The following is a 57,671-nucleotide window of genomic DNA, read 5'->3' as shown; positions in this document are numbered from 1 at the left end:
TCCGTGAGGCCGGGGCACACGCACAGCGGGCCGAAGCCGACCGGGAGGCCGCCCAGCGTGACGTCGGCCAGACGACGGACGCACGTCGGCTCTGGATGCGCATCGACGAACTGCTCGCGGAGGCCGGCCGGCTCGACGCGGCGGCCACCCGGGCGGAAGCGGCTGCCCTGTTGGTCGGTGAGGAGGCGCAAGAAGCTCGGCAGGCCCTCACCGCACTGGAGGCGGGTACGCGGCGGGCCAGGTGGCGGGCGAAGAAGCAGATGGCCGACGCCCGGACGGCTCTGGACAAGGCCGAACGCGCGTACGTCGACGCGGCCACGCGGGCGAGATCCGCGCGTGAGGTGGCCGACCGCAGGTCCGAAGAGCTCCTGGACGAGGCGGACGACCTGACCCGGACCATCCCCTGCACGCGTGAGGAAATCGAGCGGCGAGAGCGTCGCCTGAGCGAGGTGTCGGCATCCGCCGACAGGGCCCGCCGTGCGCACGAGGCCGGCGAGGCCGAGCTCCGACACGCGGAAGACATACGTCAGTCCGTGGTCGAAGCCCAGACGCTGATCGGCACTGCGATGTCGCACGGCCACCCCGACCTCCACGCACAGGCACAGCGCCTGCGCCCGGCCGTGGCCCGGGACGAGGAACGACGGCCGGTTCTGGAAAAGGAGTACAAGGCCGCTCAGGCGGAGTACGAGCGCCTCGCCCGCGACGCCCAGGGCGAGATCATCGCCGGTGCCAAACTCGTGGCCACCACCCTGGCCCGTTTCCGCACCAACAAGCACGTCTATGAGAAGCAGTACGACGTCGTCCTCGTCGACGAGGCGGGAGCGGCCACCACGCCCGAGGTGATTCTCGCCGCTGCCCGAGCCCGGACGACCGCCGTCCTCCTCGGCGACTTCATGCAGCTCGGCGCCGTCCTCTCGCCCGCGATCGAGGAGAGCGAACGCCCCGATGTGCGGCGCTGGTTGCAGCCCGACATCTTCCAGCTGTGCGGCATCGAGGACCCGGCCGCCGCCCATGCCCACCCCGGCTGCATCACTCTCGTCGAACAGAACCGCTTCGGTCGTACGATCATGGACCTCGCCAATGCGATCGCCTACGACGGCACGCTGCAGGCCGGGCAGTTGGTGCGCTCGCGCGGCGACGGCGAACCGGAGATCGTCCTCGTCGACACCGACGGTCTCGGTGAGATCGCCGTGCCCCAGCGGATGTCGGCATCGAGCGGCTGGTGGCCGGCCGGCGCCCTGCTGGCCAGGGCCCTGGTGGAACTGCATCGCGATGACGGGGAGGCGGCGGGAGTCGTGACGCCGTACCGCTATCAGGAGGCCGCGACGCTGGAGGCCCTGCGCGACGTGGAAGGCGTCGAGGGCCGCAGCGGTGTGCCGCTCGCGGAGGTCGGCACGGCGCATCGCTTCCAGGGCCGGGAGTTCCCCGTCGTCGTCTTCGACACGGTCGAGTCGCAGGCGGGCCGGGCCATGTGGATGGGCCAGGCCTCGCGCTCGGAGAACGCCGGACGCTGGCAGCGCAAGGGCGTGCGGCTGCTGAACGTGGCGGTCACCCGCGTTCAGCACCGCCTCTACATCGTCGGCAGCCGTGAACGCATCATGGAGTGCGGACGCCGCCCGGAGCTCGCCCTGGGCGCCGTTGCCGGAATGCTGGACGGGAAGCGTCTGCGCACCGTCCGGGCGACAGCACTCCTCGCTCCGCACTCGGCCACCGGTGCGGCGGACCTGCTCGGCCCGTTCGGCTCCCGCCTGGCCGACGTGCTCTCCCGGCACGTGGAGATCACGGAGGTTGACGACGAACGTGACTTCTACGAGACCTTCGTACGAGTGCTGGGCGCGGCCCGGTCCTCGGTCTGGCTGTGGGCCCCGTGGGTGAAGAAGCGCGTCCGTCGCCTGCTGCCCGTCCTGTACGCGGCGAGACAACGCGGAGTTCGCGTCACCGTGTTCGTGCGGGATCCGTACGACGACCTGCAGAGCAAGAGCCCGGAACTGGTCGACGAGCTCAAAGAGGTCGCCCACACGGTCGTCCGCATGCACATGATGCACCAGAAGATCGTCGTCGTGGACGAGCGCACGGTGATGATCGGCAGTCTCAACGCGCTGTCCCAGAGCTGGACCCGGGAAATCATGATCACGATGAACGGGAGCCACTTCGCCCGCAAGATCCTGGAACAGGAGCACGCGGACGAGTTCTCCCGGCCGCCCACCTGCCCTGCCTGCCACCGCGACGACGTGGAGATCCGGCGCGGCCGGCCGGGCCAGTGGTACTGGCGCTGCTACAACCGCGACTGCCCGCACGGGACGGGGAACCGGGCGTGGAAACGGGACATCGTCGTGGGGCGACGTGGCAGGAGGGGCAATAGCTGCTCTTGATCCACTTCAACTCGAAGCCGTGACCGACCGAGGGCTTCATGCCTTGGTGCCCTCCTTCAGCCGCAGTAGGTGGAAGGGCCCGCCAAGACCGGCGTTGTCCTCGCGATCCATGGGGAGTACCCGGATCTCCACGTTCCGCATCTGTCCGATTTCCAACAGCCGTTCGAGCTGTCGGCGGATCTGCTGGCGGCCGCGGGGCTGGCGAGCGTCGCCGTTGTCTGCCCGCCGCTCCGAGACGCCCTGCACGAGCCAAGGAGCTTCTCGTCGGCGGCTCGACCCCCGACAACCGGGCCCACTGTTCCGACCGCTCGGCCGTCACCGCGGGATCACGGCCGGAAGGGTGAGAGACGACCAGGACCGGCGGATGAACCAGGCACGACACGACATGGCCGCGCTGGAGGACAGCAGACAGGGGCGCACACGGGACCGGCGGTCTGTGTACGAGCGGTACCAAGAGGCGACGGGGGGGACACTGACGAGGACGCCGACCGGATTGCCTCGCCCTTCGACCCCGAGCACATCGACATCGAGACCCGTTGGCAACGCCTGTTGGGCCTCCGTAACAGATCTCCGGTCCACAGCGTCTACCCGACCCGTCAGCCTTCCCGAGATCGTCCTCGCCCGGGCGGCCACGGGCCGCCAGATCCGGGAACCCGCACCGAAGCCCAGCTGAGCGACCAGGACCCGCGCTGAGTCGTGCCCTGCCCCCGCTACTGCCGATACCCGCTCAAGAACCGCCCGATCCGCCCGATCGCCGCCTCCAGGTCCTCCGCGTACGGCAGCGTCAGGATCCGGAAGTGGTCGGGGGTCGGCCAGTTGAAGCCCGTGCCCTGGACGACCTGGATCTTCTCCCGCAGCAGCAGGTCCAGGACGAACTTCTCGTCGTCGTGGATCTTGTGGACCTTGGGGTCGATGCGCGGGAACGCGTACAGCGCGCCCTTCGGCTTCACACAGGACACGCCCGGGATCTCGTTGAGCTTCTCCCAGGCGACGTTGCGCTGTTCGTGCAGGCGGCCGCCGGTGGTGGTCAGCTCCCGGATCGACTGGCGGCCGCCGAGCGCCGCCTGGATGGCGTACTGGGCGGGCGCGTTGGCGCACAGCCGCATGGAGGCCAGCATCGTCAGGCCCTCCAGATAGTCCTTCGCGTGCTGCCTCGGGCCGGTGACCACCAGCCAGCCGGAGCGGAAGCCCGCCACCCGGTACGTCTTCGACAGCCCGCAGAAGGTGAGGACCACCAGGTCGGGGGCGAGGGTCGCGACCGAGTGGTGCACGGCGTCGTCGTAGAGGATCTGGTCGTAGATCTCGTCGGCGAAGACCATCAGGCCGTGCCGGCGGGCGAGGTCGAGGATGCCCTCGAGGATCTCCTTGGGGTAGACCGCGCCGGTGGGGTTGTTGGGGTTGATGATGACCACGGCCCGGGTGCGGTCGGTGATCTTCGACGCCATGTCGTCCAGGTCCGGGTACCAGTCGGCCTGCTCGTCGCAGAGGTAGTGGACCGCCTTGCCGCCGGCGAGGGTCGTCACGGCCGTCCACAGGGGGAAGTCCGGGGCGGGGATGAGGATTTCGTCGCCGTCCTCGACCAGGGCCTGTACGGCCATGGAGACCAGCTCGGACACGCCGTTGCCGAGGAAGACGTCGTCGACGCCGACCTCCAGGCCGAGCGTCTGGTAGCGCTGGGCAACGGCCCGGCGGGCGGAGAGGATGCCGCGCGAGTCGGTGTAGCCGTGTGCCTGGGGCAGCATCCGGATCATGTCCTGGAGGATCTCCTCCGGCGCCTCGAAACCGAAGAGCGCGGGGTTGCCGGTGTTCAGGCGCAGCACACTGTGGCCCGCCTCCTCCAGCGCGTTCGCGTGTTCGATCACCGGGCCGCGGATCTCGTAGCAGACCTCGCTCAGCTTGCTCGACTGCCGGAACTCCATGCGCGCTCGCTCCTCCGGTTTCGTGTGATGCTTGGTTTTACCAAGTTCGAGCTTGGAAAGTCCAACAACACGTCTAGACTGCGTCGCATGTCACCTCGCCGAAGCTACGACCAGTACTGTTCCGCCGCCCGCGCGCTCGACGTCGTCGGCGACCGCTGGACCCTGCTGATCGTCCGGGAGCTGCTGGCCGGCCCGCGGCGCTACACCGACCTGCACGCCGACCTGCCCGGCGTCAGCACGGATGTGCTCGCCTCCCGGCTGAAGGACATGGAGCGGGACGGCATCGGCACGCGGCGCAGGCTGCCGCCGCCCGGCGCGGCGTACGTCTACGAACTCACGCCGCGCGGGCGCGGGTTGCTGCCCGTGCTCCAGGCGCTGGGGGAGTGGGGACAGGCCGAGCTCGGCGAGCGGCGGCCCACCGACGCGGTGCGCGCGCACTGGTTCGCGCTGCCGCTGCTGCGCGCGCTGGAGGGGGAGGGGCTGGTCGAAGTCCGGCTGGAGGAAGGGGACTTCCACCTCTACGTCGGCGCCGAGGACGGGCCGGTCTACGGGGACGGGCCCGCTCCCGGGGAGCCCGATGCGCGGCTGGTCCTCGACTCCGGGACGGGCGAGGCGGTGGCGCGCGGGGAGCTGAGCGTGGCGGATGCCGTACGGGACGGCCGTATCGAGGTCAGCGGGGACGGAACCCTGGCCAAGGTGCTGCGCGAGGGGTGACCACGCCACGGCGAAGGGGCCCGCCGTCCTGGAGAACGGCGGGCCCCTTTTGATGTTCCGTCAGGCTTGATGTTTTCCGTCAGGCTGTCGGCGGCACCCGGGACGGCCGTCCCGGCCCGCGCGTCAGCGCGTACCCGCCGATGCCGGCGAGCGCGGCCAGCACGCCGCCGATCGCCGTCCACACCCACCGGTCGGACCACCAGCCGGAGGCCCAGCCGTCCTCGGGCTCGATGCTGGACAGCACCGCCGAGGCCTGCGAACCCTCCTCGTCCTGCTTCGGCTTGACCGCGACACCCGGCACCAGCGGCTCGGCCAGCGAGCCGTCGACCGCCGCCGAACCGCCGATGTCCTTCGAGTCGACGCGCACCGATGTGTCCACCGGCAGACCGAGGTCGGAGGCGGGCACGGCCACGGCCGTCAGCCGGATGTAGTACGTGCCCGGCAGCGGATCATTGGCCCATTGCTCCGACCAGGCGCGGACGGTGCGCAGCACGCAGCTCAGCTCCACGGAGGCGGCGCCCGCCGCGACGGTGCGCGTCTGGGCCCCGTACTGGCAGGACTGGCGGCGCCGCAGGCCGTCGTATACATCGATCTGCCAGGTCTCGGCGGCATGCGTGTCCGGCAGCTTCACCGTCGCCTTCACGGTGGGTCGTTGGCCGGCGTCCGCGGGGAACGACCAGTACAGGTAGTCGCCCGTGGAGGCGCCCGCGGTGGCTGTCTGCCCCTGCTCGACCTCGGTCGCCGTACGGAAGGAGGTGCCCGCCTCGGTCGGCGCGCCGCCCTCCTCAGACGCGCTCGGCGACGGCGAGGAGTCGGCCACCGCCGGGGCGGCCGCCAGTCCGAACATGAGCAGGGAAGCGCTCAACACACGTGTGATCCACATCAGTTGGTCCTCCAGACCGCGACCCGCCAGCGCGACAGCCAGCCCCAGACGAGACCGGCGAGGAAGCCGGTGAGGATCAGCGCGCCGAGCAGCCACCAGCCGCGCCCGAGGCCGAACGCGGCCACGTCACTCGATCCGCCGGGCCCGTCCACGACGTCGATCGTTATCTCCAGCGGCAGCCCGGGGGTGGTCTTGACGCCACCGGCCGGTGCGAAGGAGTGGGTGACCTGCAGACAGACCGTCTCGGGCGCGGTCTCCCCGTCCGCGTCCTCCGACTCGGCCTTCGGATAGCGCAGGCCCGTCGAGACCACATCGGTACGGCCGTTGCCCGCCGCCTCGCCGCGCACGATCTCCCGGCCGCGCTCGGTCACCGCGCGCAGCAGCACCCCGTACGACGGGCTCACCGCGCGGTCGGCCGCGACGCTCACCGAGGCGCGCAGCTCCCGGCCGTCGGGCACCTGCACGCGGTACCAGCGCTGCTGTCCGAACTCCTCCCGGTCCGTGTACAGGCCGGACTCCAGCGTGGGCGCCTTCGCGCACCGGTCGGCGCCCGTCGTCGCGACCGGCGTCACCACCGGATCGGCCGCCCGGTCCACCAACTGGTTGACCTTGTCGGCGAGTTCGTCGGTGTGCTGGACCGAGGTGAACGTGCCGCCGGTCGCCTCGGCGATGCAACTGAGCTGCCGGCGCAGCTTGGTGTTCGGGACCAGGCCCAGCGTGTCGATGGTCAGGCCGATGCCCTTGGCGGCTATCTCCCGGGCCACCTCGCACGGGTCGAGCGGGGCGCAGGTGTCCTCGCCGTCGCTGATCAGCACGATGCGCTTGGAGCCCTCGCCGCCGTCCAGGTCGTCGGCCGCCTTCAGCAGCGCGGGGCCGATCGGCGTCCAGCCGGTGGGCGCCAGGGTCGCCACCGCCGCCTTCGCCTCGGTGCGGTCCAGCGGGCCGACCGGGTAGAGCTGCGCGGTGTCCTTGCAGCCCGTTTTGCGGTCGTCGCCCGGGTAGTTGGCGCCCAGCGTGCGGATGCCGAGCTGGACCTCCTCCGGTGTCGCGTCCAGCACCTCGTTGAAGGCCTGTTTCGCCGCGGCCATCCGCGACTGGCCGTCGATGTCCTTCGCCCGCATCGAGCCGCTGACGTCGATCACGAGATCGACCTTCGCAGCGGTGGCGGTGGTCTCGTCGGCGCTCGCTCCGGCCGGGAAGACCAACCCGGCCGTGAGCGCGGCGAGCAGGGCACAGACCCCGGCCGCCAGCCGTTGTGTTCTGATCATCGGCGGATCTTATTGATCAGAGGTGCCCCGCTCCAAAACGAGCCGGAACACCCGCTGGGCGATCCGTCAGAACACCTCGGTGACCAGCGGATTGGGCAACTCGGCCCACTGGTCCCCGGGCGTCCCCGGCGACAGCCGCATCAGCGACAGCGCCTTCGTCGGCAGCGGCTCCCGGCGCAGCGCGGCCAGATCCACGGTGCCCGGCAGCTCCCGTACGACCGCCTCCAGCGCCCCGCGCAACGCCGTACCCGAGCCCGCCGTACCCGCGAGCGCGCCGGCCACCAGCGAGCCGAACAGCTTGCGGCGCAGGACCGTCACCTCGTCCGTGACGACCCGGCCGGTCAGCTCCGGCAGCGGGACGCCGTGCCGGGCCAGCCGCGCCGGACTCACCCGGACGTCGGCGAGGTCGCGGTAGACCAGCCGCACCGGGGAGCCGTCGGCCGACAGCACCACGAGCAGGTTCTGGCCGTGCGCCTCCAGCGCCACGCCCAGCTCCAGCAGCCGCAGCCCCACGGTGAGCGCGAGCCGTGCGAAGTCGGCCAGCCACGCCGGGGACCGGGGCAGCCCGGTGGTGGCCAGCGCGGCCACCGGCACGACCCGCTCGCCGGGCCCCGCGTACGCCCACGGCGACTGGCGCACCACCGCCGCCAGATCCGGGGAGTTCGCCGTCGCGGCGCCCAGCGTGCGCGTGACGTGCAGCAGCCCGTCCATGCGGGCCGCCAGCGTCTCCGCGAAGTCCGACAGCGTGGCCGACAGGCCGATCGAGTACGTCGAGATGTCCCGCACCGAGGACGTCAGCCGGGCGCTCAACGCCGTCTTGACGTGGGGTCCTTCGGGCACGGCGAGCGTGCGCAGGGACATCAGCGGATGCGCGGCGAGCCCGCCGGCGTGGGGATCGCGGGGGCGCTTGAGCACATGCTCGGCCTGCCACGGGTGCACCGGGATCAACAGCCGCGGCCCGTCCCGCATCCCCTCCGGCCACGCACCCGTCAGCAGGCACTCGTCCGACCGCACCGGCACCAGCCCCAGCGTCACCACCGGCCGGTGCTCGGGCCCGTACGCCAACTGCTCGGCGACCGAGAACCCCGGCCGGGAACGGCAGTTGGGGTGGAACGGATGCCCGTCCACCACCCGCTGCTCCCACTCCCAGTCACGCCCCGGCCACTCCTTCGAGTGACCCGCCTGCCCGGCCCGCGACAGCGCCAACGAGGCGACACTGTGGCCGAGTTCGGCGGCGAAGGAGGTGCCGTGCGGTACGGCGAGCGCGGTCATCAGCCGGGCCGGATCGTCGTACGGCGTCCCGTCGAGGCGTACGGCGGTGACGTATGCGGCGGTGGCGTACGGATCGGCGCGCGGGCCGCGCAGCCGGCGGCCGTCCGAAAGGCGCAGGGTCAGGCCCTCCCGGGCGGGCTCGCGGCGGGCCACCCAGGGCAGCGGCTCATGGGCGAGCGCACGCCACAGCCGGGTCAGCACGGCCGCGCGGGCCCCGGGGAGCTCGGCCGCGTACCGCGACGCGAGCCCGGGGCGGACATCGGCCAGTTCTGCGGCGACCTCGGCCTCGGCGCTGGGGAGACGGTGCACGGGCGGGCTCCTCGGGTACGAGTAGGGCGTCGGGCAGGCACCGACGACAGACATACTGATCGTCTTCCCACCGCAACGGACCGTAGAGAACGAGTGGATCGCGTGCACCTCAACCCTCCGCCCGCGGCGGACGCCGCCGAACGCGCCGACGCCCGCGCGATCGCGCCCCTGCTCAACTGCCTGCTGCGCGAGGTGGCCGAGCTGGAGGGTGGGTCCGGGGCGCGCGGTGGGTCCGGGTCGCAGGGTGGGTCCGGGGCGCATGGTGGAGCCGGGCCACGCGGTGGTTCCGGGGCGCAGGGTGGCTCCGCGGCGCCGGGTGGGTCTGGACCGGACGGTGAGTCTGGACCGGACGGAGGGGCGGGACCGCACGGAGGGGCCGGACCGGACGGAGGGGCCGGTCCGCACGGAGGGGCCGGTCCACGCGCGGGGTCCGGCGAGCGGCGGGTGTACCGGCTGCCCGGCACGGGCCGGCTGCTGCGCGTCCGCGGCGGGCGGCGGCCCGCCGAACCCGAGGTGCGGGTGTCCGGCGCCTGGCAGCGCATCGGGCATACCGAGCTGGTCAAGCTGGTCGCCGACGAGCTGCGCCGACACACCGGTCTGTCCAACCACGAGCTGCCCGCCGAGATGATCGACAGCCGGGACGCGGTGGCCGCGCTGCTCACGGCACGCGCGCGTGCGACGCCGCCGGACGACCTCTACCTGCGCTCCGAGCAGTCCCTCCTGACCGGCCACCCCTACCACCCCGCCCCCAAGGCACGCGGCGGCGGCCCGGTCGCCGCCTGGCTGCCGTACGCCCCCGAGGCGCACGCCCGCTTCCCGCTGACGCTGCTCGGCGTGCGCGAGGACACGGTCGTCGAGGAGGGCGACACCGCCGCCCTGGACGCCCTCGGCGAGGCCCCGCCCGGCTACCGGCTGCTGCCCGCGCACCCCTGGCAGCTCGACCTCGTCGATCTCACGCCGGCCTACGCCGACGGCCGGCTGATCCGGCTGGGCACGACCGGCTTCGACACCTGGCCCACGGCCGCGATCCGCACCGTGTACGCCCCTGGCCACGACCTGTTCCTCAAGTTCAGCCTGGACGTGCGCATCACCAACGACATCCGCCGGCTGTGGCGCCACGACCTGCTGAAACTGCGCCGCACCGACCAGGCGACGGCCACCGCCTTCGCCGCGCTGGACGGCCCCGCCGCCTGGCTCGGCGACCGCGGCTACCGCACCGCCGGCTTCGCCTTCGAAGAACTCGCGGTCCTGGTCCGCGACGGGCTGCGAGGCAGCGTGCTGCCGGGCGCGACGCCGCTGCTCGCCGCCGGGCTCGTCGAGGGCTTCGACGGCAGCCCGCTCGACGGCGCCCGGGACCCGGCGGCCTGGTGGGAGGCGTATCTGGCCCAGGTCGTCCCGCCCGCCCTCGCGGCCTTCGCCGACCACGGCGTCGTACTGGAGGCGCATCTGCAGAACACGCTGGTCGCCGTCGACACCGACGGCATGCCGGTGCAGGCCCTGTTCCGGGACGCCGAAGGCGTGAAGCTGCTGCCGGAGGTGTCGCGGGCGGCGGGCTGGGAGCGGCTGGTGTACTGCCTGGTCGTCAACCACCTCGTCGAGATCGCCGGCGCGCTGGCCGAACGCCACCCGCCCCTGGACCCCTGGCCCGCCCTACGCCGGGAACTCGCCCGCCACGACCTCCCCGAGATCGCCGGCCTGCTCACCGCGCCCACCCTGCCCGGCAAGACCAACCTGCTCCTGCGCTGGACGAACGCCGACGGCGCCGACGCCCGCTACCGCCCGCTGAAGAACCCGCTGGCCAGTACATGATCTGAATCACCCTGGCCGGTGTGCTGCGCGAAGTGCCCGCCGTCCGATACGTGACCCCGCTGCGGTCCGGCGGCTCCGTGCCGCTCGATCCTCCCCAGATTCTCCCCGGGAGCGTCGTCGCGGGCGACGGTGATGAGCGCAATCACCGTTGCTCCAGGCACGCTGAGTGACTTCGGTTTGGCGCGCGCCGTTGCGCTCCTGGTGGTCGATCGCCTGCCCTGCTGGGCTCAGTGAGGGGTGAAGACCTTGGAGACGAACTCGGCGATCTGCTCGTCGGAGACATTCCGGGCGAGGTCGGACTCGCTGATCATGCCGACCAGCCTCTTGTCGTTCTTCACGTCGATCACGGGAAGCCGTTTGACCCGGTTCTGTTCCATCGTGTCGAGAACCTCGAGGACGTCGGCATCGGCGTCGATCCACTTCGGGGCGCCCTCGGCCAGTTCTCCCGCGGTGACCTTGGACGGGTCGTGCCCGGAGGCGACGCACTTGAGCACGATGTCGCGATCGGTGATCATGCCGGTGAGCATGTCACCCTCGCCACAGATGGGCAGCACGCCTACGTCGAGTTCGCGCATCCGCTGCGCCGCCCGGTCCAGGGTCTCGTGGGCAGGGATGCATTCCACGCCCGTGTGCATGATGTCCCGCGCCTTCATCGCAGTCCTCCTCCTTCGAACTGACCGGACCGCCCGAGCCGGGCGGCACCCTTGATCCGCAGCATTGCTCCCACCACGCGCGATGCGGCGAAACGGCACACCCGCCATATGGCTTCGTCCGGCGCTTCCAGGGCCGCGAGGGCCGAGGCGCGGCTGGGGGCGAGCTCACACGCGACACCATGTCGATCAGCTCGCCTGCTCGGTCGGGCTGCTAGCCCGCGGCTGTGATCCCCGGGCGGAATCCCCCCGTCGGCCATGTGGGGGATTCACGCTGGTCGTTGCGTGGCCCCACGACGTGATCCGCCGCATGTGATCTCCCGGTGGGCAGGCGCCGGGGCCGCGGGCGAGGCAGCGGCCGGGGCTGCTCCGCCCAGATGGTCTTTCCCGTCGGCGTGTGACGGGTGCCCCAGCGCTCGGCGAGCTGGCCGACCAGGAACAGGCCACGGCCGCCCTCGTCGAGGGCACGGGCGCGGCGCGGATGTGGAGCGGTGCTGCTGGCGTCGGAGACCTCGCAGATCAGAGCAGTGTTGCGGATGAGCCGCAGATGGATGGGGGCTCGGGCGTGCCGGATGGCGTTGGTGACCAGCTCGCTGACGATCAGCTCGGTGGTCGGGGCGATGTCCTGCAGCCCCCAGGCGGTGAGCTGGTCGGCGGCCCGCCGGCGCGCGTCGGCGACGATGACGGGCGCCGCGGGCAGGTCCCAGGTGGCCACGTGGGAGGGGCCCAGGGCGTGGGTGCGGGCCACGAGCAGGGCGACGTCGTCGTCCGGGTGCTCGGGCAGGAGTGCGCTGATGAGGTTGTCGCAGGTGGCTTCCAGCGAGGGGGTGGGGACGGTCAGGGCGTGCAGGAGTTCCTGCATTCCGGTATCGATGTCCCGGTCATGGGCTTCGATCAGTCCGTCCGTGTACAGCACGAGCAGGCTGCCTTTGGGCAGGCGGACGTCGGTGGCCTCGAACGGAAGGCCACCCACCCCGAGTGGGGGACCTGGGACAACGGGGAGGAATTCGACGGAGCCGTCCGGCATGACGGCGACCGGGGCGGGGTGACCGGCGCTGGCCAGGGTGCAGTGGCGCGACACCGGGTCATAGACCGCATACAGGCACGTCGCGCCGACCTCCCCGGCGGATTCGATGCCCTCTTCGATCTCTTCGAGGATCAGGTCGTCGAGCTGGGTCAGCAGTTCATCGGGAGGAAGGTCGACATCGGCCAGGGTGCGCATCGCGCTGCGCAGCTGGCCCATGGTGGCGGAGGCGTTGATGCCGTGGCCGACGACGTCGCCGACGACCAGAGCCACCCGGGCGCCGGAGAGCGGGATGACATCGAACCAGTCGCCGCCCACACCGGCCTGCGGATCGGCCGGCAGGTAGCGCATCGCCGTCTCCACGGCCGGCTGCGCGGGCCGGTGATACAGAAGCAAACGGCGCTGCAGGGCCAGATCCGCACCGTCGGCCTCCTGCCGTACGGCGTGAACGAACCACACGACGTGGTCATCGGCACCCACCAGCGGGTAGGCCCGCACATCGGCCTCCACCCGATGGCCGTCCCGAGCGCGCAGCACGATCCGCCCGGTCCACGCCTCCTGCTGTGACAGGCTCCGCCAGGCCGACTTCGGAAGACGAGCGGCAAGAAGATCAAACGCCGGACGCCCGATCACCTCACCCGGCACATATCCGAGAAGCAGTCGGGCACCCCGGCTCCACGCCGCCACGACGCCTTGCGCGTCCACTGCGGCCGCCGCGTTCTCCACCGCCAAGGGGTTGCCGTACATACGTTCCACCCACCCCTTCCATTGTGCTCCCGAACGCGACTCATCCAGGCACGCCCATCGTGATCTCGTCGACGCCGGGCTCCGATCAGGTCGTACGACAAGCCGTCGAAACCGTCCGTGTATCCGAAGCTTCGACCACGTCGTGACGCATGATTGCCCCGGCTGTCCTGTGGCGGCCGGCCGACGCACACGGCACGAGAGTGGAGGTCGCGGTGACGGAGCATCCAGTGATCGGCTATCTCGTCTGGGCGGTGCTGTTCGGCGCCCTGTTCGCCTGGGAGGGCCTGGCCCTCGTCCGGACAGGCGACGGCTTCCCCACCCTCAGCGATGCCCTGCGCGCGGTGATGCGCTACCCGTTCGGGCGATGGGCCCTGTTCGCGCTGTGGCTGTGGTTCGGCTGGCACACCTTCGTCCGCGGCTGGCACTTCCTGCTCCGGGACGCATCATGACGGCGTTCCGTCGGACCTAGGCCCTGCCGTGCTCCCCCTGCCTCTGAACATCGGGATCATGCTGACCGGCTATCTGCTGGTCATGGGGTACCTCGCCGTTGGCCTGCGGCTCCTTCACCGACAGCGCCCCGGACCGGGCAAGGCGGCCGACAAGCCGGAGCGCCTACTCGCGAAACAACTCGCGCCCAGCGCGCCAGGACCAGGGTGGCCCGGCCTGATCCGCCAGGTGCTCGGCACCGCCCTCGGGGGATACGTGCTGCTGATGGCCGTGGTGGTCGGCTACTACCACGGGGTGGCGCGCGTGGCGGGCCGCTTTCTGACAAGCGCGTTCACCGGCTCCGCGCTGCTGGTGGCGATCGCCCTGCCCGTGTTCTTCACCGTGTCATGGCTCACCGAGCGACACCGGCGTAAGCGCGCTTCAGAATGACGCGTAAATGACGCGTATCGGGGCGGCGACGGCGCGGTGGCGCTGCCGTGGCCTGCGCGAGAGGCTGGGAGAAAGGCGCTGGGTCGTTACCCGCGCCAGTACGTCACGACGACTTCTCGTCACCGATCGGCCATGTCGAGGGTTGATCGCCGATCCTGGGAGTGAACGACGTAATGACGGCGCTGGTGACCGGGGCGACAGGGAATGTCGGTTCGAGGGTCGTCACGGAGCTGCGCGATCTCGGCGTTCGCGTGCGCGCTTTCGTCAGGGATCCGGGCCGGGCGGCCGCCCTGCTCGGCGGTGAGACCGAGCTGGCCGTGGGGGATTTCGGTGAGCCGTCGACGATCCGGCGCGCACTCGAAGACGTCGACCGGGTGATCCTGATCTGCCCGAACGACCCGCGGCAGGTCGAGTACGGGACGGGGGCGATCGACGCGTCGGCGGCCGCGGGGGTGGCGCAGGTGGTCTTCCTGTCGACGGTCGGGGCGCAGGTCGGTTCGCCGCTGGTCTTCTTCGACCAGCACGCCCGGATCGAGGAGCATCTGCGTGGCTCGGGGATCCCGGGAGTGGCGCTGCGGGCCGGCCACCTGATGTCGAACCTCATCGGTTCGGCCGCGACCATCGCACAGACCGGTCGCTTTTTCCTTCCGGCCGGGGACGCCCCGATCGCGATGGTCGATCCGCGCGACGTCGCCTCGAGCGCCGCCGTGGTGGCGACCACCGCAGGGCACACCGGCCGTACGTACGAGCTCACCGGCCCGGAGGCGATCAGCTACGCCGATGTCGCGCGGCGCCTGTCGGGCGTCCTGGGCCGATCCGTGGAGTACGTGGACGTACCGGACGAGGTGGCCCTTGCCGGGCTGGCCCAGGCGGGCCTGCCCCTCTGGCTGGCGGAGCAGGTGGTTGCCGTCTTCGGCGCGTTGCGGGCGGGAGTGAACGCGTCCACCACCGGCACCGTACGGGAGCTGACCGGCCGTGAGCCGCGTCGATTCGAGGAGTTCGCGCGGTCGGTGGCGCCGCTGCTGCTCGGCGGGCAGCGCGACTGACACGGTGCGGCGGGTGCGCGAGCGCGGCACGATCGCCCGGGCGGCGCCGAGCCGTGCTGAACCCTGTGGACCTTTCCGGTCACCGCACCAGTCAAGTCGATGTGGCCGCCCACGGGCCGCGGTACCGCCGGACCACAGGCATGGTCGCCACGCAGATCTCCACCGAAGGCCAAGAGCCGGACGACGCACCCGGGCCGCGTCCCAGGTGGAGATTGAACATCCGCCCGGGACACCGTTCGGCATGACGACGACGAACGGGTTCGATCACGAGGTTTACCGCCGGCCGGGCAGGGCTACCCGAGAGGCATTCTGAGCAGCAGCTGATGCCGTACACGGTGGCAAGCGGAGGTGTCAGCGATGGGTGACGCTGAACTTTCCCGCCGCGAGGAACGGACTCTCGCGGAGATCGAAGCCGCGCTGAAGAGGGACGACGAGGTATTGGACCGCAGCCTGCGCACCATGCACCTCACTGCTCGGCACCGCCGCCTCTGGGAGGAGATCCGCCGACCGCGCGGCTTGCTCGTGCTCGCCGTGTTCTCTCTGTGCCTGCTCATCGCCGCACCGGCGGCATTGGGGGCCACCGTCATCTGGCCCTTCGCGACTGCCTGGCTCGTAACGCTGCTGATCGGCTTCAGCCTGCTGCGAAGGCGGACGAACCGTCCGCGGGGCTGACCGGTCCGGTCGTGGGCGAGCGGACCCGATGCTGCCTGGTGACCATCGTGCCCGGCCGATGAGGCTGCCGCCCCAGTTGTGCCTCTTCGACAAGCACACAGGGTTTTCGACCGGCTGTCCGTCAAGCGGACCGCGCGGGTATGGGGAGTCGGGAATGGAGCAATGGTGGTGATCAGTGACAGCACCGCCGGCGTCGTACTGGTCGGAGTCGATGCCTCACAGCAGGCCCGGCCGGCGGCGGACTGGGCGGCAGCCGAGGCCGAACGGCACGGATGGGATCTGAAGCTCCTGCACGTGGTGGATGTCGGCGCGCTCAGGCTGCTGGGCGCCGGCGGCCTGACCGAGGCCGCCGATCAAGCCGTCAAGGAGGCCGACACCATGCTCCACAACGCCGTGCACCAATTGGCGCAGCAGCGTCCCAGCATGGTGGTGAACGCCACCGTGGTCCAAGGTTCGCCGGCCGCGGCGATACTGGACGCGGCCGAGGACGCCGCGATCGTGGTGCTCGGCACCCGCGGGCACGGCGGCTTCGCGGGCCTGCTGCTGGGCTCCGTCAGCCGAAGAGTGGCAGCCCATGCGACCCGTTCGGTCGTGGTGGTACGAAGCGCTGTCGGCGGACCGTTCCAGGGGCCGATCGTGGTCGGCGTGCGCGACGAGCGGGACACCGGCGCCGTACGGTTCGCCCTGGGCGAGGCGGATGTCCACAACGTGCCGGTGCGCCTGATCCACGCCTGGACGCCGACCCTCCACCCCGGCGTCCTCGCGCCCCAGATCGACATGGCCGAGGAGCAGCGCCTGCACGCACAAGTGCTGAACCACGCGGCCCGGCCGATCGCGGAGTATCCCCGAGTGCACGTGGACACGGAAGTGATCAGCGGCCGAGCGGCGGCCGCGCTCGTGGATGCCTCGTCCGGCGCCGGCTTGCTCGTGGTGCCGCGCCACCCCCCTGCCGAACGTCTGGGACTGCGCCTGGGCTCCGTCGTGCACGCGGTGCTGCACCACGCACACTGCCCGGTCGCCGTCGTACCGGTCACCTGACGGCCCGCTCGGGCCATGCCAACCCGACCCGATGCAGCCACACGGCCCCGCACCGGCAAACCGGGCCGGGTCAAAGGCTCGCCGGCCCGGTTTGCCGGTGACGCCTCCCCAGCCGGTCTCCGCGGCCGACGAACCCACGGCCGCCGTCGGCTCCAGGGGCTCTAGGTGTATTGATCACGCCAGCGGCTTCGTCGCGGTAGCCGCACGCCTTCGTGACCGCGGCCCGCACAAGAGCGTTCCGCTTGCCACCGGAAGGTGTCCGGCACGTACGGACACACCGGTCACCAGGCCGGTTCGTCCGTCGGCGCGGAGCATCCAGGCCGCCTTCACCGGCCTGGGTCTGGCCATGATGCTGAGCGGGGCGGTGCGCCGCCGTCGCAGGAGCCTGCAGAGGTAAGGACATCCGGGCCTGGGCAACGGGAGGCACGGAGACGCGACGGTGCGGGCGCGTGCTGATCGACGCCGACGACACGTCGCCCGGCCGCACAGCGGCGAGGACACCCAGCCATACCCGCTCGCAGGGCGTCGTGTACGACAGCGCGGCCGCCATCGCTGCCTCGGAGGTGAACACCGGAACGAACGGGCCCTCCCTTCGGCGCCGGACGACGGGCACGGGAACCGCGGCACCGGGCTGCCACTGGCTGGGCTCGTCCGCCTGTGGCACCAGCACCTCACCCTCGGCGAGGGCGTGCACCCCGGCGGGGACTGGTGCGTGGCGGTCATCGGCCAGGGCGTCGGGGTCGCCCACGTCGATGACCATGCCGAGGTCGTCCGTCGGCCAGTAGGCCGCGAGCAGCGCCATCGGCACCCGTCGGTAGCCGGTGATGCGCGGCAGGGTGCGGGCCATCCGCAGCTCCGACGTGAACACGGCACCTGCGGTTTAGCGCCGGATCCTCGATCACCGGCAGCGTCAGCAGCCCCAGCCGGTCATCCGATTCGTCGTGGCGCTCTTGAAGGGCCTGCTCGCCGGAGGTGCCGTCCGTCAGCCCCAGCAGTCGTCCTTCCGGATCGGTGACGATGGTGTGCACCCCTGCCTCGGCCATGCGCTCCAGCAGCGGGCCCACGGGCGCATCGTCCCGCCGGTCGGTCAGGATCCAGCCGTGCCCGCGCATCCCGGCACCTCCCCCTCCAGCACAATCATCACGTAAAGTCAGATATGTGGCAGTGAGTGATGGAACGTATGGTTTCGGAGCTCCGGCCGGCCGCCTGCTGGTCAAGACCAGCCGCGCCGGGCTCGGCCGGAAGGCGGGGCACGATCTCACGCTCGAGGCCGCCCGATGGTCGGGGAACGCGACGGTCGTCACGAGCGACCCCGAAAAGTCGTCGGTGAGCGTGACGGTCGAGACGGCATCGCTGACCGTCCGGGAGGGAACTGGCGGACTCAAACCCCTCACCGACGCCGACAAGGCGGAAATCAACCGGACGCTGGAGGGTGAGGCCCTGCTGCACACCGCGCGGCACCCCACCATCACCTTCCACTCCACCAGAATCACCGGAACGCCTGACTCGTTCCAGATCACCGGGGAGCTCACCATCAAAGGCCGGACCCAGCCTGTGACCGTGCACGGGGGCAGCGACGGGGACGGCATGGTGTGCGGCTGGGCGACCGTCACCCAGTCCACCTGGGGGATCAAGCCGTACAGCGCGTTTCTGGGCGCCCTGAAACTGGCCGACGACGTCCGGATCGAGTACGAGGTGACCAGGCTCGAACCGCTGCCCGGCCCCGGACGGGCGTCCGGGTAGCGGCGCCGGACGTTCGAGCAGGCCTGTGGCAACTTCCGGCAGCAGCGGCACGTACAGGAAGTAGTCGTCGCGAGCGCAACCAGGCTGCGGCAACCGTCCCGTACGGACGACCCGGACGACCCGGACGATCACAGGCTGATGTGTCGAGGCAGGGCTGTGACGAACACCTGCGCCGGGTGGCGTCCGCGCCGGACGTCCCGCCAGGGGTTCTTCGACCGCAACGCGCAGCGAGCAGGCGCGGACTACCGAAGGCCGTGTAGGAAAACCCGGCGTGTGATCGAGGTTTCGCAGGGGGTGCCGGCTCCGGCTCACCCTCCGCGGCACCCCCACGTCCTGCGTCGAAATTGGGGTCTCCCGGCGCAGACCGCGGTTATGGGAGCAGGACCTGCCGAGCCGAGCCCGGTTTCAGCGCGCTCGGTGTCACCGGGGGTCGGCAGTGGCTGCGGGCATGACCCAGCGTGGCCCTCGGACGGGTCACTCGGATTGCGGTGTGCCGCGACCTGCGCCGTACTCGATACGGAAGGCCCGTCAGTACGGGCCGCAGGCCGCGCCTCACCGCCGGGGCAGGCTGTCCCGTTCCGCAGGAGCTTTGATGCATCACATCGCCAAGCCGTGGGTGACCGCGGTCGCCGTCGCACTGCTCGCCGTCGTCTGCAACGGTTGCGGGGACGACGACGGGGGACCGGAGGCAACCCTTCCGCCGGCGGTCCCGACCACCACCACTGCACCGGGCACCGGTACGCCCACAGGACCGGCGACCGTGTCCCTGCGTTCGAGCGGGCTGGGCCGGATCCTGGTCGACGACAAGGGCCGCACCCTGTACTTGTTCGAGGCCGACACGTCTTCCGAGTCGACCTGCAACGACGCTTGCGCGCGAGCGTGGCCTCCGCTGACCACGTCCGGCGAGCCCAAGGCCGAAGAGGGCGTCAAAGGCGACCTGCTCGCTACGACCACCCGTGACGACGGAGACATCCAAGTCACCTACAACGGCCACCCGCTGTACTACTACCAGGACGATGAGAAGCCCGGCGACACGACCGGCCAGGGTCTCGACGACTTCGGCGCCGAGTGGTACGTGCTCAACGCGGACGGCAACAAGGTCGAGGGTGAGGGCGAGGACCGAGACGGCGGCTACTGAGCCCGGGGGCGCTGCTGCTGGAGAGCGACGCTCGGGAGCAGCAGGCCGAGATGATCCATTTCCTGAAGGACGTCGCGCTGGGCGGGGCGGGACTGATGCTGCGGCGCGCTGCATCGTCACCACCTGAGGGACCACGGACGGACATCGGCGCCGAAGCCGGCGCAGCGGACGCGCCGTGGGACCGCCGCCTTCGATGGGCACACCGTTCCAGAAGGCGACCTGGTTCTTGATGCGGCGGGAGCGACGACCTGCGGCGGCGGTCATCGCTCATTCCAAGTGTGAGCAGACCAGACCCGGTTGGCCGGACCGGAATCCGGTCGGCCCGCAGATCGAGAACAACCAGGAGCCCAGGCAGTAGCCCGACGTCCTCACAGACGGCGGTCCGGCAGGCCGTCAGTGCTGTCGGCGTGAGGTCACCGTGAACTGGGCGCCGTCGGGGTCGCGCAGCACGGCCTCGTGCTCGCCCTCCTTCAGGATGCTGCCGCCGTACTTCTCCGCGGCCCGGGCGCATGGTCCCACGTCGGCCACGGCGAAGTGGACCTGCCAGTGCGGCCGGACCGAAGGGTCGGGCGGCGTCTCCACCGGACCCGACTCGACGCGGGCCACGATCTCACCCCGGCTGCGCAGCAGCACCTTGTCCGCTGCGTACTCGACCTCGCAGCAGCCGGGGAGGCCCGAGGCCCAGTCGAAGATTTCACCGTAGAACAGGGCGGCGTCAAAGGCGTCCCGGGTGTGAAGGGTGATGAACGTCGATGCCGCCTGCCGCCACGCCTCCCACTCGGTGACGAGCTTCCCTTGCCATATCCCGAAGGTGGCCCCGTCGCGGTCGGCGACCAAGGCCGCTCTTCCGGGAGGGAAGGAGAGCGGCCCCACTGCCACGGTCCCGCCGCGCTCCTGGACGCGGGCCACGGCCTCGTCCGCGTCCGTCACGGCGAAGTACGGCGTCCAGGCCACGGCCATCTGCCACACGGTGGCCACCCCCGCGATCCCCGCGACGGGTATCCCGTCCGCCAGTGCGGTCCGGAAACGGTCGCCCAGTCTGGCGTTGCGCCACTGCCAGCCCAGTACGGCCCCGTAGAAGTCCTGCGTGGCATCGAGGTCGCGGCTGGTCAGACTCACCCAGCACGGCGCGCCGAACACGGAACGCGTGAGGACGACGTCCGCCCCACCGGACGAGTGTGTCGTGTGATTCATCGCCATCGCGCCCTGATCTTGTACGCCGGCGAACACTGCTCTTACTCGTTACTCCAGTGTCCAACCGGAGATTCGGTCCCGCACATCGCCTGCCGTCACTCCCCGTCCAAGGGTCCGGCCTCAGTGTGAACGGGTGATGACCCACAGTGAGGTCGACCGGTCCGGCGGAGACGCGCACTATGGAAAGCGACCCGCATGGTCCGATCCCGCGGAGGTGAAACCGATGACGCTGCCCGTACGACACCGGCACGGCAGCATGCTGGAGAGGCCGTTCCCCGCCTTCGGATGGGGTGAACCCATCACCGCCGAGTTTGACGAGCTGTTCGAGCGCATGAACCGGCTGCTGCAAGGCGCCGCCGCTCCTGCCGCGCTGGCCTGGTCTCCTGCGGCCGACATGCGAGAGACCGACGACGCCTATGTGGTCGAGGCGGAAGTGCCCGGGATCAAGCGAGACGACATCGACATCGAGATGAGCGAGCGGGAGCTGCGCATCACCGGGGAGTACAAGGAGCAGGAGCGCGAAGGCGTCCTGCGCCGCAGCACCCGCCGCACCGGCCGCTTCGAGTACCGGGCCCTCCTGCCCACCGATGTCAGGTCCGAGGAGGTCAGCGCGACTCTGCACGACGGTGTCCTGACCGTCACCGTGCCCAAGGCGCAGGCCACCAAGCCGCGGCACATCGAGATCACCGAGTCCTGACCCGGCCCGGCGCGTGCCGCGAAGTCGTCGCTCGGCAGGCCCGTTCCGGGCGGGCGTGCCGTGCGGCGAGCCATCTGCCGGCACAGGGAGGTGCGGTCACGAAGATGCTGATGCCCAACGTCAGGACCGTCGCCGCAGCGCTTGGCGATTACCGATCCGCATGGGCCGCTCTGCTGGTCGATCCGGCGAGCCCGCTCAGCTACCGCCGGCTCGACGACGCGGCCTACACGCTCTGCGTCCTCATGGGACAACGCAACGCCGCCGACGCCGCGGCACACGCAGAGAGCCTTCTCGCCCGGGCCTCGGCCGAGGACGAGAGACGGCGGGCCGGGCAGGCGCGGACCGTCATCCGCTGACGTCGAGCACTGCCTTTCGCGATGTCGTCACGGGCGCGATCGAAGATCGGGATGCCGTCGCACACCGAGGACTCCTCGTGCGGCGGACGGTGCTTTTATGGCGGTGCCCTTTGGAGTCAGGCGGTATGTGCCGCGTGGCCGACTGCGGTCCTGCCCGCCTGCGGGGGCTGCCATGCGATTCGTACTGATCAAGTGCTGGACGTCGGTTGCGCGCGGTGAGGCCGGATCCGGTCCGCGGATACGATCGATCCTGCCCTCCGGCCCGGCGTGGTGTTCACAGGCGCTGCGGACAGGTACGGGAGACATCGACGGTCGTGCGCGGAGCGTGCGCAGCCAAGGTCCGGACGATCGGGTGGTACGACACGGTCCGCAGCACGAACGCGCTGCCCCGTACCGGTCTGCGGACGCCGTGCCGGAAGACCGGCTGGGCAGGGCATGGTGCGGGATCTCGTACTCCACCGGGGCCAGCCGCCCGTAGTACGCGCGAGGGTCGTGACCCTGCCATGCCGTATTCCTCGTCGCAGAACGCGTGAGGGCGCGCAGGCGCACTCGGCCGCTCGCAGCACCAGACCACGCGTGCCGGCACCCGGGAATCGGCGGCGGCGCGAGCGTACCCGTGTTTTGGGCCGCGGCACGCTCTCGATCAGACCGAGGCACGCGACTCGGCGGCGGAGACGACCTCCTGGCGTTGCCGGTGACGCTGTTCGTACTCGAGCACCTGACGGGCGACGCCGGAGGGCGCGTCCTGCAGGCTTGCGGTGATCTCAACCGTGCCCATGGCGTCGTAGCCGGTCCACGGCTCGGTCCCTCGCATCTGCTCGATGGCGTTCAGGACGCTCTTCCGGCGGGCATGTGCGCGCTCATAGCCCTCGACCACCGTCAGATCCAACTGGGACAGCGTGCGCAGCCGCCTCTCGATCTCATCGGTGCCGAGCCGGCCGAACCCGGGAATCGGCAGGTCCTCCTCCCGCCTGACCGCCCCCAGGATCTCCTCGGCCATGGGGCCGGGCTCCGGCATCTTCCGCGCCGTACCTCCGGCCGCCTCCCTGACGCGCCGGATGCCTCCCCGGGCGACATCACGCGCCCGCTCCAATACGGTCCGCACCGTCTGGGCTGCCGCTTCGGCCACACCGCCACCTCGGCCTTCGCCCTGGCTGGAGCCGTTGGCCGAAGTCGCCATGGCGCGGGCGTGTTCGACCAGGCTGCTCTCCAGTTCCTGCAGCAGTTCCTCGTCCTGACGGCGCAGCGCGCTGAGCAGGTCGGCGATGACGTCGTCCTTCACCTGCTCGGCGAGGGCCTCCCCGGCCCGGCACGCCGCCAGCGCCCGCGCCGCAGCCGCGTACTCGTCCTCCGCGTTCCTCAGCTGCTGTCGCGGATCTGCCGGATGTCTGCCGGGCAGCATTCCTCTCACGGCCGCCGACCCGATCGTCAGTGGCAGCGTCGCCGTGCGCACCGCGCCCCGCGAGACGAACCGCGTCACACTGGCCGCCGTTCCCAGTACCCCCGGCGGCTGCAGCTCCCGCACCTGGCGCTGGATGCGCTGGACACTGACCTGGACTTCGGCGGCCCGGCGTTCGAGCATCTGGCGGTGCGGGCCCGGCGGCGTAACCGTGGCATCCGCCCGGAACCGGTCGAGGGCCACGGCATGAGCATGGCGCGCATCCTCCAGTACCGGTACGAGTTCCTGCGTCATCACAGCCATACGGTGCTCCCTGAACAAGGAATGGAGCGGCGGTCCGCCGCACATGGGGCGCGGCTGCCCCAGCGACCCTCCAGACCAGGCAACCAGCACCATCTTGCGGGACCCATGCCAAGATCGCTCGGCGGACCGCTATCGGGAGTCTCCTGGCTGCCCCGAGCCTGCGGCACCGTTGACGCGATTGAGTATGTCCACGGCCCAGACGATCGCCGGCGGACCTCAGCGTGAGTTGAGTGGACTTACGAAGAGACGGTGGCCGCAGGTCGCAGCATGGATCCCGCCCATGCTGTGTCCGTGAGCGCGATGAGATCACGGCAGGGCCGGCCGCCGTACTGGCCCCGGCCGCGCTCCTGCATGCGTTGAGGGCGACACGCAGAGCGAGGCGTAGGCGCCGGAGGCGGTCAGGCGGGTGATCGTGCCGTCCGCGTCGCGGCGGAAGATCGGGCAGTGGCCTCGGCGGGTCCGCGGCGGGTCGGCACGTTGGCTCGGGCACGTCCCCCGCCGTCACGCTTGATTACTATGCTCACTTCATGCCGGAGGCCGGAAGCGACGGCCGCACCGCATTGACGGACCGCTGGGGAGAGAGGGAGGACCGGGATGCCAGTCGAGACTCCCCGGATTCTCCCCAGGGCTGAGCGGGGAGCTTGCCGTGGAATGTAAGGTGAACAAGCCGTGGGGCTCTGGAAGATGTTGAGAGAGGTCACCGCAACCCGCTACGTCGCACCCCTCCACTCCGGCGGCTCCGTCCCCGGCGTCGTCGAGGCCGACGACCTCGGGACGTATGTCGTGAAGTTCACCGGCTCCGCGCAGGGCCGCAAGGCGCTGGTCGCCGAGGTGATCGTCGGCGAGCTGGCCCGCGCCCTGGGGCTGCGCTTCCCCGAACTGGTCCTGGTCCACTTCGATCCCGCGATCGCGGACAACGAGCCGCACCAGGAGGTACGGGACCTGCACGCCGCCAGCGCGGGAGTCAACCTCGGCATGGACTTCCTGCCCGGCGCGCGGGACTTCACCCCCGAGGTCGCCGAGACCTTCCGCGTCGACCCGCTGGAGGCGGGCCGGATCGTCTGGCTGGACGCCCTGACCGCCAACGTCGACCGTACGGTCCACAGCTCGAACCTGATGATCTGGCCGACCCTCGGCACGGTCCCGCCGCGCCTGTGGCTGATCGACCACGGGGCGGCCCTGGTCTTCCACCACCGCTGGGACGGCTCGGACCCCGAGAAGACCTACGACTTCCGCCACCACGCCCTCGGCCACTACGCCCCCGACGTGCGCGCCGCGGACGCGGAGCTGGCGCCCAGGGTGACGCGGGAGCTGCTGCGCGAGGTCGTCTGCGAGGTGCCGGACGCCTGGCTCACGGGCTTCGCCACACCCGACGAGGCCCGCGCGTCGTACGTCGCCCACCTGCACGCGCGCGTGCGGGCGTCGTCCGCGTGGCTCCCCACCGACTTCCCCACCCGGGAGGAACTCGCCGCCGAGGAGGCCCTGCGGGCGGCGCGGACACAGCAAGGCCGGCCGAAGTGGCTGAAGCGGGTCCCCGACCTGCACGGCAAGCCGGCCGCGGAACAGGATTGGTCGGTGCACCTCGGATGAGTGGCCGTGTCGAGATCGAGTACTGCACCCAGTGCAGGTGGCTGCCCCGCGCGGCCTGGCTGGCGCAGGAACTGCTCACCACCTTCGAGGCGGAGCTGTCCGAGCTGGCCCTGAAACCCGGCAAGGGCGGGGTCTTCGTCGTGCGCGTGGACGACGAGGTGGTCTGGGACCGCCGCGAGCAGGGCTTCCCCGAGCCTACGGCGGTCAAGCAGGCCGTACGCGACCGAGTGGCCCCGGGCAAGTCCCTGGGCCACTCGGACAAGCCTGCGCAGGAGTAGCTCAGCCCTTGAGCTGCTCGTAGGCCGGCAGCGTCAGGAAGTCCGCGTAGGCCTCGTCGAGGGAGACCTCCAGGAGCAGGTCGTGGGCCTGCTGCCAGTGGCCGGCCGCGAAGGCCTCCTCGCCGAGCTCGCTCTTGATGTTCCGGAGCTCCTCGGCGGCGACCTTGCGGGCCAGCTCCGGCGTGGCCTTCTCGCCGTTCTCGAACTCGACCCCCGCGTTGATCCACTGCCAGATCTGCGAGCGGGAGATCTCGGCGGTGGCCGCGTCCTCCATGAGGTTGAAGATGGCGACCGCGCCGAGGCCGCGCAGCCACGCCTCGATGTAACGGATGCCGACCTGGACGGCGTTGACCAGGCCCGGGTACGTCGGCTTGGCGTCCAGCGAGTCGACGGCGATCAGGTCGGCCGCCTCGACGTGGACGTCCTCGCGCAGGCGGTCCTTCTGGTTCGGCTTGTCGCCGAGGACCTTGTCGAAGGACTCCATGGCGATCGGGACCAGGTCGGGGTGGGCCACCCAGGAGCCGTCGAAGCCGTCGCCGGCCTCACGGTCCTTGTCGGCGCGGACCTTCTCGAAGGCCACCTTGTTGACCTCGGCGTCCCGGCGGGACGGGATGAACGCCGCCATGCCGCCGATCGCGTGCGCGCCGCGCTTGTGGCAGGTGCGGACCAGCAGCTCCGTGTACGCGCGCATGAACGGGGCCGTCATCGTCACCGCGTTGCGGTCCGGCAGGACGAACTTGGCGCCGCCGTCACGGAAGTTCTTGACGATGGAGAACAGGTAGTCCCAGCGGCCGGCGTTCAGCCCGGAGGCGTGGTCGCGCAGTTCGTAGAGGATCTCCTCCATCTCGTACGCGGCCGTGATCGTCTCGATCAGGACGGTGGCGCGGATGGTGCCCTGCGGGATGCCGACGTAGTCCTGCGCGAAGACGAACACGTCGTTCCACAGGCGGGCTTCGAGGTGCGACTCCGTCTTCGGGAGGTAGAAGTACGGGCCCTTGCCGAGGTCGAGCAGGCGCTGGGCGTTGTGGAAGAAGTACAGGCCGAAGTCGACGAAGGCACCGGGCACCGGCCGGCCGTCGACCTGGAGGTGACGCTCGTTCAGGTGCCAGCCGCGCGGGCGCATGACGACGGTCGCGAGCTCGTCGTTCGGGCGCAGGGCGTACGACTTGCCGGACGCCGGGTCGGTGAAGTCGATGTTGCGGGTGTAGGTGTCGGCCAGGTTGATCTGGCCCAGGACGACGTTCTCCCAGGTCGGCGCGGAGGCGTCCTCGAAATCGGCGAGCCAGATCTTCGCGCCGGAGTTGAGGGCATTGATCGTCATCTTGCGGTCGGTGGGGCCGGTGATCTCGACCCGGCGGTCCTGCAGCGCGGGCGGGCACGGGGCCACCCGCCAGGAGTCGTCCGCGCGGATCGCGGCGGTCTCCGGGAGGAAGTCGAGCGTGGAGGTGCGGGCGATCTCGGCGCGGCGCTCCGCACGGCGGGCGAGGAGTTCGTCACGCCGCGGCGTGAACCGGCGGTGCAGCTCGGCCACGAAGGCGAGGGCCGCCTCCGTGAGGACCTCCTTCTGCCGGGGCAGGGGCTCGGCGTCGACGATGGCCAGCGGGGACGGCGCTGGTGCGGACATGAGCTGTCACTTCCTTCAGCGGTGGCACCGGGTGCCAAGAGGCACGAACAGGGCAGTTGGCACCCGCTGTGCGGCCAGGTGCTTCTGAGCAGTGGATAGTAGTTTTCTCATTGTGGAATTTCAATTGTTTGTTGACATCGAGATTCTCTGAGTCGAGGCAAGGTGGCGCTCCGTGCCATCCCGCTCACTCAAGGTGGACCAGGTCGTCGACCGTGTCGATGTCGTACGGCCGCGCCACGTCCCCGCACTCGACGAGCCTGATCACCTCCTCGTGCTCCTTCAGATAGGCGCGAGCCCCCTTGTCCCCGGTCGCGGTCGCGGCGATACCCGCCCAGTGGGCGGCGCCGAAGAGCACGGGATGGCCGCGTACCCCGTCGTAGGCGGCCGAGACGAGCGAGGTGTCGTCCTCGTACGCGCCGAGCACGCGCGCGACCGCCTCCGGACCGATGCCGGGCTGGTCGACGAGCGAGACCAGCGCCGCCCGCGCCCCCGTGCCGGAGAGCGAGTCGAGCCCGGCGCGCAGGGAGGAACCCATCCCCTCGGCCCAGTCGGGGTTCTCCACCAGGACGCAGTCGCCGAGTTCCGCCTGCTCCCGTACGGCCGCCGCCCGGGCGCCCAGCACCACATGGACGCGGGCGCAGCCGGCCGCGCGCAGCACCCCGACCGCGTGCTCGACGAGTGGCTGGCCGCGGTGCCGGAGCAGGGCCTTGGGCCGACCGCCCAGGCGTCGTCCGCCGCCGGCCGCGAGGAGCAGTCCGGTGACCGGGGAGGCGATCGGGGAGGTGATCGGGGAGGCTTCGTTCTCCGTCATGCGTCCTGCATACCTGACACCTGCGCGAGTGCCCGACTTCCAACGACTGAATTTCCGTCCATGTGGTGGCGCTTCGGCATCGGGTGGCGTTTACCGACCCGCGTCCCCGGCGCCCGAGCTATGCCAGGGGTGCTCGGCGAGGGGCGCGCGACCAAAGGCGCACAACGGCGTGCGAGGGGGGAGAGCTGTGTTGCGGAGCTTGGGACAGAGGCTGGTGACGGGCAGCGACGAGGACCCCAGGGTGGCGGAACTGCGGACGGCGGTGTCCCGCCTGCGCCGCGAACTCGCCGCGCATCCTGCGGAGTTCCCGGACCGGGCGATCGCCGAGGACGAGCTTGCCGCGCTGGCCGCGATGGCGATCTCCGGAGCGCCGGAAACTCCCCGGCTGCGGAGGTCGCTGCTGCTGATCGCCGGGGCGATCGGGTCGGTGAGCGCGCTGTCCCCGGGCCTCACGCAGGTGCGCGACGCGGTGGAGCTGTTCGGGCAGCCGCACGGCTAGTTCCTCGAACCGCTGCCTTTTCGCCCCGCCGCACAGGCTGGTTGGTCAGCCCCTCCGGCGTTTGAGGAGCGGGGGTCCAGGGGGCAGCGCCCCCTGGGATGGGACGGGTAGGGGCGGCGGGGGCGATCTCTCTCCCCCCAGCCACCCCGGACCGGCGCCGCAGCGGCGTCAGGCGTGGTTCTGGGTGGCCAGGGCCTCGGACAGCTCGCCGGCGACCTGCTGGAGCACCGGCACGATCTTCTCCGTCGCCGCCTCGGTGACCCGGCCCGCCGGACCGGAGATCGAGATCGCGGCGGCGGTGGGGGAGTCGGGGACGGAGACCGCCAGGCAGCGCACGCCGACCTCCTGCTCGTTGTCGTCGACCGCGTAGCCGTTGCGCCGCACGTCCTCCAACGCCGCGAGGAAGCCGTCCGCAGTGGTGATCGTCTTCTCGGTGGCGGCCGGCATCCCGGTACGGGACAGCAGCGCCCGCACCTCCTCCGGCGGGAAGGAGGCGAGCAGCGCCTTGCCGACGCCGGTGGAGTGCGGCAGCACGCGCCTTCCGACCTCGGTGAACATGCGCATCGAGTGCTTGGACGGCACCTGGGCGACGTAGACGATCTCGTCGCCGTCGAGCAGGGCCATGTTGGCCGTCTCGCCGGTCTCCTCGACCAGCCGGGCGAGATAGGGGCGGGCCCAGGTGCCCAGCAGCCGGGACGCGGACTCGCCGAGGCGGATCAGACGCGGGCCGAGGGCGTAGCGGCGGTTGGACTGCTGGCGTACGTATCCGCAGGCCACGAGCGTCCGCATCAGGCGGTGGATGGTCGGCAGCGGCAGCCCGCTGCTCGCGGACAGCTCGCTCAAGCCGACCTCGCCGCCCGCATCCGCCATCCGTTCCAGCAGGTCGAAGGCGCGCTCGAGGGACTGGACGCCGCCACTGGCGTTGGATTTGGCGGAGTCGGTGGTGCTGGCGCTGGACGTCGGCACGGCGCGTTCCTTTCGGGACCGGTGGGAGGGAAGAAGCCTACCCGTCGGTCGGTTGACTCCCCGCTCGTAGGTAGCTACGTTCTGCTTGCTGGAATTCTAATTCCGCTTTGTGGAAACGTCCAGAGGTGTGCGCGTTGGGTGCACTGTGGAGAAGTGTGCCCTTGACGGCGCGGAAGCGGGAGTGAAGACTCCTTCAACAGAAAGTTGAATTCCGTTACGCGGAAGTTAACGGCGGCAGAGAGGGGTCCGGGTGTCCGACGCTGAACTGGTGCTGCGCTCGACGCGCGTCATCACACCCGAGGGAACGCGCGCCGCGTCGGTCGCGGTCGCCGACGGAAAGATCACGGCCGTACTCGGGTACGACGCCCAAGTCCCCTCCGGAGCCCGGCTGGAGGACCTCGGCGACGACGTCCTGCTGCCCGGCCTTGTCGACACGCACGTGCACGTCAACGACCCAGGCCGCACCGAGTGGGAGGGCTTCTGGACTGCCACGCGCGCCGCAGCGGCCGGCGGCATCACCACCCTCGTCGACATGCCGCTCAACTCCCTCCCGCCGACCACGACGGTCGACAACCTCCGTACCAAGAGGGACGTCGCCGCCGACAAGGCGCACATCGACGTCGGCTTCTGGGGCGGCGCCCTGCCCGACAACGTCAAGGACCTGCGCCCGCTGCACGAGGCCGGCGTCTTCGGCTTCAAGGCCTTCCTGTCGCCGTCCGGCGTGGACGAGTTCCCGCACCTCGACCAGGAGCGGCTCGCCCAGTCCCTGGCCGAGATCACCTCCTTCGGCGGCCTGCTGATCGTGCACGCCGAGGACCCGCACCACCTCGACGCCGCCCCGCAGCAGGGCGGCCCCCGGTACGCCGACTTCCTGGCCTCGCGCCCGCGCGACGCGGAGGACACGGCGATCGCCCAGCTGATCGCCCAGGCGAAACGCCTCCACGCGCGCGTGCACGTGCTGCACCTGTCGTCGTCCGACGCGCTGCCGCTGATCGCCGAGGCCAAGCGGGACGGCGTACGGATCACCGTCGAGACCTGCCCGCACTACCTCACCCTGACCGCCGAGGAAGTCCCGGACGGCGCCAGCGAGTTCAAGTGCTGCCCGCCGATCCGCGAGTCGGCCAACCAGGACCTGCTGTGGCAGGCGCTGGCCGACGGCACCATCGACTGCGTGGTCACCGACCACTCGCCCTCCACGGCCGACCTGAAGACCGACGACTTCGCCACCGCGTGGGGCGGCATCTCCGGGCTGCAGTTGAGCCTGGCGGCGGTGTGGACCGAGGCTCGCAGGCGCGGGCACGGCCTGGAGGACGTGGTCCGCTGGATGTCCGCGCGGACGGCGGAGCTGGTGGGCCTCGACGACCGCAAGGGCGCCATCGAGGCGGGCCGCGACGCCGACTTCGCCGTCCTCGCGCCCGACGAGACCTTCACCGTCGACCCGGCCGCCCTCCAGCACCGCAACCGCGTGACGGCGTACGCGGGCAAGACCCTGTACGGCGTCGTCAGGTCCACCTGGCTGCGCGGCGAACGCATCGTCGCGGACGGCGAGTTCACCGACCCGAAGGGGCGACTCCTGACCCGTACCTCCTGAATCCCACCCACCGACTCGAAAGGCAGACCTGATCACCGTGACGGCGATACCCGGCTTCACCGGCGACGCGAACCCCTACGGAGGCGGCGACCCGTACGCGGACTACCGCACCGCCGACTTCCCCTTCACTCAGTACGCCAACCTCGCCGACCGCAGGCTGGGCGCCGGAGTCATCGCCGCCAACGACGAGTTCTTCGCCCAGCGCGAGAACTTGCTGGTGCCCGAGCGGGCCGAGTTCGACCCCGAGCACTTCGGGCACAAGGGCAAGATCATGGACGGCTGGGAGACCCGGCGGCGGCGCGGCGCCTCCGCCGAGCACCCGTGGCCGACGACCGAGGACCACGACTGGGCGCTGGTGCGGCTCGGCGCGCCCGGGGTGATCCGCGGGATCGTCGTCGACACGGCGCACTTCCGCGGCAACTACCCGCAGGCGGTGTCGGTGCAGGGCGCGTCGGTACCGGGCTCCCCGTCCCCCGAGGAACTGCTCGGCGACGACGTGAAGTGGACGACCCTCGTCCCGCGCACCCCGGTCGGCGGCCACGCGGCGAACGGTTTCGCCGTCCTGGCCGAGCAGCGCTTCACGCACCTGCGCGTCAACCAGCACCCCGACGGCGGCATCGCCCGGCTGCGCGTGTACGGCGAGGTCGTCCCCGACCCCGAGTGGCTGTCGGTGCTGGGCACCTTCGACGTGGTCGCCCTGGAGAACGGCGGCCGGGTCGAGGACGCCTCCAACCTCTTCTACTCGCCCGCCACCAACACCATCCAGCCGGGCCGCTCCCGCAAGATGGACGACGGCTGGGAGACCCGTCGGCGCCGCGACCAGGGCAACGACTGGATCAGCTACCGGCTGGTGGCGCAGTCCCAGATCCGCGCGATCGAGATCGACACGGCGTACCTGAAGGGCAACAGCGCGGGCTGGGCGTCGGTGTCGGTGAGGGACGGCGAGAGTGGCGACAGCGACGAGACCGCAGCCTGGACGGAAATCCTCCCGCGCACCCGGCTCCAGCCCGACACCAACCACCGCTTCGTCCTGCCGACCCCGGCGGTCGGCACGCACGCGCGCGTGGACATCTTCCCGGACGGCGGCATCTCCCGCCTGCGCCTGCACGGCTCGCTGACGGAGCAGGGCGCGGCGGGCCTGGCGGCGCGCCATCAGGAGCTGGGCGGCTGACGTCGGGGCGCACCGGATCTCCAACTCCGGTGCGCCCCGCTATCGTTGACCTGGTTGCCGTAGAGACGCCAGGGGGACGCGATGGGCGTGCTGCTGTACTACCCGACGGTGCGACCGCCCACCGAGGTCGTCCACCAGGCCCTGCTCTACTGGGACGGTCTCGCCTCGGTCGTGCCCCGTGACCCACGGGTGCACGACGCACTCGTCGGTGCCGAACTGAGGCGGCTGGAAGAGCGTGCGCTGTACCGGCCGCTCGCCTTCACCCCCGAGTCGCTCGACGTCCTGCACGGTACCGGGCCCCGCGCCGGCCAGAACTGGTCCGTCCTGGAGCGTGAGCTCCGGAGGCTCGCGGCCCGCCCGGATCCGCCCCGGCCCACCTCGCCGCCCGAAGCGGTCCTCTACACGTCGAAGATCACCTACGGCCTCGAACAGCTGCTGCTGGAGCTGGGGCTGGCCGCCAGGCTCGTGCCCCGGCGTCTGCGAGCGGAGCTCTCCGTCGCCAAGGAGGTCCAGAGCCTGGTCGTCGGCGTGCTGGCCCGCGAGCTCGCCGCCACCACGGACCTCGCCCTCTTCCCGTACACGGACAGCGCGGAGGCGTACCGCCACAGCCTGCGCCCGGTGTACCCGACCCGCTCGCTGGCCTGGGAGATGGAGCTCGGCCGGCTGCTGCCCGTCCCGGCGCCGGACACCGCGACCGAGGACGTCCTCGCCTTCCGCGAGAGGTACGCCGACGAACGCCGCCGGCTCATGCGCGCCCTGCACCGCATGCTGGGCGATCTGCGCCGCGACTACGAGCACCCCGCGGACGTCTTCGCCCAACTGCGCGGGGAACTCGCGGAGGCGATGGAGGACTACCGCGCGGCGCGTCGCGGCAGCCGGATGGCCTGGGTGCACCGTTCCGTCACGGTGTCGGTCGCGCTCGCCGCCGCGGCCGGCGGCGCCCTGCTGCTGCCGGACCTGGGCTGGCTGCTCGGCACGGTCGGCGGCTACGCCCTGAACGTGGCCACCCGGGAGATCCGCCCCCTGGTCAGGGCCCGCGCGGACCACGACTTCAGCTATCTGCACCGGGTGCAGAGCGGACTGGTCTGAGGGAGGACGGCACGATGGCACTGGCGACGAAGCACCCCGGCAGCGCAAGGCTGGAGGCGGGCCACCCCTGGAGCGTCCGGATCACCTACGCACAGAGGCGGCACGCACTCCGCCTCTCCGCCGGGCCCGCGGCCCCGACCTGGCACGAGATCGACCGGATCCTCGCCGAGAACGGCTACACCCGCACGGGAGCGGCGCCCCGTCACGCTCCTCGCGAGGGCGACGAGTTCGACGTCGTGGGCTGGAGCGCGCACCGCTACGGAGGAACGCGCCCGTGGGACGAGGACACCGAGTGGCCCGGACCGCCACGGGACGTCGCCGTGGTGCTGCCCCTGGCGGAGGCGGGGGAGATACGACGGGCCCTGGACGCCTTGCGGGCCGGCTATCTGCGACCCGACCAGACCGACGCCTCCGTGCTGATCGAGGCCCTGGACGCCGTCGGCACGGTGACGGTGACACTCCCCGCCGCCACCGCGAACACCCTCCACTACACCGTGTCGGCGCTCGGCCCCTGGACCAAGGAACTCGACGAGGAAACCGTGCGTGTGCTGGGCACCCTCGCCCGGTACCTGGGCATGTCGCAGCCCGTCGCCGGCCCCTGGCCCCACGTCCGGGACACCCTTCAGGACGCCCTGCGCGGGGCCCTGTCCCGCCCCGGCGCCGAGGGCCTGGCCGCGCGCGACGAACTGCTCGCCGTCCTGCGCGGCTTCGCCGACGCCCACGCGACGGCGACGGCGGCGGACGACGCGCGGCAGAGGGAGCTCCAGGCGGAGAGGGCGGCGGGGGAAGGGGCAGAGCCCTAGGTGCCGGCCGCGCCCTGCCGGCGCTACGCCGCGTGCCCGCCGTCCACCGCGAACTCCGCGCCCGTGACGTACTCCGCCGCGGCCAGATACGCCACCGTCGACGCCACCTCGTCCGCCGTGCCGAAGCGGCCCAGCGCGGTCATCTGCGCCTGGCCGGGCGCGTACGGGCCGTCCGCCGGGTTCATGTCCGTGTCGACGGGCCCGGGGTGCACGATGTTCGCCGTGATCCCGCGCGGTCCCAGCTCACGGGCCAACGCCTTGGTCAGGCCGATCAGGGCCGCCTTGCTGGTCGCGTAGAGCGTCCCGCCCGGACCCGGCACACGCTGGACCATGCAGCTGCCGATCGTGATGATCCGGCCGCCGGCGTCCATGCGGGCGGCCGCCGCCCGCGAGGCCAGAAAGACGCCCCGGACGTTCACCGCGAGGATCCGGTCCACGTCCGCGAGCGTGATTCCGTCCAGCGGGCCCAGCACGCCGACGCCGGCGTTGTTCACCAGCACGTCCAAGCCGCCGAGCGCCTCCGCCGTACGCCCCACCGCACCCTGCGCCTCGTCCGCGTCACCGGCGTCCGCCCGCAGCGCCACGGCCCGCCGCCCCAGCGCCCGAACGGCCCGCACGACCTCCTCGGCCGCCTCCTTGCCGTGCACGTACGTCAGGGCGACGTCCGCGCCCTCCCGGGCGAGCCGCACGGCCGTGGCCGCGCCGATGCCGCGGCTGCCGCCGGTGACGAGCGCGACCTTGCCGTGCAGGGTTGCGTGCGTGTCTGTCGTGGGTTCGTAAGTGGTTGTCATGCGTCCATCCCAGCGCCGCACGCACACAAGCGCTGGCGGCGAACGGACACCTAGCCGGCCGAGCGATGAGTTGCGGGTGCCGATGGGGTCTGAGCTGATGACAGCAGACCCCACCGCAGAAAGCAGAGAGGCACCCCTCATGGGCAAGCTCGTCTCCACCCTCTTCGTCACCCTCGACGGCGTCTACCAGGCGCCCGGCGGCCGGGAGGAGGACACCCGCGGCGGCTTCGAGCACGGCGGCTGGGTCTTCCCGCTCGTCGACGACGACTTCGGCCAGTTCATCAGCGAGGTCTTCGCCCGCCCCGCCGCCTTCCTCCTGGGACGCCGTACGTACGACATCTTCGCCTCGTACTGGCCGAAGGTGACCGATCCCGACGACCCGGTCGCGGCCAAACTCAACGGTCTGCCGAAGTTCGTCGCCTCCTCGACGCTGACCGCCCCCGAGTGGGCCGGCACCGGCGTGATCAGCGGCGACCTCGGCAAGGAGGTCACCGCCCTCAAGGAGCGCACCGACGGCGAGCTCCAGATCCACGGCAGTGGCGCCCTGGTCAGGTCCCTGCTGGACCTCGGCCTCGTCGACACCCTCCACCTGCTGACCTTCCCGGTCGTGCTGGGCACCGGCCACCGCCTGTTCACGGAGGGCATCGCGCCCACCGCCTTCGAGCACACCGGCGGCAGCATCACGAGCAAGGGCGTCGCCATCAACTCGTACGACGTGGCCGGCCGCCCCGATTACGGCACGTTCGAACTCCCCGAGAACGCCTGACCGCCCAGCTCACGGCGTTCTCGTACGACCTCGTGGAGATCGCGTGAGAACGCCGGAGCGCACGTTAGCTTCCCGAAAACTCATAGGACGTGAAGGGAAATTCTCTCGTCTTGACATTGACATGCCACTAGTCAGGGAAGTCCGCGGGCATCGCCCGCCGGGAGATCCCGCCCGCGACCAGATACCGGATTGCGTCCAACATCTGGCGGTGGCAGTAGCCCTCCGGCTGCCCGCCCCGCCCCTGGAGCCAGGCCGGCACCGGCAGCAACGGCCGGATGGCCGCCCACTCCGCGTCCGTCATGTCCGACGGATACCGCCGCATCCGATCGGGATGATCGGCCGCGTTTCCGTACACGTGCGCGAGGCAATCACACGATCGAGAGCCCGAGTTGAGAACAGCGGCTCGGTTCGGTTCGCACCTCCGAGCTACCAAGGGGCCCTGCCCTCATGCGTTGACCGCCAGAAGATCACCCCAGCGAGAAACCTGTTCGACTCGCACGTTCCATGATCGGTTGAGATACGGCTTCTGAGAGTTCCAGCCAGATGACGCTGAGCCAGAGATAGTGGTCGCCCATACGCAGCCACCAGAGCTCGAACACATACGACATAATCCGACCAGACTCGAACATGGCACCCAGCTCCGTACCGAACGGGAGGGGACGACCCATGAGGTCCATCGGAACGCAGCAAATGTTCGCTCTGCAGCGCCGGGAGAGGCTGATGGACCAGCTTCGGTTGCACGGGGCCGTTCGCGTACGCGCTCTCGCCCGGGAGCTGTCGGTCAGCGAGCTGACCATCCGGCGGGACATCGCCGCCCTCGCCGATCGCGGTCTGCTGACCCGGGTGCACGGCGGGGCCACGCTGCCGTCGGCGCTGGAGCGGGAGCCGGTGCGCCGACGACGGCTCGAGACGCCCGCGTTCACGCTCGGGATGGTGGTCCCCTCGCTGGATTTCTACTGGCCGCAGATCGTCAGCGGCGCCCGTAACGCCGCGGCCGCGCACGGTGTGAACATGCAGCTGCGCGGCTCCAGTTACGACCGGGCGGAGGACCGCAGGCAAATCGTCCGGCTGACTGAATCGGGCCAGGTGCAGGGGTTGCTGCTGGCGCCGAACCTGGACGGCCCCGACCCGCGCGAGACGAACGAAATGATCGACTGGATCAGCAAGTTGCCCATCCCCGTCGTCTTCGTGGAGCGCAAGACACCCGAGTGGACCCCGACGCCGCACCAGCTGGAATGGGTGCGCAGCGACCACGCGCTCGGCCTGGAGATGGCGGTCCGGCACCTGCATGCGCTCGGCCACCGCAACCTCGGGCTCATCCTGTCCAAGGGCAGCCCCACGTCGGCTCACCTCGCCGTCGGCTGGCACCGCGTCTGCGGCGAGCTCGGCCTCCCCGACGACTTCCTGATACGTGAGAGCATCGCGCTCAGCATGCCCGGGCACCGCGGGATCATCAGCGACATCCTCGATGGCTGCCGCCGCTCGAGCACCACCGCACTCATCGTCCACAGCGATCCCGATGCCATCTCGCTGCTCCAGTACCTGACGGAGCGAGGGATCCGCGTTCCCGACGACATGGCGCTCGTCAGCTACGACGACGAGGTCGCCCACCTCGCCGATCCGGCCATCACGGCGGTGCGGCCGCCGAAGGCGCTGGTGGGCCGTATGGCCGTGGAGATGCTGGTGGCACGCCTCCTCGAGGGCAGCCGTCGGCCCGTCGAACGGGCCCTTATCCTCCCGGAGCTGATGATCCGGGCCTCGTCGCTGCCGGGCTCGCCGAACCCGCTGCCCGGCAACGCGAAGCGGTCGGCGCCGCGCCGCTCGCTGCCAGGACAGCGTTGATTCCGGCGGGACGGAGCTCATCGACTCGCGGCTGACGATCAGCCGAGGCGAACGTCGACCACCCGGATCGGCGACGGTGTGGTGCCGGTCGAGCGCTGCTGGTACTGGAACGACAGGACGCCGTCCACCGCCACTCTGGACGTGTCGACGTTGACCTCGCCGAACGCGTTCATCGACGGCCGGTCGAAGACCAGGGTCCAGTCCTTCCAGCCTTCGGCCTTGCTCGCCGAGACGATCCGGCCGCGCGGCATCACCAGGTAGGCGTTGTCGTTGCGGTCGAAGACCAGTTTTGTGCGCTGCGTGCTGCCCGGTGGGACCGGGACCTCGCGTTTGGTCCAGGTGCCGTTCGCGTTGCGCACGACGTGGAAGGTGCGGCCGTACTGGGTGCGCTGCTGTGCGTAGTTCGAGACGCACTGGGTGAACCTGCCCGGCACGTAGCTGATCACGACGTGGGGTGTGCCGGCGGAGTCCGCGCCTTGGCCCTCCTGGTTCATCAGGCCGTGGTTCGGGTCCAGGGGGTCGGCGATCAGGCCCGGCGAGTTGACCGAGATCCGGGTGCCGCCGGTGGTCCCGACGACCATGCCCGCGCCATTGCGCCAGGTCCGGCCCCGGTCGTCGCTGTAGACGTAACCGGTGTCGTGGTTGCTCAGACCGCCGGGGCTGCACAGCACCCTGGTGTTGCCCTCGCGCCAGGTGAACGCCGCGTGCAGCCGCCCGCGCCGGTCGTAGGTGAGACCGTGCAGGTACATGTTTCGCGTCGTGGAGACTACACCGTTGGGCCCGGTGTAGTTCCCGGTCGCGGACGACCACCCGCCCAGCTTCCGCCAGCTGCCGCCCGTGTACTCGGCCAGCTCGTTCACGCCGTTGCCCGACCCGCCGGTCCGGTAGCTGAACTGCAGCGCGCCCTCGGGCGTCACGACGAACCGCGGGTACGTCATGTTCCCCAGCTCGACGCCCCCAAGAGTCCGCTGCACCGTGCCGAACACCGACGGCGACCACTGGTGTGAGCCGGGCTGGGTGGCGAGCCCCGCCACCGACTTCGTGTAGTACAGCCGGGTGTTGTGGGTGTCCATCGCGACGTGCAGGGTGCCGTCCTGTGGCGAGATGCCGATCGAGATCACGTTGTGCGAATCGTTGACGCTCAGCTGGTGCGGCAGCACGGCCTTCTCCCAGCCGCCCCCGCTCAGCGCACGCCGCGCGATCACGGCGTTGCGGCTGGAGGTGTACCAGGCCGCGTACTGGTACCCGTTGTAGGTGACCAGCGCGTCCTGGAACGCGTTGTTGTTGACCAGCCCGTCGTACGACACGAAGTACAGCGCGGACTGGTCCAGCACGGTATCCGCCAGAAAGGTCACACTCGGCCCCGCCTGTGCGACGGTCGGCTGGGGCTGCAGTTGAGGCTGGAGCACGGAGGCGGCGAGCACCATCGCCGCCACTACGCTCTTCACCGGACCACCCCGTCCACCTGGATCGTCTGTACGGCGCCGGCCGCGAACGGAACGCGTACGAGCTTGCCGCTCACCGTGAGGTCCTGGCGCCGGGTGTACCGGTCACCGGATCCCGAGGTCAGCGTCGACCAGCGGGTGGCCGTGCCGTTCGGCACCGTACCGAACGCCGAGAGATTGAAGGTCAGGGTCTGCGCGGCACCGTTGTTCGCGGCAACGATCACCAGGCGCTGCGCGGCCGGGTCGTGCGCCGCCACCGCGTAATTCACGCCCGTGTTGATGATCCGCATACCGGGCCGGATGTGCCGGGTGAACTGCGCCAGGACGTACAGCTTCGTCTCCACGGCCCCGGCCTGCCCCGAGCTGCCGTCGTAGCGGATCGCGCCCCAGCCGGCCGTCGGGTCCATCACCTGCCAGTAGCACCAGGCCGTCGGCTTGAGCCAGCGGAAGTCCATCAGCAGGCAGCGGGCCGTCATCATGCCGGTGCCGTTGTTGTCACCGTGCTCGGAGTTCCACAGGATCTTGCCCGACGCGCGTACGTCGTTGCCCAGCAGGTCACGGCGGCCGCTGAGGCCCTGGTAGCCGTGCACGTTGACCTGGCGCACCCGGCCCTTGGTGGCCGAGTCGAAGCTGTTCCAGGTGGTGCGGGCGAGGTCGTAGCTCGTCTCGTCGGATGCCGCGACCGCCACCCCGTCCAGGCCCAGCCGGTCCAGCTCGGTGCGCAGGTGGGCGATGACGCTGCGCTGCGTCGTCGCGTCGATGTGGCAGCCCTCCTGCTTGCCGTCGGCCTTCCACCAGTTCGACGACGGCTCGTTGAACGGCTCCACCGTCCGGAAGTTCACGCCCCACTGGTCACGGGCGCGGCGGGCGGTGGCGGCCAGGTGCAGTGCGTGCTGGCGGTGATTCCACGACTGGAGGTTGTTGCCGCCGTCGGCCGCGCCGGACGGGTTGTGGTTGTTGCACATCCACCACATCGGCGAGTTGGCGAACAGCTCGCTCATCGCGCCTCGCTGGGTCGCCTTGACCAGCATCGCGCGCTGCTTGGCGTCGGCGCTCCAGTTCCACGCCGAGGATGCCGGATCCTCGTTGCGCCAGTCCTGCCAGAAACCCTCGATCTGCTTGAACCGCGGGATGTTGGGCGACACGACCATGCGCTCGCCGCCGACGTCGTTCCAACTGCACGCGCCGAGGTTGTAGCGGACGATGTTCATGCCGAGGCCGGGCAGCGAGGCGCCGTTGTAGCTCACCGTCTTGGTGGAGAAGAACAGGTCGGCGAAGTCATCCCGGTCGCCGAACACATTGGCCCACCATGCCAGGGAGGTGCCCCAGCCTTCCCAGGCGCCCTGGTCGGCGGCGGGACTGATGCCCACGGTAGCGTCGGCCCGCGCCACGCCCGTGCCGAGGGCTCCGGCCACGAGCGTTCCGCCGGCGGCGGTGAGCAGGGTCCGGCGGTTGATTCTTGCCGGTACGTCCATGGCGCTCTCCTCGTGAGGTGATGAGGACACTTCAATGCATGGCGTGGCCCCGGTCCAGGAGACGAACTCAAACAATCAAACTCGAACGGAAACGACCGACGAAGGCAAGGCGCGTGCTAAGCGCCTGCGACAAGGTCGACCAGCGTGGTGATCAGGGCTTCCTCGCCGACCCCGGCGGGCTGGTGCCCGAAGAATCGGACCGACAGGTGGTAGCCGGTGAGCGCGAAGGTAATGACCGCCGCGAGGGCCTCCGCGTCACGCGCCGGGATCGCCCCGGCTGCCATCAAGCCGGCCAGCCGCTGCGAACGGATGCTGACGTTACGGGCGACCAAGAGCTCGTCGAGATGGTCGACCGAGGCTCCGAGGTGGTCGCGCTCGCGTGCGACGAGCTCCATGAGCGGGTGGAGCCGCCGCAGATTGCCGAGCCGGCGCTCGAACTCGACCGCGAGCGCGGCCCGCACGTCGCCTCCGGTCTCCTCGGGCTCGGGGCCGGTCTGCCGCTCGGCGTTGGCGCGGTCGACCTCGCGGTCGACGACCGCCTGGAGCACCTCCCCCTTGGACCGGAAGTGCCGATAGAAGCTGCCGCTCCCGGCCGACAGGCCCGCCGACGCCTCGATCTGCGTCACCGTCGTCCCGGCGAATCCCTCCCGCAGGAACAGATCCCACGCCGCGTCAAGGATCCTCGTCCGCGTAGGCACTGGCATAGGTGCGATTGTAAGGACAAGAGGACCGCCCTCGGGCCGGGGCCTGGGCTCTTCGTGCGATGCAAGAAGATTCTTGCATCGGCATCGTCGGACTGCCAAGCTGCCGAATATGACTACCCGTCACTTACGCATACTCGCGGGATCAATCACCCTGGCGTGCCTGCTGATTCAGGTGCACGCACAGCCGGTCGGGGCCACGGACAAGAACACGTCCTCGGCCGCTGCCGCAGTCCGGCAGCCGCTGCTGGACTTCGATCCGAACAAGGGCACCCTCGACGGCTCACCGGTCGACCACCTGCCCGACCACATCCGGCTGCTGGACATCCAGCTGCCGAACGACGGCGCACCGCAACGGGCCGACTGGTCTCCCGATGGCAAGCGCCTCGCCTTCCTCGACGCTCCGATCGGTGACCTCTGGGAGTACGACCTGGCGACCGGCGCGAGCCGCAATCTGACCAAGACGTCTGCGCTCCAGGGGGGAGTGCTACGGGCGCACCACCTGAGCAACGGCGACATCGTCATGTGCGCGGTGGATGAGCGCAGCGCCGACGACCCCGAGGGCGACCGCTTCCGCGGCGAACTGTGGGTGCTCCAGCGGCCTTTGGGCACACGTGCCCCGGTCCGTCTCGGCGAGAGTTGCTGGGAGGGCGTCGCGGTGTCCAAGCAACCTGGTTCCACCCGCATCGCATGGAACCAGTCGACCATTGACTTCACCAGCCCGGACGTGATCGTCGACGCCCTGTTCGGCAAGTCGAAGATTCTGACGGGCCGGATCGTCTACCGCAACGGCATGCCAGAGATCGCCGGTCGGCGGGTTGCCCTCGACAAGCGCGATGTCTCCCTGGCCACACCCGCCGTCGAGGCTCAGGACTTCCGATCCCTGCCCGATGGCGACGCCGACCCGGACGACGAACTGATCTTCTCCGCCTACTTCCACAAGGGCGGACAGGCCATGGGCGTCAACCTCGACACCGGCGCCGTCAATGATTACGCGCCGACCTCGCTGTTCTACGAGGAAGCCGAAGGCACTGACCCGGCCGGCCGCTACATGATGGTCGAGCGAGACCTCGCCTTCGTCCTGTTCCCCGGCATGGTCGACATCTGGCGCCTTTCGCTGGACGGCTCCGGGACGCTCGAGCGGATGACCACGTTCAACCACTACAAGGGCTTCGGGGCCAACAATCCGGTCGTATCGCCCGACGGCACGCGCATGGCCTTCGGTCTGAAAATCGAGGGCGGCGCGGAGGGCGAGGGCGACGGCATCCTCCTGATGGACCTCCGCGGGTGAGTTGGTTCGTCCCGACGGCCGACGGCGGCCGTCGGGACGGCCTTGCCGGCTCGTGTACGGGCGGGTTGCCCCCGGGCTGCGCCACTGAATCGTTTATAGCGGTGGCTGCTGAGTGCGTTGGAGTCCGCGGCCTCGCGGTCGCAGTCGCACGGAAGCGGGCAAAGGCTCAGCGCGTCCCCGATCGCCACCGAGGAGCATGGGTTAAAGCGTTTGCGTGGTCGCTGGAACTTGGGACCGGAGCGCCGCGCGATCATCACCTGGGTCGACAATGAAGACGACCGTAGCGCTTGACACGATCACGTCACCGGCAGTAGTAAACGTTTCAACACGCCTTGGACAACGGCGCCACTGCCCGAGCACTCCCATCACTCTCCCGGTCGGCGCCGCACTCCGCGGCGAAGATCGCCCCTCACCACGCCGGCGGGCTGGGCCGTGCCGACGAAATCATGACCGACGGTGATCACCTGCCCTGTCCCTGCACGGGAGGATCTATGAAACGTTCCATCAAGATCTCGACGGCGGTCGGGCAACACGCTGTGGGAACCACGAAGTTCGTCACCCGTGCCCTCCTGGTCTCGGCGGTCACGGCCGGCTCCATCACGATGGTTCCCAGCTCGACGTCCGCGAGTGATGCGGCGGCCGGGAACACCTACTACGTCGCTCCGAACGGGAGTGACAGCGCAGCGGGTACGCAGGCCGCTCCGTGGCGGTCGATCGCCCGTGCGCAGGCTGTTGCCACGGCGGGTGACACGGTCTACTTCCGGGGCGGCACCTACGCCTATACCCGCGCCAACAGTGCCTGTTCGAGCCAGACCGCCAGAGTCGACGCGATCACCCTGAACAAGAGCGGCAGCTCCGGCAACCCGATCCGGTACTGGGCCTATCCGGGCGAGAAACCGGTCTTCGACTTCTCGCGCATGACGGACAACTGCCGTATCAAGGGCTTCTCCGTCACCGGAAACTGGATCCATCTCAAAGGACTGGACGTCACCGGCGTACCGCAGAACAACACCCGGAATGCCGAGTCCTGGGGAATCTGGGTCTCCGGCAGCAACGGCGTCTTCGAACAGATCAATACCCACCACCACATGGGAACCGGCCTGTTCATCAACGGCGGGGCAGGCAACCTCGTCCTCAACTCGGACTCGCACGACAACTACGATCTGCGCAGCAATGACGGGCCCGGCGAGAACGCCGACGGATTCGGTGCGCATTACACGCCGGCCGGCCGGGCCGCAAATGTGTTCCGGGGATGCCGCGCGTGGTGGAACGCCGATGACGGGTTCGACCTCATCTCCACCTACTCGCCCGTGACCATCGAGAACTCGTGGGCCTGGCGCAATGGATACGTGCCGGGGACGACGACGCCCTCCGGCAACGGAGCCGGCTTCAAGTCCGGCGGCTACGGGGGCGACTACCAGGCGAACGCGCCGAAGCACACCGTCCGCTTCTCGGTGGCATTCCTCAACAAGGCGGCCGGCTTCTACGCCAACCACCACCCGGTGGCCAACGACTTCTTCAACAACACCGGCTACGGAAACCACCCCAACTTCAACATGAGGGGAGTCAACTCGAGCGGCGCCGCCGTCGGCCGGGGCGATCTGCGCAACAACATCGCCTACACCGGAACGCTGACGTCGTACATGGACGGCACGAACGCCGCGTACAACACCTGGAATCTCGGCATCCCCTTGTCGGACTCCCAGTTCCAGAGCGTGTCGACGTCCGGCTGGGACGCGCCCCGCCAGACCGACGGAAGCCTGTCGCTGCTGCCCCACCTCCGGCTCGCAGCGAACAGCGCCCTGATCGACAGGGGCACCAATGTGGGACTGCCCTTCAGCGGAAGTGCGCCGGATCTCGGCGCCTTTGAGAATGATGGAAGGTGACATCTTGAAGCACAGATCGCGTGCTGTCTCGAAGTACTGGAAGTGGGCCGCCGCCGCGGTGTTATCCATGGCGCTGGCGGCCCCGGTGTCGGCGAGTACCGCTGCGGCGGAGGCACCGGTAAAGGAAAAACTGACGGCGCAGGCGCCGGAAAAGGAGGTCCAGGACCGGCGTGCCGCTGCCGCACCGGCGAAGGAGCGCGATCTGAAACACATCGTGTCCGAGTACCAGACCCGGACTCCGTCGAAGTACACGGCCCGCTCCTGGAAACCCTTCGCCAAGGCGTTGCGGACCGCGGCCGCGGTAGCCGACGACACATCTGCCGCCAAGCCGGAAGTCGCCGACGCGAAGACAGCCCTGATGACCGCCGCCGGCGATCTGAAGGCCGCTGACGAAGGCACGTTCCAGACCATCACGAACAACACCTTCTGGAACGACACCGACGGCAACCCGATCTATTCGCAGGGCGGCGGCGTCTTCAAGTTCGGCGACACCTACTACTGGTACGGCGTCCACTACCGGGGCGCCGAACTCTACCGGGCCAATCCGACGAGGAAGTACGACGGCGACGTCAGCTTCGTGTCGATCCCCGTGTACTCGTCCAAGGACCTGGTGAACTGGAAGTTCGAGAACCGCGTCGCGACGCGCTCCACCGGCGTCGGCAGCGGCGCCACCATGGGTGGTGCGGGCTGGGTCGGGCGGCTCGGCGTCTCGTACAACGAGAACACCGGCAAATACGTGCTCGCCACGCAGATGTGGCACCCGGGCAGAGGCGGGCACGGCGTTCTGCTGCTGCAGGGCGACTCGCCGACCGACACCTTCGACTTCGGCTACTTCCAGACGCAGATCACCAACTCGCCCACGACCGGCACCGGGGACCAGACCGTCTTCACCGACGACGACGGCAAGGACTACCTGATCTTCTCCAACCGCGAAGGACGTTCACGCGGATTCGTGGCCAAGTTCCGGGAGTCCGACTCGCTGCGGATCGAGCCAGGCGTGGAGATCCGCCGCGGCGCCGGTCGCGAGGGCAACGCCATGTTCAAGCTCGACGGCAAGTACTACCACGCGGCATCCGACCTGCACGGCTGGAACACCTCGGTCAACTACGTCAATGAGTCGACCAGCAGCAACGTCCAGGGCTCCTACAGCAGCGAGTTCGTCCTGGCCGGCACCGAGATGGACTACAGCCACGTGACTCAGACCGGGTTCTTCGTGACGGTCAAGGGCACCAAGCAGAACACGGTGATCTACGCCGGCGACCGCTGGGCCGACTTCGCCTGGAACGGCATCGGATACAACCAGTGGGTGCCGATCACCAAGACCGGCGCGAGGCCGCAGTTCCACTCGGTGAGCCAGTGGCAGTTCAACGTCACGACCGGAGAGTGGCGTGTCGGGCCGGCGAACAACTACATCCTCAACCCGGACATCCAGGCCGACCGCATCATCGTCTCCAGCGTGCGGGGATGGCGGAACCTCGGCGGTTCGGTGACCAACGTCAACGGTGGTGTGAACGGCTCTCGCTTCGCCCTCCAGATAAGCAACAGCGGCGGCGTCGAGCAGCGGAGAGAGTCGGTGCCCGCGGGCACCTACACCCTGTCCCTGCACGCCCGGGGCAGCGCCGGACAGGTCGTGATCACCGGCGCCAACGGCAGCCAACGCACCCTCAGCATCCCGTCGTCGAGCGGCTGGGCCAAGCGCGAGCTCACCGGCATCGAGCTGCCCAGCGGGGCCGCCACCGTCACCGTGCGGGCGTCCGGTTCCGGCGGCGTCATCGTCGACCAGCTCTCACTCGTCAAGACCTCCGGCGACACACCACCGCCGCCGGGGGTCCGCTACGAGGTGGAGACCGCCCCGGCGGAGTGCCAGGGCACGATCGACTCGGATCACTCCGGCTTCTCCGGCAGCGGGTTCTGCAACGGCGCCAATGCCGCGGGCTCGTACGCGCAGTTCACCGTGAACTCGGAGACCGCCCGCACGGCGACGGTGGGGATCCGGTTCGCCAACGCCGCCAGTGCCGGGGCGAGGCCGGCGAACCTCGTCGTCAACGGCACCACGGTGGGACCCGTTTCCTTCGAGACCACCGGCGCGTGGTCGAACTGGTCGACCAAGACCGCAACCGTCTCGCTGAAAGCCGGCAGCAACACCATCCGGCTGGATCCGACCACGGCAGCCGGACTACCCAACATCGACTGCCTCGATGTCGCTGCCCCGGCTGCCTGACCCGCTGCACGCTCTGCCGGTCTCCTCTCCGACCGGCAGAGCGTGCGGCACCGCCTGCCTCGGACCACGACACCGGCACATGGTCAGGAGAAGGAATGAGCAGCAAGCGTCCGGCCCGCGTCATCGCAGGCACGACGACGTTGGTCACCGTGGCGTCCGCGACGTTACTCATGGCGCCCACGCCGGCGAATGCGATCTACGGAAGCGCGGACATCAAGCCGATCGAAAGCAATATCGCCGCCAAGGCCTGGGCCTCGGCGACGGCCGGCAGCGGCTCGTCACAGGCCGGGCTGGCCATCGACGGCGACCCGACGACGTCCTGGCACCCCGATCGCGCCGGCGCCCGGGAATGGCTCACTGTCGACCTCGGGGGCGGGTACGACAACCTGCGCAAGGTCAAGGTCATCTTCCCGGACCGTGGCGTGGCCTACCCGTACGTGGTCGAGGCTTCATCCGACGGCCGCCGGTGGAAGACCATCGCCGACCGGTCCCGTAACCGAGCCGTGGCGCGCGGGGAAGTGCACCTGTTCACCCGGCCGGGAACGCGCTTCGTCCGGCTGATGTTCACCGGTGGGCAGGGGAGTGCCCGGGCCGGGGTCAGCGAGCTCCAGGTCTTCAACTACCTGCGCGACAACCTCACCCTCGGTGCCGATCTGTCCTGGGTGGACGACGTCCAGGACCGGCAGTACTGGGTCAATCCCCTGACCGAGGACCGCGGCGCCGGCCCACACCTGCTCGACGTGGCCAAGGACCGTGGCATGCAGTACGCCCGGCTGCGGATCTTCAACGAGCCGCGCAGCGAGAGCACCGGTCAACCGACGCCGATACCGCGCCAGGGTCCGGAGCGCTCACTGACCTCAGCCAAGTGGATCAAGCAGCGGGACATGGGCCTGGGCATCGACTTCCACTACGCGGACTCATGGGCCGACCCGAGCAAGCAGCCAAAACCACGCCGCTGGGCCGAGCTGGAGTTCGCGGACCTGTCCAAGGCCGTGTACGACTACACCGCCGACTACCTGGACCGGCTGATCAAGCAGGGCACCACACCGGAGAAAGTGGCCGTCGGCAACGAGATCATCAACGGATTCATGTACGGCAGCGAGGCGGCCCGCATCGGAACCACGAATCCGCCGTATTTCGTCGACCAGGCCGATATCTACCAGTCGAAACCCGGCGGTGGCCTGCTCTGGAAGTACTGGAAGTCAACCGACCCGGCGGAGCGGAAGCTCTACGACGAGTCGTGGGACCGCTTCACCACCCTGGCCGCGTCCGGGATCAAGGCCGTCCGTGACGCGTCACCGAAGTCCAAGGTCGAGATCCACGTGATCGTCGGAAAGGACAACGACGGGCTCGCCAAAACCATGGAGTTCTGGGACCAGTTCCTCACCCGGGTGAAGGCAAAAGGCCAGAACCCTGACGTGCTGGCCATCTCGTACTACCCGGAGTGGCATGGCACGCCCGAGGCGCTGGATCACAACCTCAACACCATCGCCACCACCTACCCCGACTACGAAGTCGACGTCGCCGAAACCGCCTACCCCGCCTCGGGCGGCGACGGCTCGCCGGTCCCCGGCTCACCGTACCCGCGCACGATTCAGGGACAGGCGGATGCCATCCAGCGGGTCTTCCAGGCCGCCAACGACGTGGTCGACAACCGCGGTTCAGGAGTGCTGGTGTGGGAGCCGGCCGGCTTCCAGCCGATGTTCCGGGCCGTGCCGGAACTGCCGAATACATGGGAGCCGCACGCGTCCATCAACGTCTTCAACGCCAGCCGTGCCAAGCACATCCTCCAGGACACCGTCTACACCGCCACCACGGTGGGTGCCGCCCCGAAGCTGCCCTCCTCCATCCGCATGCTCACCACCGCCAACGACACGATCACCGGCGTCCCCGTCCGCTGGAAGCCGCTGCCGCCCGGCGCGACCGACAAGCCGGGTGAGGTGACGGTCACCGGGATGACCGGCAAGGGACCGGTCACGGCGGTCGTCGACGTCGTCCCCAAAGCGGCGAACAGGTCTTGAGCGCCCCCTCTCCCCGTACCCAAGGAGCCATCCATGACCATGCAACGACGGACATTCCTCAGCATGAGCGCGGCCGGAGCGGCGGGCGTGGGCCTGTCCCTGCTCGGCGCAGGACAGGCACCGGCCGCCGTCGGACCGTTGGACACGGCGCCGACCACTCCGTTCGCGGTCGGCGTGCGCCGCTACGACTGGACCCGCGGCAGCCGCCGGTGCACCACTTACGTCTACTACCCCGCCACCGGCACCCCCGGCGGCAGCCCGGTCACGAACGCCCCGGCCGCCGACGGTGTCTTCCCCGTCTACAACTTCACCCACGGCTACGGAAGCAGCCCGCAGAACTCCCTGTTCATCATCCGAGCCCTCGCCTCCGCGGGCTTCATCGTCCCCGCCCCGCACTTCAACCACAACTTCAGCGACGTCAACAACGGCAACACCTCCAAGGACGTCTCGCAGGTCCTCACCAACACCCTCGCGCTCAACGCGAGCGGACCGCTGGCCGGGCACATCAATACCGGCATAGGCGTCGGCGTCTCGGGCCACTCCCTGGGCGGCATGGTCACCCACGGCCTGCTGACCTCCTGGCCGGACAGCAGGATCATCTCCGCCAACCCCCAATCCTGCGTGGACATGGGCAACCCGTCCAGCTCGGTCACGGCCAAGGTCCTGTTCGTGCACGGCGACCGGGACTCCACCACGCAGTACTCCTCGGCCCGGCAGGCGTACTCGGAGATCACCTGGCCCAAGGCGTTCCTCACCTTCGTCGGCGGCAGCCACACCAGCTTCTGGAGCGACCAGCGCTTCCCCAGGACCGTCGTCGACTGGGCCCGCTGGACGATGTACGACGACACCGCCGCACGGGACCGCCTCCCGGCCGACGCGGCCGGATCCAACACCAGGTGGGAAGCCCAGCTGGGCGGCGACACCCCCGGGGGCCCGGCCGTCTACAGCCTGGTGGCCCAGCACAGCGGCAAGGCCGCCGACATCTACGAGGCCTCCACCGCCGCCGGCGCCCGGCTCGTCCAGTACACCGCCAACAGCCGCCCCAACCAGCAGTTCGAGTTCGTGGACGTCGGCGACGGCCACGTCCGCGTCAAGGCCCGGCACAGTGGCCTGTTCCTCCAGCCCGCGGGCACCACGACCGGCGCGGACATCGTTCAGCAGACCGACTCCGGCGCCACCGGCCAGCAGTGGCGCGTCGTCGACCACGGCGGTGACGTGATCAGTCTCGTCAACCGGGAGTCCGGCCTGGCCATGGACGTCTGGGAGTACTCCACCGCCAACAGCGCTCGCATCACCCAGTACACCTACTCCGGCAACGCCAACCAGCGCTTCGCCCGTCGCCGCGTCTGACGTGTGGTGGGGCGGGGCCGATGATCCGGTACCGCCCCACTCCACGCTTCTGGAGGTCGATCATGCTTTTAGCCAGACGGCGCGGAGCGCTGCTCACTGCCGTACTTGCCGCAATACTGGCCGGCGCCGGCCACATGGTCAGCCCCGCGGTGGCGTCCGCCGCGGCCCCCCGGTACGAGGCGGAAACCGCGCCGGCCACATGCGATGGGCTCATCGAGTCGAACCACGACGGCTACTCCGGCACCGGATTCTGCAACGGCGACAACGAGGTCGGCGCGGCCGCGCAGTTCACGGTGAGCGCGACTGAGGAAGGTACGGCGACGCTGGCGATCCGATACGCCAACGGCTCCATCACGGCACGCCCCGCCGCCGTGATGGTGAACGGCGTCACCGTGCTGTCGACGTCATTCGAGCCCACCGGCGGATGGAACAGCTGGACCACGAAAACCTCGGCCGTGCGGCTGAATCCAGGCAGCAACACGATCCGGCTCAGTCCGACCAGCGCCGGCGGTCTGCCCAATGTGGACTACCTCGACGTCGAGGCCGGCACATCGCCCGAGCCGCCCGGCCGGCCGCCGCAGTGCTCCGGCGGCGCGCCCATCGTCTGCCACTTCGACGTCGCTCCCGGCAACTTCACCGTCACCGCATGGATCGGCGATAGCGCCGCGGCGGGCAACACCTCGATGTCGGTGGAGGCCCGCCGCCGCGTCCTGCCCGCGGTCGACACCGCGGCCGGCACGATCACCCAGCACACCTTCACCATCAACGTCCGGCAGCCGGAGGGCCAGCCGACGGGCCAAGGCGGGACGGGCAGGCCCGGACTGGACATCACCTTCGCCGGAAAGGCGCCGCAGCTGTCCGGCCTGACGGTGCAGGCGGCGACCGACCCCCTGGTGGTGTACCTGGCGGGGGACTCCACGACATGTGACCAGATGCTCGCTCCGTGGACCGGCTGGGGCCAGATCCTGCCCACGCATGTGACGGCGGGCGCGGCCATCGCCAACTACGGGGATTCCGGCGAGAGCTCGGGGAGCTTCCTGCGCAACTCGGCGCTGTTCCCCACCATGAAGCCACTGATCAAGAGCGACGACCTGGTACTCATCCAGTTCGGGCACAACGACAAGTCCACTTCGGCATCGGCGTTCCGCAGCAACCTCACCTCCATGATCAACCAGGTGCGGGAAAAGGGCGGCGACCCCGTTCTCGTCACACCACCGGTGCGGCGGCAGTTCAACGGCGACCGGCTCACTCCCACCGCGCTCCATGTCAACGGCGTGGGCGTCGACCTGCCGGCCGAGATGCGCAGGCTCGGCTCCGCGCTCAACGTGCCGGTCATCGACCTGACCGCCAAGAGCAAAGCGCTGGTGGAGTCGCTGGGGCCGACCAGCTCCGCCGCGCTCTACCTGCGCCAGTCGGAGGACGGGGTCACGGACAACACCCACTTCTCCGAGTACGGCGCCGGGAAGATGGCGGACCTGGTCGTCGAGGGGGTCCGCGAACACAACCTGTCCCTGGTCAGCTATCTGCAACCCAGGAGGGTTCCATGAGACAGCCTTTCCACGCACCGGCCGCACCGAGACGTCCGTTACGCCGCCGCACGATATTCGTCCTCGTCGGCGCACTGATCGCCAGCTGCCTCGCGGCGATCGTGGGACCATCGGCGAATGCGGCCGTGATCGATCCGGGCGCGTACTACCAGCTCGTGGCGCGGCACAGCGGCAAAGCACTCGGCATCGCCGACCAGTCGACCGCCGACGGCGCCGCCGTCCAGCAGCAGACCCGCGCCGACCGGGCCGCCCAGCAGTTCCAGTTCGTCGACTCCGGCAGCGGCTACTACAAGCTCCGGGCCCGGCACAGCGGCAAGGTGGTGGACGTCTCCTCAGCGTCCACGGCGAACGGCGCGAACGTCATCCAATGGACCGACACCGGCGGCACCAACCAGCAATTCCGCGTCGTGGACACCGACAGCGGATACGTCAAGCTCATCAACCGCAACAGCGGCAAGGCGCTGGACGTCTGGGAGCGCTCCACCGCCGACGGCGCGCGGATCTCCCAGTACACCGACACGGGCGCCGCCAACCAGCAGTGGCAACTGGTCCGGGTCGACGCGGCACCGGTCCCGAAGTACGCCGGCTATCTGTTCACCTACTTCACCGGTGAGAACACCTCCGCCGGCGAGCAGGTCTACTTCGCGCTCAGCCAGGGCAATGACCCGACCCGGTGGCGCCGGCTGAACGACGGACGGCCCGTGCTGACCTCGACCGTGGGCACCCGCGGCGTGCGCGATCCGTTCATCATCCGCTCACCGGAGGGCGACAAGTTCTACCAGATCGCCACCGACCTGCGGATGTACGGCAACGGCAACTGGGACCAGGTCCAGCGCACGGGCAGCAAGTCCATCGTGGTCTGGGAGTCGACCGACCTGGTGAACTGGAGCGCGCCACGCCTGGCACGCGTCTCACCGGACACGGCCGGCAATACGTGGGCCCCGGAGGCGTACTACGACGAAGAACTCGGCAAGTACGTCGTGTTCTGGGCGTCGAAGCTGTACTCGGCCGGCGATCCGAACCACACCGGCAGCAGCTACAACCGAATGATGTACGCCAGCACATCCGACTTCCGGACCTTCAGCGCCCCACAGGTCTGGGTCGACAAGGGCTACTCGACGATCGACTCGACGCTGATCAAGCACGACAGCACGTACTACCGCTTCACGAAGGACGAGCGGAGCGCGTCGCAGACCGCGTGCGGCAAGTTCATCCTCGCGGAGAAGTCGGCGACCGTCCTCAACCGCACCTACTCGTTCGTCGCCGAATGCCTCGGGAACAACGCGATCAGCCAGGGCGAGGGCCCGTTGGTCTTCAAATCGAATACCGACGAGCGCTGGTACATGTTCATCGACGAGTACGGCGGGCGGGGCTACGTCCCGTTCACGACCACCGACCTGAACGCCCGGCAATGGACGCCCGTCTCCGGCTACTCCCTGCCCGGCCGGCCGCGCCACGGCACCGTCCTCCCCGTCACCCAGGCCGAGTACGACCGGCTGCTGCAGCGCTGGGGCTGAGCCGCCCCGTCGTGGAGCGACCGAAACGATCACTGTCGAGAGGGCTCCGACATGTCCGGTACTCGCTACCGCGTCCTCCTTGCCGTGCTGATGGCGCTGTGCACGGCGCTGTCTGTCGGCATCGCGCAGCCGGCCTCCGCCGCACCGGGCCGCCCGTACGCCAATCCGATCAAGGCTCAGAAGGGGGCCGATCCCTGGCTCGAGTACTACAACGGCAACTACTACCTGATCACGACGACGTTCACCAACAAGTTGCTGATGCGCAAGGCGCCGACGCTGGCCGGGCTCGCCACCGCGCCCAGCGTGCAGGTCTGGGAGGACAGCACGTCCTCGCGCGGGACCAACTTCTGGGCCCCCGAGATCCACTTCATCGACGGCCGGTGGTACCTGTACTACTCCGCCGGCCAGGTCGGCGCCGCCTGCTGCGACAGCCAGCGCACCCACGTGCTGGAGAGCGCCGGCGCCGACCCGATGGGCCCGTACACGTACAAGAACAAGCTCGCCGGCTCCAATCTCACCCCGGGTGGCTGGCTCATCGACGCCAGCGTGCTGCGTCTGGGCGGCTCGCTCTACCTGCTCGGCAGCGGGTTCGTGGGCGGCAGTGCGCAGAGCCTGGTGATCGCGCCGATGAGCAACCCGTACACCCTCGCCAGCAGCACGTTCAGCGTCATCTCGCAGCCGACCAAATCGTGGGAGCGGTCCGGCGCGCCGGTCAACGAAGCCCCTGTGGCGCTGCAGCGCAACGGCCAGACCTTCGTCACCTTCTCGGCGAGCTCGTGCCAGACCGCCGACTACAAGCTGGGCATGCTCACCTACACCGGTGGCGACCCGCTGTCCGCCTCGTCCTGGGCCAAGGCAGCCGGCCCGATCTTCCAGCGCAACGACGCCAACAGGGTCTACGGGCCCGGCCACAACGGCTTCTTCACCTCCCCGGACGGCACCGAGAACTGGATCGTCTACCACGCGAACTCGGCCTCCAACGGCGGCTGCGGCAACGGGCGGACCACCCGGGCGCAGAAGTTCACCTGGAACGCGAACGGGACGCCGAACCTCGGGACTCCGGCGGCAACCGGCGTGACGCTCGCCGGGCCGGCCGGCGAGACCGCGGCCACGCCGTCCGCGTACCGGATCGTCAACCGCCACAGCGGCAAATGCCTTGACGTGTCCGGCGCCTCCGGCGCCGACGGCGCGGACGTCATCCAGTGGACCTGCACCGGCGGCACCAACCAGCAGTGGCGCATCGAGGATCTCGGCAATGACACCAGCCGACTGGTCAACGTCCGCAGCGGCAAGGCGCTCGACGTCGACGCCTGCGGCACCGCCGACGGCACCAATATCCAGCAGTGGTCGTGGCTGAACAACAACTGCCAGAAATATCGCATGCCCGTCACCGATCAGGGCGGCTGGGTGCGGCTGACCAACGTCAACAGCGGCAAGGTCGCCGACGTGCCCGGCTGCGGCACCGCCGACGGATCCGCAGTACGCCAGTGGCGCTGGCTCAACAACAACTGCCAGCAGTGGCAGCTGCAACCCGTCTGAGGAAGGAGTGACCGATGCGCAGACGTACTTTCCTCGCCGTCCCCGCCATGGGCGCTGCGGCCACGGCAACCCTGCTGACCGGGCGGGCCGACCCGCACATCTTCCGGCACACCGACGGCTACTACTACTGCACCGCGACGGTGCCCGAGTACGACCGGATCATCCTGCGCCGGACATCGACGCTGCAAGGGCTGGCCGGCGCGAGCGAGTCGGTGATCTGGCGCAGGCACGCCGGCGGGGACATGGGCGCCCACATCTGGGCGCCGGAGATCCACTTCATCAACGGCAAGTGGTACATCTACTTCGCCGCGGGCCGCAGCAACGACGTCTGGCGGATCCGGATGTGGGTGCTGGAGAACAGCGCCGACGCGTTCACAGGCACGTGGACCGAAAAGGGGCGCATCGTCACCCACGCGGACACGTTCTCCCTGGACGCGACGACATTCGCGTACAACGGCACCCGCTATCTGGCCTGGGCCCAGCAGGACCCGACGATCGGCAACAACAGCAGCCTTTTCCTGGCGCCGATGAGCAACCCCTGGACGATCTCCGGCACCCCGGCACGGCTGAGCGTGCCGACGCTGTCGTGGGAGACGAAAGGGCACAAGGTCAACGAAGCCCCGTCGGTGCTCATCCGCAACGGCAGGGTGTTCCTGACCTACTCGGCCAGCGCCACGGACAGCAACTACTGCATGGGAATGCTGACCGCTCCGGTGACCGCCAACCTGATGAACCCGGCGTCGTGGAGCAAGAGGCAGCAGCCGGTATTCAGGAGCAACGCCGCGACGAGCCAGTACGGCCCGGGGCACAACTCGTTCACGGTCTCCGAGGACGGGCAGAGCGACATCCTCGTCTACCACGACCGCAGCTACCGCGACATCAGCGGCGATCCGCTGGGCGACCCGAACCGGCGGACCCGCATCCAGAAGCTGTACTGGAACGCTGACGGCACACCGAACTTCGGCATCCCGGTGCCGGACGGGGTGACGCCGTACCGGTTCAGGTCGTACAACTTCCCGGACCGCTACATCCGGCAGGTCTCGTTCCGCGGACGGATCGACGCGGATATGACGAACCTGGCCGAGTCGCAGTTCCGTATGGTCACCGGGCTGGCCGGAAGCGGCACGGTGTCGCTGGAGTCAACCAGCAATCCCGGCTATTACCTGCGGAACCGGAACTACGAGATCTGGCTGGACAAGAGCGACGGCACGACCGGGTTCAAGAACGGCGCGAGCTTCACCCGGCGGGCAGGCCAGGCCGACCCGGCCACCGCCACCGACCGCGCGGACGCCACTTTCCACCTGGAGTAGCCGTCATGCGACTGAAGTCTGCCATCGCGGGCTTATGCCTGCTCATCAGTACGTTCGTTGTGGCACAAGGGAATTCGGCGCACGCGGCGGCGGCGCGGTACGAGGCGGAGAGCGCCGCCGCCACTTGCGTCGGCACCATCGATGCGAACTGGTCCGGGTTCTCCGGCACCGGCTTCTGCAACACGGACAACGCCGTCGGCGCGCACGCACAATTTGCCGTGAGCGCGGCGACGGCGGGCACAGCCACGCTCGGCATACGCTTCGCCAACGGTGGAACAACCGCGCGCCCGGCAGACGTTCTGGTCGACGGCGCGACCGTCCAAAGTGTCTCGTTCGAGCCCACCGGTTCCTGGTCGTCCTGGACGACGAAAACGCTCACGGTGCCGATGAGCGCCGGAGACCACATCATCCGGATCAGGTCGGCTGCCGCCACCGGGCTGCCCAACATCCGCGCACTCAAGGATCCGTCGGTCGTGTACCACAACGGCCGTTATCACGTCTTCGCCACGACCACCAACCAAAGTGGCGCATACAGCATGGTGTATCTGAACTTCACCGACTGGTCGCAGGCGAATTCTGCCACGCAGCACTACCTCGATCAGACCGCGATCGGCGGCGGCTACAAAGCGGCGCCCCAGGTGTTTTACTTCGCGCCGCAGCAAAAGTGGTATCTCGTCTTCCAGACCGGATCGAACGCGGCGTACTCGACGACGTCCGACATCAGCAACCCGCGGTCGTGGAGCGCGCCGAAGCCTTTCTACGCCGACGGAATGCCGCAGATCATCAGGGACAACATCGGCAACGGTTACTGGGTCGACTTCTGGGTGATCTGCGACAGCGCGAATTGTTACCTGTTCTCCTCCGACGCCAACGGCCACCTGTACCGGTCGGAGACCTCACTGTCAAACTTCCCCAACGGCTTCGGTAACACCGTCATCGCCATGCAGGACAGCGCTCGATATCCGCTGTGGGAAGCGGCCAACGTATACCGCTCAGCGAGCTCGCAATATCTGCCCATAGTCGAGGCGATCGGCTCCGGCGGCAAGCGCTACTTCCGCTCGTGGACGTCACCTGCCATCACCGGACCGTGGACGGCGCTGGCCGTGACAGAGGCCAGCCCGTTCGCCGGCGCGGCGAACGTGACATTCAGCGGCACGACGTGGACGCGTGACATCAGCCATGGCGAGATGATCCGCAACGGCATCGACCAGACACTGCCCATCAGCCCGTGCGGGATGCGGTACCTGTATCAGGGCAAAGACCCGAATGCCGGCGACCCGTACAGCCTGCTGCCGTGGCGGCTCGGCCTGCTCACCCAAACGAACTCGACCTGCTGAGGTTGCCATGAAAAGTCGACTGCTCGCCGTGATGGCCGCGATGATAACGGCTGTCGCCGGCACTGCCGCGATCGAACCCCCGGCTCCGGCGGCCGCAACGGTGACCGTGAACGGCTCGACCGAATACCAGAAGATCGATGGCTTTGGCTTCTCCGAATTCTTCGGCCGTTCGGCAATCATGCGCGGATCGCAGGGACTGTCGGCCCAGAAGCAACAGGAGGTCCTGGACCTGCTGTTGTCGCGTTCCACCGGTGCGGGGCTGTCGATCCTGCGGCTGGGGATCGCCTCCGGCAGCGGCTCCATCCAGCCGGTGAATCCCGGTGGTCCGAACGCGACACCGCGTTATGTGTGGAACGGCAACGACGATGGCCAGGTCTGGCTGGCGCAACAGGCGCAGGCTTACGGGGTCAACCGGTTCTACGCCGACGCATGGAGTGCGCCGGGTTACATGAAGACAAACGGCAGCGACACCAACGGCGGCACGCTGTGCGGGCTGTCGGGCGCTTCGTGCGCCGGCGACGACTGGCGGCGCGCCTACGCGAATTATCTGGTGCAGTTCGCCAAGTTCTACGCCCAGGAAGGGATCGCCATCACCGATCTGGGTTTCACCAACGAGCCGAACTGGACCACCGACTATTCGTCGATGCGGCTGACGCCGGCGCAAGCGGTGGAGTTCAGCAGGGTCCTCGGGCCGCTCGCGGACGCCAATGGGCTGAAGTTGGCGTGCTGCGATGTGGTCGGCTGGGACGGGCAGAAAACCTATACCCATGCGATCGAGGCC

Annotated in this window: 48 protein-coding genes and 4 pseudogenes (2 of these 52 cut by a window edge); 33 read left to right on the top strand and 19 right to left on the bottom strand. The window is 69.7% G+C overall.

Annotation, left to right across the window (positions count from 1 at the left end; translation table 11 throughout):
* A protein-coding gene (locus ACP4J3_RS23675) for an AAA domain-containing protein (RefSeq protein WP_426537577.1) crosses the window boundary here: on the top strand, positions 1-2,372 show its 3' portion. It extends 943 nt beyond the left edge of the window; 2,372 of the gene's 3,315 nt are visible here — the last part of the coding sequence; the start codon falls outside the window, past its left edge; its stop codon occupies positions 2,370-2,372.
* Between the two features lie 45 nt (positions 2,373-2,417).
* Here the strand turns inward: ACP4J3_RS23675 and ACP4J3_RS23670 are convergent.
* Positions 2,418-2,564: pseudogene (locus ACP4J3_RS23670) on the bottom strand (Scr1 family TA system antitoxin-like transcriptional regulator); the annotation flags it as partial.
* A 518-nt stretch (positions 2,565-3,082) separates the two neighbouring features.
* The gene (locus ACP4J3_RS23665; protein WP_426537575.1) at positions 3,083-4,291 is read right to left on the bottom strand and encodes a pyridoxal phosphate-dependent aminotransferase; all 1,209 of its coding nucleotides are present in this window, start codon (positions 4,289-4,291) and stop codon (positions 3,083-3,085) included.
* A gap of 87 nt (positions 4,292-4,378) precedes the next feature.
* Between ACP4J3_RS23665 and ACP4J3_RS23660 the strand changes: the two genes are divergently transcribed.
* Positions 4,379-5,005: a winged helix-turn-helix transcriptional regulator gene (locus ACP4J3_RS23660; RefSeq protein WP_426537573.1), complete on the top strand. Its 627-nt coding sequence runs from the start codon at positions 4,379-4,381 to the stop codon at positions 5,003-5,005.
* A gap of 79 nt (positions 5,006-5,084) precedes the next feature.
* Here ACP4J3_RS23660 and ACP4J3_RS23655 read toward each other — a convergent pair whose 3' ends face one another.
* From ACP4J3_RS23655 to ACP4J3_RS23645, 3 genes are all read right to left on the bottom strand, one after another.
* Positions 5,085-5,888 (bottom strand): hypothetical protein, encoded by an 804-nt coding sequence (locus ACP4J3_RS23655; protein ID WP_426537571.1) that lies wholly within the window; start codon positions 5,886-5,888, stop codon positions 5,085-5,087.
* On the bottom strand, positions 5,888-7,156 hold the full coding sequence (locus ACP4J3_RS23650) for a VWA domain-containing protein (protein ID WP_426537569.1): 1,269 nt from the start codon (positions 7,154-7,156) through the stop codon (positions 5,888-5,890). The genes ACP4J3_RS23655 and ACP4J3_RS23650 overlap by 1 nt, the downstream gene beginning before the upstream one ends.
* A gap of 66 nt (positions 7,157-7,222) precedes the next feature.
* A complete protein-coding gene (locus tag ACP4J3_RS23645) occupies positions 7,223-8,737 on the bottom strand; it encodes an IucA/IucC family protein (RefSeq protein ID WP_426537567.1) in 1,515 nt (504 codons plus the stop codon).
* A gap of 93 nt (positions 8,738-8,830) precedes the next feature.
* On the opposite strand from ACP4J3_RS23645, the gene ACP4J3_RS23640 reads away from it, so the two are divergent.
* Positions 8,831-10,546 carry an IucA/IucC family protein gene (locus ACP4J3_RS23640; protein WP_426537565.1) on the top strand — a complete coding sequence of 572 codons (1,716 nt, stop codon included), beginning with the start codon at positions 8,831-8,833 and terminating at the stop codon, positions 10,544-10,546.
* A gap of 227 nt (positions 10,547-10,773) precedes the next feature.
* On the opposite strand, the gene ACP4J3_RS23635 is transcribed toward ACP4J3_RS23640, so the two are convergent.
* From ACP4J3_RS23635 to ACP4J3_RS23625, 3 genes and pseudogenes are all read right to left on the bottom strand, one after another.
* A complete protein-coding gene (locus ACP4J3_RS23635) occupies positions 10,774-11,199 on the bottom strand; it encodes a CBS domain-containing protein (protein WP_426537563.1) in 426 nt (141 codons plus the stop codon).
* A 352-nt stretch (positions 11,200-11,551) separates the two neighbouring features.
* Positions 11,552-12,634, bottom strand: a pseudogene (locus ACP4J3_RS23630) (SpoIIE family protein phosphatase); the annotation flags it as partial.
* A gap of 42 nt (positions 12,635-12,676) precedes the next feature.
* Positions 12,677-12,967, bottom strand: a pseudogene (locus tag ACP4J3_RS23625) (PAS domain-containing protein); the annotation flags it as partial.
* Positions 12,968-13,179: 212 nt separating this feature from the next.
* Between ACP4J3_RS23625 and ACP4J3_RS23620 the strand changes: the two are divergent.
* The 5 genes from ACP4J3_RS23620 to ACP4J3_RS23600 all read left to right on the top strand — a co-directional run bounded on the left by ACP4J3_RS23620 (position 13,180) and on the right by ACP4J3_RS23600 (position 16,599).
* Positions 13,180-13,416, top strand: coding sequence for a DUF6186 family protein (locus tag ACP4J3_RS23620; protein WP_426537561.1), 237 nt, complete (start codon positions 13,180-13,182; stop codon positions 13,414-13,416).
* A 58-nt stretch (positions 13,417-13,474) separates the two neighbouring features.
* Entirely contained in the window at positions 13,475-13,843 is a 369-nt protein-coding gene (locus ACP4J3_RS23615; protein ID WP_426537559.1) for a DUF6256 family protein, read from the top strand.
* Between the two features lie 161 nt (positions 13,844-14,004).
* Entirely contained in the window at positions 14,005-14,889 is an 885-nt protein-coding gene (locus ACP4J3_RS23610) for an SDR family oxidoreductase (RefSeq protein WP_426537557.1), read from the top strand.
* 357 nt (positions 14,890-15,246) lie between these two features.
* Positions 15,247-15,561 carry a DUF3040 domain-containing protein gene (locus ACP4J3_RS23605; RefSeq protein ID WP_426537555.1) on the top strand — a complete coding sequence of 105 codons (315 nt, stop codon included), beginning with the start codon at positions 15,247-15,249 and terminating at the stop codon, positions 15,559-15,561.
* A gap of 168 nt (positions 15,562-15,729) precedes the next feature.
* A complete protein-coding gene (locus ACP4J3_RS23600; RefSeq protein ID WP_426537553.1) occupies positions 15,730-16,599 on the top strand; it encodes a universal stress protein in 870 nt (289 codons plus the stop codon).
* 70 nt (positions 16,600-16,669) lie between these two features.
* Here ACP4J3_RS23600 and ACP4J3_RS23595 read toward each other — a convergent pair whose 3' ends face one another.
* On the bottom strand, positions 16,670-17,467 hold the full coding sequence (locus ACP4J3_RS23595) for an SseB family protein (protein WP_426537551.1): 798 nt from the start codon (positions 17,465-17,467) through the stop codon (positions 16,670-16,672).
* 73 nt (positions 17,468-17,540) lie between these two features.
* Here ACP4J3_RS23595 and ACP4J3_RS23590 point away from each other — a divergent pair, with 73 nt between their 5' ends.
* The 3 genes from ACP4J3_RS23590 (at position 17,541) to ACP4J3_RS23580 (ending at position 19,480) form a co-directional block, all read left to right on the top strand.
* On the top strand, positions 17,541-17,747 hold the full coding sequence (locus ACP4J3_RS23590; RefSeq protein ID WP_426537549.1) for a hypothetical protein: 207 nt from the start codon (positions 17,541-17,543) through the stop codon (positions 17,745-17,747).
* A 16-nt stretch (positions 17,748-17,763) separates the two neighbouring features.
* The gene (locus tag ACP4J3_RS23585) at positions 17,764-18,342 is read left to right on the top strand and encodes a YceI family protein (protein WP_426537547.1); all 579 of its coding nucleotides are present in this window, start codon (positions 17,764-17,766) and stop codon (positions 18,340-18,342) included.
* Between the two features lie 592 nt (positions 18,343-18,934).
* The gene (locus ACP4J3_RS23580; protein ID WP_426537546.1) at positions 18,935-19,480 is read left to right on the top strand and encodes a COG4315 family predicted lipoprotein; all 546 of its coding nucleotides are present in this window, start codon (positions 18,935-18,937) and stop codon (positions 19,478-19,480) included.
* Positions 19,481-19,873: 393 nt separating this feature from the next.
* Here the strand turns inward: ACP4J3_RS23580 and ACP4J3_RS23575 are convergent, their stop codons facing one another.
* Positions 19,874-20,674 (bottom strand): VOC family protein, encoded by an 801-nt coding sequence (locus ACP4J3_RS23575; RefSeq protein WP_426537544.1) that lies wholly within the window; start codon positions 20,672-20,674, stop codon positions 19,874-19,876.
* A 223-nt stretch (positions 20,675-20,897) separates the two neighbouring features.
* Here ACP4J3_RS23575 and ACP4J3_RS23570 point away from each other — a divergent pair, with 223 nt between their 5' ends.
* Positions 20,898-21,371, top strand: coding sequence for an Hsp20/alpha crystallin family protein (locus tag ACP4J3_RS23570; protein WP_426537542.1), 474 nt, complete (start codon positions 20,898-20,900; stop codon positions 21,369-21,371).
* Between the two features lie 104 nt (positions 21,372-21,475).
* On the top strand, positions 21,476-21,727 hold the full coding sequence (locus tag ACP4J3_RS23565) for a DUF5133 domain-containing protein (protein WP_426537540.1): 252 nt from the start codon (positions 21,476-21,478) through the stop codon (positions 21,725-21,727).
* Between the two features lie 643 nt (positions 21,728-22,370).
* Here ACP4J3_RS23565 and ACP4J3_RS23560 read toward each other — a convergent pair.
* Positions 22,371-23,429, bottom strand: coding sequence for a hypothetical protein (locus tag ACP4J3_RS23560; protein ID WP_426537538.1), 1,059 nt, complete (start codon positions 23,427-23,429; stop codon positions 22,371-22,373).
* Positions 23,430-24,113: 684 nt separating this feature from the next.
* Here ACP4J3_RS23560 and ACP4J3_RS23555 point away from each other — a divergent pair.
* Positions 24,114-25,019, top strand: a complete 906-nt coding sequence (locus ACP4J3_RS23555; protein WP_426537673.1) for a HipA family kinase — start codon at positions 24,114-24,116, stop codon at positions 25,017-25,019.
* Positions 25,016-25,297, top strand: coding sequence for a SelT/SelW/SelH family protein (locus tag ACP4J3_RS23550; protein WP_031475479.1), 282 nt, complete (start codon positions 25,016-25,018; stop codon positions 25,295-25,297). Before ACP4J3_RS23555 ends, ACP4J3_RS23550 begins: the two co-directional genes overlap by 4 nt.
* A 1-nt stretch (position 25,298) precedes the next feature.
* Here the strand turns inward: ACP4J3_RS23550 and aceB are convergent, their stop codons facing one another.
* Complete coding sequence (gene aceB, locus ACP4J3_RS23545; RefSeq protein ID WP_426537536.1) at positions 25,299-26,921, bottom strand: malate synthase A; 1,623 nt, start codon at positions 26,919-26,921, stop codon at positions 25,299-25,301.
* A gap of 184 nt (positions 26,922-27,105) precedes the next feature.
* Positions 27,106-27,732: a nucleotidyltransferase family protein gene (locus ACP4J3_RS23540; protein WP_426537534.1), complete on the bottom strand. Its 627-nt coding sequence runs from the start codon at positions 27,730-27,732 to the stop codon at positions 27,106-27,108.
* A 187-nt stretch (positions 27,733-27,919) separates the two neighbouring features.
* On the opposite strand from ACP4J3_RS23540, the gene ACP4J3_RS23535 reads away from it, so the two are divergent.
* Complete coding sequence (locus ACP4J3_RS23535) at positions 27,920-28,231, top strand: DUF5955 family protein (RefSeq protein WP_426537532.1); 312 nt, start codon at positions 27,920-27,922, stop codon at positions 28,229-28,231.
* A 168-nt stretch (positions 28,232-28,399) separates the two neighbouring features.
* Here the strand turns inward: ACP4J3_RS23535 and ACP4J3_RS23530 are convergent, their stop codons facing one another.
* Positions 28,400-29,197 (bottom strand): IclR family transcriptional regulator, encoded by a 798-nt coding sequence (locus ACP4J3_RS23530; protein WP_426537530.1) that lies wholly within the window; start codon positions 29,195-29,197, stop codon positions 28,400-28,402.
* Between the two features lie 250 nt (positions 29,198-29,447).
* Here ACP4J3_RS23530 and allB point away from each other — a divergent pair, with 250 nt between their 5' ends.
* The 4 genes from allB to ACP4J3_RS23510 all read left to right on the top strand — a co-directional run bounded on the left by allB (position 29,448) and on the right by ACP4J3_RS23510 (position 33,851).
* Positions 29,448-30,788 carry an allantoinase AllB gene (gene allB / locus ACP4J3_RS23525; protein ID WP_426537528.1) on the top strand — a complete coding sequence of 447 codons (1,341 nt, stop codon included), beginning with the start codon at positions 29,448-29,450 and terminating at the stop codon, positions 30,786-30,788.
* A gap of 37 nt (positions 30,789-30,825) precedes the next feature.
* Entirely contained in the window at positions 30,826-31,959 is a 1,134-nt protein-coding gene (gene alc / locus ACP4J3_RS23520) for an allantoicase (RefSeq protein ID WP_426537526.1), read from the top strand.
* 81 nt (positions 31,960-32,040) lie between these two features.
* Positions 32,041-33,048, top strand: coding sequence for a DUF6236 family protein (locus ACP4J3_RS23515; RefSeq protein WP_426537524.1), 1,008 nt, complete (start codon positions 32,041-32,043; stop codon positions 33,046-33,048).
* Between the two features lie 14 nt (positions 33,049-33,062).
* The gene (locus tag ACP4J3_RS23510; RefSeq protein WP_426537522.1) at positions 33,063-33,851 is read left to right on the top strand and encodes a hypothetical protein; all 789 of its coding nucleotides are present in this window, start codon (positions 33,063-33,065) and stop codon (positions 33,849-33,851) included.
* A 23-nt stretch (positions 33,852-33,874) separates the two neighbouring features.
* On the opposite strand, the gene ACP4J3_RS23505 is transcribed toward ACP4J3_RS23510, so the two are convergent.
* Complete coding sequence (locus tag ACP4J3_RS23505; protein ID WP_426537520.1) at positions 33,875-34,642, bottom strand: 3-oxoacyl-ACP reductase family protein; 768 nt, start codon at positions 34,640-34,642, stop codon at positions 33,875-33,877.
* Positions 34,643-34,781: 139 nt separating this feature from the next.
* Between ACP4J3_RS23505 and ACP4J3_RS23500 the strand changes: the two genes are divergently transcribed.
* Positions 34,782-35,408 carry a dihydrofolate reductase family protein gene (locus ACP4J3_RS23500; RefSeq protein ID WP_426537671.1) on the top strand — a complete coding sequence of 209 codons (627 nt, stop codon included), beginning with the start codon at positions 34,782-34,784 and terminating at the stop codon, positions 35,406-35,408.
* A 133-nt stretch (positions 35,409-35,541) separates the two neighbouring features.
* Here the strand turns inward: ACP4J3_RS23500 and ACP4J3_RS23495 are convergent.
* Positions 35,542-35,730, bottom strand: a pseudogene (locus ACP4J3_RS23495) (transposase); the annotation flags it as partial.
* Between the two features lie 305 nt (positions 35,731-36,035).
* Here ACP4J3_RS23495 and ACP4J3_RS23490 point away from each other — a divergent pair.
* A complete protein-coding gene (locus ACP4J3_RS23490; protein WP_426537518.1) occupies positions 36,036-37,250 on the top strand; it encodes a substrate-binding domain-containing protein in 1,215 nt (404 codons plus the stop codon).
* 38 nt (positions 37,251-37,288) lie between these two features.
* On the opposite strand, the gene ACP4J3_RS23485 is transcribed toward ACP4J3_RS23490, so the two are convergent.
* The 3 genes from ACP4J3_RS23485 to ACP4J3_RS23475 form a co-directional block, all read right to left on the bottom strand.
* On the bottom strand, positions 37,289-38,677 hold the full coding sequence (locus tag ACP4J3_RS23485; RefSeq protein WP_426537669.1) for a BNR repeat-containing protein: 1,389 nt from the start codon (positions 38,675-38,677) through the stop codon (positions 37,289-37,291).
* A 17-nt stretch (positions 38,678-38,694) separates the two neighbouring features.
* Positions 38,695-40,170: a glycoside hydrolase gene (locus ACP4J3_RS23480; protein WP_426537516.1), complete on the bottom strand. Its 1,476-nt coding sequence runs from the start codon at positions 40,168-40,170 to the stop codon at positions 38,695-38,697.
* A 116-nt stretch (positions 40,171-40,286) separates the two neighbouring features.
* Complete coding sequence (locus ACP4J3_RS23475; protein WP_095755887.1) at positions 40,287-40,874, bottom strand: TetR/AcrR family transcriptional regulator; 588 nt, start codon at positions 40,872-40,874, stop codon at positions 40,287-40,289.
* Between the two features lie 109 nt (positions 40,875-40,983).
* On the opposite strand from ACP4J3_RS23475, the gene ACP4J3_RS23470 reads away from it, so the two are divergent.
* The 11 genes from ACP4J3_RS23470 to ACP4J3_RS23420 form a co-directional block, all read left to right on the top strand.
* A complete protein-coding gene (locus ACP4J3_RS23470) occupies positions 40,984-42,162 on the top strand; it encodes a hypothetical protein (protein WP_426537514.1) in 1,179 nt (392 codons plus the stop codon).
* Positions 42,163-42,608: 446 nt separating this feature from the next.
* A complete protein-coding gene (locus tag ACP4J3_RS23465; protein WP_426537512.1) occupies positions 42,609-44,048 on the top strand; it encodes a right-handed parallel beta-helix repeat-containing protein in 1,440 nt (479 codons plus the stop codon).
* Positions 44,049-44,052: 4 nt separating this feature from the next.
* The gene (locus tag ACP4J3_RS23460) at positions 44,053-46,269 is read left to right on the top strand and encodes a family 43 glycosylhydrolase (protein ID WP_426537510.1); all 2,217 of its coding nucleotides are present in this window, start codon (positions 44,053-44,055) and stop codon (positions 46,267-46,269) included.
* Positions 46,270-46,364: 95 nt separating this feature from the next.
* Positions 46,365-48,290 (top strand): glycosyl hydrolase 53 family protein, encoded by a 1,926-nt coding sequence (locus tag ACP4J3_RS23455; protein WP_426537508.1) that lies wholly within the window; start codon positions 46,365-46,367, stop codon positions 48,288-48,290.
* A gap of 33 nt (positions 48,291-48,323) precedes the next feature.
* Complete coding sequence (locus tag ACP4J3_RS23450; protein WP_426537506.1) at positions 48,324-49,640, top strand: RICIN domain-containing protein; 1,317 nt, start codon at positions 48,324-48,326, stop codon at positions 49,638-49,640.
* Positions 49,641-49,702: 62 nt separating this feature from the next.
* Positions 49,703-51,187, top strand: a complete 1,485-nt coding sequence (locus ACP4J3_RS23445; protein ID WP_426537504.1) for a GDSL-type esterase/lipase family protein — start codon at positions 49,703-49,705, stop codon at positions 51,185-51,187.
* The gene (locus ACP4J3_RS23440; protein WP_426537502.1) at positions 51,184-52,704 is read left to right on the top strand and encodes an RICIN domain-containing protein; all 1,521 of its coding nucleotides are present in this window, start codon (positions 51,184-51,186) and stop codon (positions 52,702-52,704) included. The genes ACP4J3_RS23445 and ACP4J3_RS23440 overlap by 4 nt, the downstream gene beginning before the upstream one ends.
* Before the next feature lie 51 nt (positions 52,705-52,755).
* Positions 52,756-54,243 carry a family 43 glycosylhydrolase gene (locus tag ACP4J3_RS23435; RefSeq protein ID WP_426537500.1) on the top strand — a complete coding sequence of 496 codons (1,488 nt, stop codon included), beginning with the start codon at positions 52,756-52,758 and terminating at the stop codon, positions 54,241-54,243.
* A gap of 14 nt (positions 54,244-54,257) precedes the next feature.
* A complete protein-coding gene (locus tag ACP4J3_RS23430; RefSeq protein ID WP_426537498.1) occupies positions 54,258-55,553 on the top strand; it encodes a family 43 glycosylhydrolase in 1,296 nt (431 codons plus the stop codon).
* Positions 55,554-55,558: 5 nt separating this feature from the next.
* Positions 55,559-56,890, top strand: a complete 1,332-nt coding sequence (locus tag ACP4J3_RS23425; protein ID WP_426537496.1) for a non-reducing end alpha-L-arabinofuranosidase family hydrolase — start codon at positions 55,559-55,561, stop codon at positions 56,888-56,890.
* 7 nt (positions 56,891-56,897) lie between these two features.
* A protein-coding gene (locus ACP4J3_RS23420; RefSeq protein WP_426537494.1) for a glycoside hydrolase family 30 beta sandwich domain-containing protein crosses the window boundary here: on the top strand, positions 56,898-57,671 show its start. 1,017 nt of this gene lie beyond the right edge of the window; 774 of the gene's 1,791 nt are visible here — the first part of the coding sequence; it begins with the start codon at positions 56,898-56,900; its stop codon lies beyond the right edge, outside the window.

This window comes from Streptomyces sp. UG1, assembly GCF_049974585.1.
GTDB lineage: Bacteria > Actinomycetota > Actinomycetes > Streptomycetales > Streptomycetaceae > Streptomyces.
This window is presented reverse-complemented; position numbering and strand designations above follow the sequence as displayed.

Excerpts from the sequence above, each read along its gene's own strand:
- ACP4J3_RS23555 (WP_426537673.1), top strand. The coding sequence starts at position 24,114 with ATGTTGAGAGAGGTCACCGCAACCCGCTACGTCGCACCCCTCCACTCC.
- ACP4J3_RS23575 (WP_426537544.1), bottom strand. The coding sequence starts at position 20,674 with ATGAATCACACGACACACTCGTCCGGTGGGGCGGACGTCGTCCTCACG.
- ACP4J3_RS23480 (WP_426537516.1), bottom strand. The coding sequence starts at position 40,170 with ATGGACGTACCGGCAAGAATCAACCGCCGGACCCTGCTCACCGCCGCC.
- ACP4J3_RS23470 (WP_426537514.1), top strand. The coding sequence starts at position 40,984 with ATGACTACCCGTCACTTACGCATACTCGCGGGATCAATCACCCTGGCG.
- ACP4J3_RS23560 (WP_426537538.1), bottom strand. The coding sequence starts at position 23,429 with ATGGCTGTGATGACGCAGGAACTCGTACCGGTACTGGAGGATGCGCGC.
- ACP4J3_RS23565 (WP_426537540.1), top strand. The coding sequence starts at position 21,476 with ATGCTGATGCCCAACGTCAGGACCGTCGCCGCAGCGCTTGGCGATTAC.
- ACP4J3_RS23435 (WP_426537500.1), top strand. The coding sequence starts at position 52,756 with ATGTCCGGTACTCGCTACCGCGTCCTCCTTGCCGTGCTGATGGCGCTG.
- ACP4J3_RS23425 (WP_426537496.1), top strand. The coding sequence starts at position 55,559 with ATGCGACTGAAGTCTGCCATCGCGGGCTTATGCCTGCTCATCAGTACG.
- ACP4J3_RS23635 (WP_426537563.1), bottom strand. The coding sequence starts at position 11,199 with ATGAAGGCGCGGGACATCATGCACACGGGCGTGGAATGCATCCCTGCC.
- ACP4J3_RS23580 (WP_426537546.1), top strand. The coding sequence starts at position 18,935 with ATGCATCACATCGCCAAGCCGTGGGTGACCGCGGTCGCCGTCGCACTG.
- ACP4J3_RS23540 (WP_426537534.1), bottom strand. The coding sequence starts at position 27,732 with ATGACGGAGAACGAAGCCTCCCCGATCACCTCCCCGATCGCCTCCCCG.
- ACP4J3_RS23510 (WP_426537522.1), top strand. The coding sequence starts at position 33,063 with ATGGCACTGGCGACGAAGCACCCCGGCAGCGCAAGGCTGGAGGCGGGC.
- ACP4J3_RS23485 (WP_426537669.1), bottom strand. The coding sequence starts at position 38,677 with ATGGTGCTCGCCGCCTCCGTGCTCCAGCCTCAACTGCAGCCCCAGCCG.
- ACP4J3_RS23655 (WP_426537571.1), bottom strand. The coding sequence starts at position 5,888 with ATGTGGATCACACGTGTGTTGAGCGCTTCCCTGCTCATGTTCGGACTG.
- ACP4J3_RS23465 (WP_426537512.1), top strand. The coding sequence starts at position 42,609 with ATGACCGACGGTGATCACCTGCCCTGTCCCTGCACGGGAGGATCTATG.
- ACP4J3_RS23550 (WP_031475479.1), top strand. The coding sequence starts at position 25,016 with ATGAGTGGCCGTGTCGAGATCGAGTACTGCACCCAGTGCAGGTGGCTG.
- ACP4J3_RS23615 (WP_426537559.1), top strand. The coding sequence starts at position 13,475 with ATGCTGACCGGCTATCTGCTGGTCATGGGGTACCTCGCCGTTGGCCTG.
- ACP4J3_RS23665 (WP_426537575.1), bottom strand. The coding sequence starts at position 4,291 with ATGGAGTTCCGGCAGTCGAGCAAGCTGAGCGAGGTCTGCTACGAGATC.
- ACP4J3_RS23440 (WP_426537502.1), top strand. The coding sequence starts at position 51,184 with ATGAGACAGCCTTTCCACGCACCGGCCGCACCGAGACGTCCGTTACGC.
- aceB (WP_426537536.1), bottom strand. The coding sequence starts at position 26,921 with ATGTCCGCACCAGCGCCGTCCCCGCTGGCCATCGTCGACGCCGAGCCC.
- ACP4J3_RS23605 (WP_426537555.1), top strand. The coding sequence starts at position 15,247 with ATGGGTGACGCTGAACTTTCCCGCCGCGAGGAACGGACTCTCGCGGAG.
- ACP4J3_RS23455 (WP_426537508.1), top strand. The coding sequence starts at position 46,365 with ATGAGCAGCAAGCGTCCGGCCCGCGTCATCGCAGGCACGACGACGTTG.
- ACP4J3_RS23445 (WP_426537504.1), top strand. The coding sequence starts at position 49,703 with ATGCTTTTAGCCAGACGGCGCGGAGCGCTGCTCACTGCCGTACTTGCC.
- ACP4J3_RS23500 (WP_426537671.1), top strand. The coding sequence starts at position 34,782 with ATGGGCAAGCTCGTCTCCACCCTCTTCGTCACCCTCGACGGCGTCTAC.
- ACP4J3_RS23505 (WP_426537520.1), bottom strand. The coding sequence starts at position 34,642 with ATGACAACCACTTACGAACCCACGACAGACACGCACGCAACCCTGCAC.
- ACP4J3_RS23430 (WP_426537498.1), top strand. The coding sequence starts at position 54,258 with ATGCGCAGACGTACTTTCCTCGCCGTCCCCGCCATGGGCGCTGCGGCC.
- ACP4J3_RS23475 (WP_095755887.1), bottom strand. The coding sequence starts at position 40,874 with ATGCCAGTGCCTACGCGGACGAGGATCCTTGACGCGGCGTGGGATCTG.
- ACP4J3_RS23450 (WP_426537506.1), top strand. The coding sequence starts at position 48,324 with ATGACCATGCAACGACGGACATTCCTCAGCATGAGCGCGGCCGGAGCG.
- ACP4J3_RS23490 (WP_426537518.1), top strand. The coding sequence starts at position 36,036 with ATGGCACCCAGCTCCGTACCGAACGGGAGGGGACGACCCATGAGGTCC.
- ACP4J3_RS23650 (WP_426537569.1), bottom strand. The coding sequence starts at position 7,156 with ATGATCAGAACACAACGGCTGGCGGCCGGGGTCTGTGCCCTGCTCGCC.
- ACP4J3_RS23660 (WP_426537573.1), top strand. The coding sequence starts at position 4,379 with ATGTCACCTCGCCGAAGCTACGACCAGTACTGTTCCGCCGCCCGCGCG.
- ACP4J3_RS23515 (WP_426537524.1), top strand. The coding sequence starts at position 32,041 with ATGGGCGTGCTGCTGTACTACCCGACGGTGCGACCGCCCACCGAGGTC.
- ACP4J3_RS23570 (WP_426537542.1), top strand. The coding sequence starts at position 20,898 with ATGACGCTGCCCGTACGACACCGGCACGGCAGCATGCTGGAGAGGCCG.